The organism is Mucilaginibacter gossypiicola, assembly GCF_900110105.1.
Lineage (GTDB): Bacteria > Bacteroidota > Bacteroidia > Sphingobacteriales > Sphingobacteriaceae > Mucilaginibacter > Mucilaginibacter gossypiicola.
In genome coordinates, this window is sequence record NZ_FOCL01000009.1 from 115343 (window position 1) to 173013 (window position 57671).

The 57671-nt window shown below is 42.1% G+C and carries 49 protein-coding genes; 25 read left to right on the forward strand and 24 right to left on the reverse strand.

Annotated elements, in window-relative coordinates; all coding sequences use genetic code 11:
- The first annotated feature begins 109 nt into the window (after positions 1-109).
- Complete coding sequence (locus BMX50_RS25320) at positions 110-1429, forward strand: leucine-rich repeat-containing protein kinase family protein (protein ID WP_091216507.1); 1320 nt, start codon at positions 110-112, stop codon at positions 1427-1429.
- On the opposite strand, the gene BMX50_RS25325 is transcribed toward BMX50_RS25320, so the two are convergent.
- Complete coding sequence (locus tag BMX50_RS25325; RefSeq protein WP_091216511.1) at positions 1424-1993, reverse strand: hypothetical protein; 570 nt, start codon at positions 1991-1993, stop codon at positions 1424-1426. The two genes, BMX50_RS25320 and BMX50_RS25325, sit on opposite strands and share 6 nt — an antisense overlap.
- 470 nt (positions 1994-2463) lie before the next feature.
- Between BMX50_RS25325 and BMX50_RS25330 the strand changes: the two genes are divergently transcribed.
- Positions 2464-2856 carry a hypothetical protein gene (locus BMX50_RS25330; protein WP_091216515.1) on the forward strand — a complete coding sequence of 131 codons (393 nt, stop codon included), beginning with the start codon at positions 2464-2466 and terminating at the stop codon, positions 2854-2856.
- 151 nt (positions 2857-3007) lie between these two features.
- Here the strand turns inward: BMX50_RS25330 and BMX50_RS25335 are convergent, their stop codons facing one another.
- Entirely contained in the window at positions 3008-3727 is a 720-nt protein-coding gene (locus BMX50_RS25335) for a hypothetical protein (RefSeq protein WP_143065262.1), read from the reverse strand.
- 162 nt (positions 3728-3889) lie between these two features.
- A complete protein-coding gene (locus BMX50_RS25340) occupies positions 3890-4084 on the reverse strand; it encodes a hypothetical protein (protein WP_091216522.1) in 195 nt (64 codons plus the stop codon).
- Positions 4085-4156: 72 nt separating this feature from the next.
- On the opposite strand from BMX50_RS25340, the gene ileS reads away from it, so the two are divergent.
- The 11 genes from ileS (at position 4157) to BMX50_RS25395 (ending at position 17527) form a co-directional block, all read left to right on the forward strand.
- Entirely contained in the window at positions 4157-7540 is a 3384-nt protein-coding gene (gene ileS, locus BMX50_RS25345; RefSeq protein WP_091216526.1) for an isoleucine--tRNA ligase, read from the forward strand.
- Positions 7540-7923, forward strand: a complete 384-nt coding sequence (locus BMX50_RS25350) for a TraR/DksA family transcriptional regulator (protein WP_090533802.1) — start codon at positions 7540-7542, stop codon at positions 7921-7923. Before ileS ends, BMX50_RS25350 begins: the two co-directional genes overlap by 1 nt.
- Entirely contained in the window at positions 7924-8529 is a 606-nt protein-coding gene (locus tag BMX50_RS25355; RefSeq protein ID WP_091216530.1) for a lipoprotein signal peptidase, read from the forward strand.
- Positions 8530-9114: 585 nt separating this feature from the next.
- Positions 9115-10161, forward strand: a complete 1047-nt coding sequence (locus tag BMX50_RS25360) for an AAA family ATPase (RefSeq protein WP_091216535.1) — start codon at positions 9115-9117, stop codon at positions 10159-10161.
- A gap of 104 nt (positions 10162-10265) precedes the next feature.
- Positions 10266-11147: a DUF58 domain-containing protein gene (locus tag BMX50_RS25365; protein WP_091216540.1), complete on the forward strand. Its 882-nt coding sequence runs from the start codon at positions 10266-10268 to the stop codon at positions 11145-11147.
- A 5-nt stretch (positions 11148-11152) separates the two neighbouring features.
- Positions 11153-12121 (forward strand): BatD family protein, encoded by a 969-nt coding sequence (locus BMX50_RS25370; RefSeq protein WP_091216543.1) that lies wholly within the window; start codon positions 11153-11155, stop codon positions 12119-12121.
- Positions 12118-13122, forward strand: a complete 1005-nt coding sequence (locus BMX50_RS25375) for a vWA domain-containing protein (RefSeq protein WP_208864795.1) — start codon at positions 12118-12120, stop codon at positions 13120-13122. Before BMX50_RS25370 ends, BMX50_RS25375 begins: the two co-directional genes overlap by 4 nt.
- 4 nt (positions 13123-13126) lie before the next feature.
- The gene (locus BMX50_RS25380) at positions 13127-14167 is read left to right on the forward strand and encodes a vWA domain-containing protein (RefSeq protein ID WP_091216544.1); all 1041 of its coding nucleotides are present in this window, start codon (positions 13127-13129) and stop codon (positions 14165-14167) included.
- Positions 14164-14922, forward strand: a complete 759-nt coding sequence (locus BMX50_RS25385) for a tetratricopeptide repeat protein (protein ID WP_091216549.1) — start codon at positions 14164-14166, stop codon at positions 14920-14922. Before BMX50_RS25380 ends, BMX50_RS25385 begins: the two co-directional genes overlap by 4 nt.
- A 24-nt stretch (positions 14923-14946) precedes the next feature.
- On the forward strand, positions 14947-16764 hold the full coding sequence (locus BMX50_RS25390; protein WP_091216554.1) for a BatD family protein: 1818 nt from the start codon (positions 14947-14949) through the stop codon (positions 16762-16764).
- A gap of 1 nt (position 16765) precedes the next feature.
- The gene (locus BMX50_RS25395; RefSeq protein WP_244281100.1) at positions 16766-17527 is read left to right on the forward strand and encodes a tetratricopeptide repeat protein; all 762 of its coding nucleotides are present in this window, start codon (positions 16766-16768) and stop codon (positions 17525-17527) included.
- 232 nt (positions 17528-17759) lie between these two features.
- On the opposite strand, the gene BMX50_RS25400 is transcribed toward BMX50_RS25395, so the two are convergent.
- The 8 genes from BMX50_RS25400 to BMX50_RS25435 form a co-directional block, all read right to left on the reverse strand.
- Complete coding sequence (locus BMX50_RS25400; protein WP_143065263.1) at positions 17760-18110, reverse strand: DUF7957 family protein; 351 nt, start codon at positions 18108-18110, stop codon at positions 17760-17762.
- A gap of 163 nt (positions 18111-18273) precedes the next feature.
- Positions 18274-18816, reverse strand: coding sequence for a hypothetical protein (locus tag BMX50_RS25405; RefSeq protein WP_091216560.1), 543 nt, complete (start codon positions 18814-18816; stop codon positions 18274-18276).
- A gap of 232 nt (positions 18817-19048) precedes the next feature.
- Complete coding sequence (locus BMX50_RS25410; protein WP_091216564.1) at positions 19049-19936, reverse strand: PfkB family carbohydrate kinase; 888 nt, start codon at positions 19934-19936, stop codon at positions 19049-19051.
- A 130-nt stretch (positions 19937-20066) separates the two neighbouring features.
- On the reverse strand, positions 20067-21008 hold the full coding sequence (locus BMX50_RS25415) for a hypothetical protein (protein WP_091216567.1): 942 nt from the start codon (positions 21006-21008) through the stop codon (positions 20067-20069).
- A gap of 54 nt (positions 21009-21062) precedes the next feature.
- Complete coding sequence (locus tag BMX50_RS25420; RefSeq protein ID WP_091216572.1) at positions 21063-22229, reverse strand: glycosyltransferase family 4 protein; 1167 nt, start codon at positions 22227-22229, stop codon at positions 21063-21065.
- A 22-nt stretch (positions 22230-22251) separates the two neighbouring features.
- Entirely contained in the window at positions 22252-23100 is an 849-nt protein-coding gene (locus BMX50_RS25425; RefSeq protein ID WP_091216576.1) for a phosphatidylinositol-specific phospholipase C/glycerophosphodiester phosphodiesterase family protein, read from the reverse strand.
- A gap of 198 nt (positions 23101-23298) precedes the next feature.
- The gene (locus BMX50_RS25430; protein WP_091216581.1) at positions 23299-24186 is read right to left on the reverse strand and encodes a glutamate--tRNA ligase family protein; all 888 of its coding nucleotides are present in this window, start codon (positions 24184-24186) and stop codon (positions 23299-23301) included.
- Between the two features lie 242 nt (positions 24187-24428).
- Positions 24429-25172, reverse strand: coding sequence for an SDR family oxidoreductase (locus tag BMX50_RS25435; RefSeq protein WP_091216589.1), 744 nt, complete (start codon positions 25170-25172; stop codon positions 24429-24431).
- Positions 25173-25285: 113 nt separating this feature from the next.
- Between BMX50_RS25435 and BMX50_RS25440 the strand changes: the two genes are divergently transcribed.
- The 3 genes from BMX50_RS25440 (at position 25286) to BMX50_RS25450 (ending at position 28799) form a co-directional block, all read left to right on the forward strand.
- On the forward strand, positions 25286-25984 hold the full coding sequence (locus tag BMX50_RS25440; RefSeq protein WP_091216594.1) for an SMUG2 DNA glycosylase family protein: 699 nt from the start codon (positions 25286-25288) through the stop codon (positions 25982-25984).
- A gap of 63 nt (positions 25985-26047) precedes the next feature.
- Complete coding sequence (locus tag BMX50_RS25445) at positions 26048-27067, forward strand: nucleoside hydrolase (RefSeq protein WP_091216600.1); 1020 nt, start codon at positions 26048-26050, stop codon at positions 27065-27067.
- A 100-nt stretch (positions 27068-27167) separates the two neighbouring features.
- Positions 27168-28799 (forward strand): GH35 family beta-galactosidase, encoded by a 1632-nt coding sequence (locus BMX50_RS25450; RefSeq protein ID WP_091216605.1) that lies wholly within the window; start codon positions 27168-27170, stop codon positions 28797-28799.
- Positions 28800-28910: 111 nt separating this feature from the next.
- On the opposite strand, the gene BMX50_RS25455 is transcribed toward BMX50_RS25450, so the two are convergent.
- On the reverse strand, positions 28911-30644 hold the full coding sequence (locus BMX50_RS25455) for a glycoside hydrolase family 13 protein (RefSeq protein WP_091216986.1): 1734 nt from the start codon (positions 30642-30644) through the stop codon (positions 28911-28913).
- A gap of 238 nt (positions 30645-30882) precedes the next feature.
- On the opposite strand from BMX50_RS25455, the gene BMX50_RS25460 reads away from it, so the two are divergent.
- Positions 30883-32229, forward strand: a complete 1347-nt coding sequence (locus tag BMX50_RS25460) for a BamA/TamA family outer membrane protein (RefSeq protein ID WP_244281101.1) — start codon at positions 30883-30885, stop codon at positions 32227-32229.
- A 52-nt stretch (positions 32230-32281) separates the two neighbouring features.
- On the opposite strand, the gene BMX50_RS25465 is transcribed toward BMX50_RS25460, so the two are convergent.
- On the reverse strand, positions 32282-32944 hold the full coding sequence (locus BMX50_RS25465; RefSeq protein WP_143065264.1) for a hypothetical protein: 663 nt from the start codon (positions 32942-32944) through the stop codon (positions 32282-32284).
- On the reverse strand, positions 32878-33627 hold the full coding sequence (locus BMX50_RS25470) for a hypothetical protein (RefSeq protein ID WP_091216613.1): 750 nt from the start codon (positions 33625-33627) through the stop codon (positions 32878-32880). The genes BMX50_RS25465 and BMX50_RS25470 overlap by 67 nt, the downstream gene beginning before the upstream one ends.
- Positions 33628-33867: 240 nt before the next feature.
- On the opposite strand from BMX50_RS25470, the gene BMX50_RS25475 reads away from it, so the two are divergent.
- The 5 genes from BMX50_RS25475 to BMX50_RS25495 all read left to right on the forward strand — a co-directional run bounded on the left by BMX50_RS25475 (position 33868) and on the right by BMX50_RS25495 (position 40019).
- Positions 33868-34614: a hypothetical protein gene (locus tag BMX50_RS25475; RefSeq protein ID WP_091216618.1), complete on the forward strand. Its 747-nt coding sequence runs from the start codon at positions 33868-33870 to the stop codon at positions 34612-34614.
- A 15-nt stretch (positions 34615-34629) separates the two neighbouring features.
- On the forward strand, positions 34630-35424 hold the full coding sequence (locus BMX50_RS25480; RefSeq protein WP_091216622.1) for a hypothetical protein: 795 nt from the start codon (positions 34630-34632) through the stop codon (positions 35422-35424).
- Positions 35425-35566: 142 nt separating this feature from the next.
- Positions 35567-35929, forward strand: coding sequence for a BlaI/MecI/CopY family transcriptional regulator (locus tag BMX50_RS25485; RefSeq protein ID WP_091216626.1), 363 nt, complete (start codon positions 35567-35569; stop codon positions 35927-35929).
- Positions 35926-38274: a M56 family metallopeptidase gene (locus BMX50_RS25490; RefSeq protein ID WP_091216630.1), complete on the forward strand. Its 2349-nt coding sequence runs from the start codon at positions 35926-35928 to the stop codon at positions 38272-38274. The genes BMX50_RS25485 and BMX50_RS25490 overlap by 4 nt, the downstream gene beginning before the upstream one ends.
- A gap of 44 nt (positions 38275-38318) precedes the next feature.
- Positions 38319-40019: a S41 family peptidase gene (locus BMX50_RS25495; protein ID WP_091216634.1), complete on the forward strand. Its 1701-nt coding sequence runs from the start codon at positions 38319-38321 to the stop codon at positions 40017-40019.
- 75 nt (positions 40020-40094) lie between these two features.
- On the opposite strand, the gene BMX50_RS25500 is transcribed toward BMX50_RS25495, so the two are convergent.
- The 4 genes from BMX50_RS25500 to BMX50_RS25515 form a co-directional block, all read right to left on the reverse strand.
- Positions 40095-40475: a hypothetical protein gene (locus BMX50_RS25500; protein ID WP_143065265.1), complete on the reverse strand. Its 381-nt coding sequence runs from the start codon at positions 40473-40475 to the stop codon at positions 40095-40097.
- Positions 40476-40559: 84 nt separating this feature from the next.
- Positions 40560-42803: a CRTAC1 family protein gene (locus BMX50_RS25505; protein ID WP_244281102.1), complete on the reverse strand. Its 2244-nt coding sequence runs from the start codon at positions 42801-42803 to the stop codon at positions 40560-40562.
- A 156-nt stretch (positions 42804-42959) separates the two neighbouring features.
- Complete coding sequence (locus BMX50_RS25510; protein ID WP_143065266.1) at positions 42960-43508, reverse strand: hypothetical protein; 549 nt, start codon at positions 43506-43508, stop codon at positions 42960-42962.
- A gap of 223 nt (positions 43509-43731) precedes the next feature.
- Complete coding sequence (locus tag BMX50_RS25515; protein ID WP_091216644.1) at positions 43732-44862, reverse strand: acyltransferase family protein; 1131 nt, start codon at positions 44860-44862, stop codon at positions 43732-43734.
- Positions 44863-45364: 502 nt separating this feature from the next.
- Between BMX50_RS25515 and BMX50_RS34785 the strand changes: the two genes are divergently transcribed.
- On the forward strand, positions 45365-45913 hold the full coding sequence (locus BMX50_RS34785; protein ID WP_091216647.1) for a hypothetical protein: 549 nt from the start codon (positions 45365-45367) through the stop codon (positions 45911-45913).
- Between the two features lie 90 nt (positions 45914-46003).
- Here the strand turns inward: BMX50_RS34785 and BMX50_RS25525 are convergent, their stop codons facing one another.
- From BMX50_RS25525 to BMX50_RS25535, 3 genes are all read right to left on the reverse strand, one after another.
- Positions 46004-46462, reverse strand: a complete 459-nt coding sequence (locus tag BMX50_RS25525; protein WP_208864796.1) for a putative quinol monooxygenase — start codon at positions 46460-46462, stop codon at positions 46004-46006.
- A gap of 10 nt (positions 46463-46472) precedes the next feature.
- Entirely contained in the window at positions 46473-47657 is a 1185-nt protein-coding gene (locus tag BMX50_RS25530) for an acetyltransferase domain-containing protein (RefSeq protein ID WP_091216655.1), read from the reverse strand.
- 74 nt (positions 47658-47731) lie between these two features.
- Positions 47732-48010 carry a (2Fe-2S)-binding protein gene (locus BMX50_RS25535; protein ID WP_091216659.1) on the reverse strand — a complete coding sequence of 93 codons (279 nt, stop codon included), beginning with the start codon at positions 48008-48010 and terminating at the stop codon, positions 47732-47734.
- 484 nt (positions 48011-48494) lie between these two features.
- On the opposite strand from BMX50_RS25535, the gene BMX50_RS25545 reads away from it, so the two are divergent.
- Both BMX50_RS25545 and BMX50_RS25550 read left to right on the forward strand, forming a co-directional pair.
- Positions 48495-49082: a TetR/AcrR family transcriptional regulator gene (locus BMX50_RS25545; RefSeq protein ID WP_091216667.1), complete on the forward strand. Its 588-nt coding sequence runs from the start codon at positions 48495-48497 to the stop codon at positions 49080-49082.
- A 49-nt stretch (positions 49083-49131) separates the two neighbouring features.
- Complete coding sequence (locus BMX50_RS25550; protein ID WP_091216672.1) at positions 49132-49929, forward strand: SDR family NAD(P)-dependent oxidoreductase; 798 nt, start codon at positions 49132-49134, stop codon at positions 49927-49929.
- A gap of 528 nt (positions 49930-50457) precedes the next feature.
- On the opposite strand, the gene BMX50_RS25555 is transcribed toward BMX50_RS25550, so the two are convergent.
- The 3 genes from BMX50_RS25555 to BMX50_RS25570 form a co-directional block, all read right to left on the reverse strand.
- The gene (locus tag BMX50_RS25555) at positions 50458-52938 is read right to left on the reverse strand and encodes a mechanosensitive ion channel family protein (RefSeq protein WP_091216676.1); all 2481 of its coding nucleotides are present in this window, start codon (positions 52936-52938) and stop codon (positions 50458-50460) included.
- Positions 52939-53473: 535 nt separating this feature from the next.
- Positions 53474-53881 carry an EthD family reductase gene (locus BMX50_RS25565; RefSeq protein WP_091216685.1) on the reverse strand — a complete coding sequence of 136 codons (408 nt, stop codon included), beginning with the start codon at positions 53879-53881 and terminating at the stop codon, positions 53474-53476.
- A 95-nt stretch (positions 53882-53976) separates the two neighbouring features.
- Entirely contained in the window at positions 53977-57594 is a 3618-nt protein-coding gene (locus tag BMX50_RS25570) for an ABC transporter permease (RefSeq protein ID WP_091216690.1), read from the reverse strand.
- Between the last annotated feature and the right edge of the window lie 77 nt (positions 57595-57671).

A 57671-nucleotide genomic window follows, 5' to 3' on the forward strand; every position in this document is an offset into this window, starting at 1 on the left:
CTCTACATTTAAAACAATCATTTTTAAACAGCCCCTAAGACAAGGTTGTCGCTATCCGCGCAGCACAACCAAAATGTTAAGCATTTTTTTGTTCCTTTGCCTCCAGCCTATGCAAACATTAAAGCAGTTACAAAACGGAGAACTAAAAGGGGCGGTATCGCTTAAACTGTCAGAGAGCCTTTCCCATTTCCCGGTTGAAATTTTTGAACTGGCAGATACACTGGAATATCTTGATCTATCGTTCAATAACCTAAGCTCTTTACCCGCAGATTTTGGCCGGCTCCAAGAACTAAAGATTTTTTTTTGTTCGGAAAACCAGTTCAAGATTTTGCCTGATGTGCTGGCTGATTGTCCGCTGCTGGATATTGTGGGCTTTAAATCAAACCGGATAGAAACCGTACCACCAAAATCGGTTAATACCAATCTTCGCTGGCTCATCCTTACCAATAACCAGATCATGGCATTACCTGGCGAAATAGGCAATTGCAGCAGGATGCAGAAACTAATGCTTGCAGGCAATAAATTAACGGAGTTACCGACTTCACTTGCCAGTTGCCTTAACCTGGAATTACTCCGGATCTCGGCTAATCAGTTAAATGAGTTTCCTGAATGGCTCTTGTCGATACCTAAACTATCATGGCTGGCTTTTTCGGGTAATCCTTTCAGCTACAAACCAACAGTACAGCCGCTTGAATTAATTGACAGCTATGAACTGGAAATTAACCAGTTGCTTGGAGAAGGAGCCTCGGGCGTGATCTCTAAAGCCACATGGAAGCATGATAATGAAATCAGCGAGGTTGCAGTTAAAATATTTAAAGGAGCGGTTACCAGCGATGGCCTGCCCGAAGACGAAATGAACGCCTGTATCACCGCCGGCAATCATGAGGGACTGGTAGAGCTGATTGGCCAGATCAGCAACCACCCCGAAGGAAAAAAAGGACTGGTGATGAAACTCATACCCCAAACTTTTTACAATCTCGGCATGCCGCCCAGCCTGGTAAGTTGTACACGGGATGTTTTTAAACCCGGCATGGGCCTTTCACCGGCACACATTTTAAAAATTGCAAGCACTATCGCCTCAGTTGCAGAACACCTGCACAGCAATGGCATCATGCACAGCGACCTTTACGCCCACAACATTTTGGTTGACGATGATGCCAACACGCTATTCAGCGATTTTGGGGCTGCCTGTTTTTATGACCTGTCAGATACAGGAACCGCAAAAAAACTTGAATTGCTGGAAGTACGAGCTTATGGCTGTTTACTTGATGACCTTATCAGTTTGTGTAATGAAGCAGATTCCCGGTTAATATTAAAACTTGAAGAGCTCAGGGATGCGTGCATGAGTGACAACATGGAGAACCGCCCGCCGTTTCAAGTTTTAAACAGAGACTTGATGGTATTAGACCGTGAACATTTTGTGCTATAGCGAAGCCCATGTTGTTGATAGCCTCATTAAATCATCCTCTTCCCCATCAAGTAAATCAGCCAGGCAGGTAAAATAATTAATCCCTGCAAGGCCTAAGCCGCTTGGAGCTAATGTTGTTTCGGTAATGAAATAACCGTTATCAAGTTCTACAATCAGCTTTTCGTCCTCAAACCCTGAACTAAGCAAATCAACTATGCCCCTGCCTTTAATGTTCATTAATTTGTTTTCAGCAAATTCTGTTTTATAAGGCCGGTAAGCAAAGATGTGCCTTATCTTAACTATCAGTCTTTTCCAGCCTGTGTAATTATTATAAGCCAGTTCGGCAATTGATTTCTTTCCCGGGTTAACATGCTCTATTTTAATCGAAGGATGCAGGAAAATACTTTTCGCACCTGGATCGGGCGTTTCTATCCTCACTTCATCATTAAAATCATAAGGAATGCTTACAAACACACCTCCTTCAAGCTCAATAAAACAGCTGGCAAAATCAAGTTCGTATTGCCCGATCTTAACCAGGCAATAAATATCTGTTATTCTCTTTCCGATCAGGTCTTTCGGATACATAAAATACCATGTGGAGGTTTAAGATCGCATGCAAGTATATAGGATTTTTCAAATTTGTACATCCTATTATGCTTTAGCATGGATATAAAGGTAACCCAGAGGTTTGCTTTTTTAGAAAAATTTGAACGAAAAATGATAATTTTTGCTAATCCGTCGACACATTCGTCTTATTCGTCGGTTTTTTTTTGATTTTAACAATCCATGTATTAGATTTGCAGCTATTTCAATACAAGGTTACCACCTTGATTTGTGATAAGGTTTAGGTTTAAAGCCTCCAAGCAGCGAGTGCAAGGAGGCTTTTATTTTTTAATCTTATCCATAACGCATCAACTAAAGTTTTAGTATTTAAACAAGCGATAAAAAATTTGAAGTTTTCGGTCGTAAATTGAACTCGGGACAGGAACCACCTCCATGAAATCGAAATCAAGAAAAACTTTTATAATTTACCTAACACCGTGTAGGTTAACATCATGAAATTTGTCTTAACGTTCAGTACAATTGCCTTTATCACATCAATGATAGTTAGCTTATTTTCAGGCTCCGGCGAAATGATGGGGTTTACTTTATTCTTCAATATTGGCTATTTGTTAGTTTCATTTATTACCTGGCCCCTCATCAATCTGGCTATAAAATCAAATCGACTTATCCCCGCTGCGATTAAATGCCTCTTAGGCCTCATTATTCTAAACTTAATAACTTATTTACTCGCCGGAACTATCCCGACAGCTACGTTATTGGGACAAGGCAAACCGGGCGACAATATTACCATATGCGTTATAGCCCATCTGATCTATATATTCTCATTTTCTTTCTCACTGATCTGGTTAGGGCATAAAACCGAAAATGAAGCTGAGACGCCATAACGTGATTAACGCAATACCCAACTTTCAACTGCCCGTTGTTGGTGTTGTCACCAACAACTTTTGCCCCATGCTTTATGATATCCAAAAGTCTTTTCAAATACCGCGCGTAGAGAGTTGTTGGTGACAACACCAACAACGGCAGGAAGCATTATCAATTATTAAGTTCCTTAACTATTTTGGTTTTTATAAACTTAAAATGTCCATTGGCGTTAACTTTCCAGATATCATCTTCAATTTGGGAATCATAATTATATTTTTCATCGATCTGCATTTCGTACAAATAATGAAGCCTCAACGTAAGATCTTTGCTTATAGTTGTATTTAAACTACCTTGAAAATGACTATTTCCTAAAGGGTCGTAAGCTACAATACGCATTGCGTCAATTACCTTCAATTTGTAGGTCAATGCTACAAGTATCGATCCATCTATTAACACCAAAAAAAACCGTGGCTTCATGGCGATCAAGAACCAGTCAGACTTGAAAGTAGAGTCTGCCAGATCAAATGTCGATGGCCTGTCCTCTCCATCAATGATACTTGCACCTATTTGCCTTTCCCTTAGTTTTAACTTAAGCCCCGTAAGCTTTTTTTCTTTAAAAGCAGAAAGATCAATTGAATTGGAAGCAGAAGTTTCAATTGGAGCAGGCCCGGATGAAGAATCTGTTGTACTGACAGGAAATTCGGGAAGCCCCAAATTGAGTAAACGCTTAACCAGCTTCGCGCTATCGGTTAAAGCATTTTCTATTTCTGCATGCTTAGTTTGTTTAGGGAACCCTGAAATGCCCGGAGCTTTACTATGAGGTACAGTATTTGAGGTACAGCTACAGTACAAAATAGCAGGAATAATTAAAATGATAAGGCGTTTTAGCATAATTAAAAATAATGGTTTCTATGATGAAACGCATATTTTTCACCGGCGCTTTTTTTATAAACATTAAGCAACAAGACATGACGCATAATTGTTGTTGACAACTCCAACAATGGCCAAGCTATCTGTCAATTCATTAATTCCACAAATTCGGGTTCAGAAAACTCACTTATTTTCCTTAACTACATCAATAAGCCAGGTCACCAGGCCAATGAAACCGGCAATGAACAATCCAGCTCCTGCACCACGCGCGTAATCATCCCATTTATCGGCCGGGCCACTGGGAATGGCCATTCCTGCCGAAAACAGGATAACACCTATTAATAAAAGATAAACAGAGCGTTTTGCTTTATTTTTCATCGGCGTAAATTAAAAAAATCATTTTTAATTTCTGTATTTTTGCAACCTCTTAAAAACGAGGTGAAATAATAGATGTACAAGGAATATAAGCAGTTAAACTTATCGCAAACCGGCAAAGAGATACTGGACTTCTGGAAACAGAAAAACATTTTCGAAAAAAGCATTACCAGCCGTCCGGCAGGTAACCCTTATACTTTTTATGAAGGGCCGCCGAGCGCTAACGGTATGCCTGGTATTCACCACGTAATGGCGCGCTCTATTAAAGATATTTTTTGCCGTTACAAAACCCTTAAAGGTTACCAGGTAAAACGCAAAGGCGGCTGGGACACCCATGGCTTGCCTATTGAGCTTGCTGTTGAAAAAGCCCTTGGTATCACTAAAGATGATATCGGCAAAAAAATAAGTGTAAAAGATTATAACGATGCCTGCCGCAAGGAGGTAATGCGCTATACTGACGTTTGGAACGACCTGACCGAAAAAATGGGTTACTGGGTCGACCTGAACGATCCGTACATCACCTACAAAAACGAATATATTGAAAGCCTTTGGTGGATACTGAAGGAGTTGCATAAAAAAGATATGCTGTACAAAGGTTATACCGTACAGCCATACTCGCCAAAATCAGGTACCGGTTTAAGCTCACACGAGCTTAACCAGCCGGGCACCTACAAAATGGTGAAGGATACCACGATAGTAGCACAATTCAAGGTAAAAAAAGATGCGGATTCTGCGTTTTTGTTTAATGGCATAGATACTGAAGTATTTATCCTGGCCTGGACAACCACACCATGGACTTTACCTTCAAACTGCGCCCTTGCCGTTGGCGAAGGCATTACCTACGTTAAGATCAGCACTTTTAACCCGTACACTTTCCTGCCGGTTTATGTGGTTTTGGCTAAAGACCTGGTTAAAAAATACTTTAAGGCCGAAGGTGAGAATGCTTCATTTGCCGATTACAAAGGCGGCGACAAGATCATCCCATGGAAAATTGAGGCCGAAGTAAAAGGCAGTGAGCTGGTGGGCATCCACTACGAACAACTGATGCCGTATGTAACCAATGAAGATCTGGAGCAAAACGCTTTCCGCGTTATCCCGGCCGATTTTGTTACTACCGAAGACGGTACAGGTATAGTACACACCGCGTCTGTTTTTGGTGCCGACGACTTCAGGGCCTGTAAGGAAAACAACGTACCATCAGTAATGGTAAAAGACGAAACCGGCAAGGATGTTCCACTGGTGAACAAACAGGGCCGTTTTGTTGACGAAGTTACCGATTATGCGGGTCGTTACGTTAAAGAAGAATATTATACTGATGCCGAGCGTGCCGAAGAAGGTTTTAAACCAACCGACGTACTCATCTCTATCAAATTAAAAACTGAGAACCGCGCGTTCGACGTTAAGAAATACGAGCACAGCTACCCTCACTCATGGCGCAGCGACGAGCCGATATTATATTATCCGCTTGATAGCTGGTTTATCCGCACTACCGCGGTTAAGGATAAAATGGTTGAGCTAAACAAAACCATCAACTGGAAACCGGAATCAACCGGTACCGGTCGTTTTGGTAACTGGCTGGAAAATTTGGTTGACTGGAACCTTTCCCGTTCTCGCTACTGGGGTACCCCGCTACCTATCTGGCGCGAAGAAAACGGCACTGAAGAAATCTGTATTGGTTCGATTGCTGAATTAAATACAGAGATCGCGAAATCAATCAAAGCAGGTTTCATGCCTGAGGGTTTTGTGTTGGAAGATATGCACCGCCCTTATGTTGATGATGTGGTATTAGTATCGTCAACAGGTAATAAAATGCTGCGCGAGCCCGACCTGATCGACGTTTGGTTTGATTCGGGTGCTATGCCTTATGCGCAATGGCATTTCCCGTTTGAAGGTCAGGAAGAATTCAAGAGTGCCTATCCGGCTGATTTCATTGCCGAAGGTGTTGACCAAACTCGTGGTTGGTTCTTCACCCTGCACGCGATAGCCGCAATGCTAAGCGAAGCAAGTGACGAGGTAAAAGCCATCAACGAGCAGGTGGGTAACAAAGGCATCGCGTTTAAAAACGTGGTTTCAAACGGCCTTGTATTGGATAAAAACGGCAACAAAATGTCTAAGCGTTTAGGCAACGCCGTTGATCCATTCGCGACCATTGAAAAATATGGCGCTGATGCCGCCCGCTGGTACATGATCAGCAATGCATCGCCATGGGATAACCTTAAATTTAATGAAGAAGGTATAGATGAAGTTAGGCGTAAGTTTTTTGGCACGCTGTACAACACCTATTCATTCTTTACGCTGTACGCTAATATTGATAAGTTCACATACAGTGAGCCGGAAATAGAAAACAGCAAACGCCCTGAAATTGACCGATGGATTATATCACTCCTAAACACCCTCAGCAAAGAGGTTGACGGTTATTATGCCGATTTTGAACCAACAAAGGCCACCCGCGCTATCCAGGAGTTTGTGGATGTGCATTTCAGCAACTGGTTTATCCGCTTAAGCCGTCGCCGTTTCTGGAAATCAGATGATCCGCAAGATAAATTATCAGCATACCAAACATTATATACCTGTTTAATTGCTATCAGCAAGCTAATGTCGCCTGTTGCGCCGTTCTTTGCCGATAGGTTATATTGTGATCTGAATGCTGTTACCGGCAAGGAAGAATTTGAATCGGTACACCTGGCTTACTTCCCTGAGTACGACAGCAGCCTTGTTGATGCCGAGCTTGAAGAGCGCATGCAGCTGGCCCAGGATATCTCGTCATTAGTGCTTTCGCTACGTAAAAAGGTGAATATCAACGTGCGCCAGCCATTAAGCAAAATTTTATTGCCAATACTGGATAAAAGCTTTAAATTACACGTTGAGCAGGTTAAAGACCTCATTTTGTCTGAAACCAACATTAAGGATATCGAGTATATTACCGATACCACTGGTTTCATTAAAAAGAAAATAAAGCCAAACTTTAAGGCCTTAGGCCAAAAAGTAGGTAAGGATATGAAAGTTGTAGCCGAAGCCATCACAAATTTCACCCAGGATGATATCACCGCTTTAGAAACTAACGGCAACATCCAGGTTCTTGATGGCAAATACGAAGTATTAGCTACCGACGTTGAAATCATAGCCGAAGATGTTCCCGGATGGCAGGTGGCAAATTTGGGAAAACTAACCGTGGCTTTAGATGTTACCATAACCAACGAATTGAAACAGGAAGGTATCTCGCGCGAGTTTATCAACCGTGTGCAGAATATACGTAAGACCAAAGGATTTGAAGTAACTGACAGGATAAATGTGCAGGCAAGCAGCACCCCGGTGATCAAAGAGGCCGTGGAAAACAATCTATCCTATATTTGCGCCGAAATCCTGGCCGATAGCATCGTGTTTGTGGACAACCTGACCGAGGGAGAACCTGTTACAATTGATGAACAAGAAATATTGATTGCTATTAGTAAAGTATAATGAAACAAGAACAAGAAAAAACCAGATATTCTGAAGCTGACCTGCAGGAATTTAAAGGGATTATCCTGGATAAAATGCGCATAGCCCGCGAGGAATTAAACTCATTGGCTACGTCATTGAGTTCGCCTAATGCCAACGGCACCGATGATACCGCCGGTACTTACAAAACATTAGAAGATGGTTCGGCCACGCTTGAAAAAGAGCAGATTAACCAATTGGCCGCACGTCAGAAAAAGTTCATTGAGCAGCTTGAGGCTGCGCTTGTACGTATTGAAAATAAAACTTACGGTGTTTGCCGCGAAACGGGCAAGCTGATCCCGAAAGAGCGTTTACGTGCTGTTCCGCACACCACCCTTTCAATGGAAGCTAAATTAAAGCAATAAATGAAGGCTGCTTATACCAAACCTTTTTTAACTGCTGCCTTTATCATCCTTGCCGACCAGATCATTAAAACCTGGGTTCGTGCACACATGCAAATGGGCGAAGAAATTCGTTTCCTGGGGAGCCGGGGTATGTTGCATTATACCGAAAACAACGGCATGGCATTTGGCATGGAATGGGGCGGCGATGCGGGTAAACTGGCTTTAACGCTGTTCCGCATAGTTGCGGTTTGCGGTATAATTTACACCCTTATTTATTTAATTAAACATAAATACCACCGCGGGCTCATCATGAACGTAGCACTCATTTTAGCCGGTGCTATGGGCAATATCATTGATTCAACCTTTTATGGTTTGATGTATAAATATGCCCCGATATTTCATGGCCGTGTGGTTGATATGTTTTACTTTCCGTTGCTACGCGGCACCTATCCGTCGTGGTTCCCGTTATGGGCAGGTGAATCATTCGAGTTTTTCAGGCCGGTATTTAACCTCGCCGATGCCTCTATCTGCGTAGGCGTAATTATGATTCTCCTGTATCAGAAGCGCTATTTCAAACATGAAAAACCCGAAATAGCCAGCCCCAACAGCGAAATGGTTGAAGAATAGAATTATTATAGATTTATATATGAAAAGCCGCGATGAGCGGCTTTTTTTGTTTGTGAAGCGTTCGTAATCAAATAAATGTCATTGCGAGAAGCGAAGTGAGGCCTCGCGCGCATTAGGGGCGACGAAGCAATCGCGAACTTTGCATGGCGGCTCTGTATAGCATGCGATTGCCACGCTATCGCTCGCAATGACATGGTTTTTATTTGTTTTTACAGGAAATCTCATTCTTGCGCTCGTTTGCAACGAGTGCTTAATATGGTTTGGCGATTGTATCGCCTGTTGCGTTATAAACGCAAACCCAGTTTACGCACTCGTTGCAAACGAGCGCGAGTTCGAAAGCCCATACAACTCACCATTCAATAAAATGTCTTTTAGTACGTTATATGTACAAAAGCAACTAAATAATGTATATTGGGGATTTAACAGGGCCGGATTTAACAATTACCACCAAACATTGTGAGTGCTAAACAGATATATCGGCCACGATACATTACGATTTAACACTTTTTAACATTTAAGAATAGATTTTAGTTGGCGAAAAATTGGGCGGGTGTTTAAGTTTGCCTACCGAAACGAAAAAATTTAATGGAAGAACAAAATAGCTATACAGGAAATGTCACTTCGGCAGCTCCGACATCGTATTCAACCGATATCAGGGCGCTGAATGAAATGATACAAAGAGAAAGCGCATTTATCGATCTGCTGATCATGGAGATGGATAAAGTGATCGTAGGTCAGCGTTACATGGTTGAGCGCTTGCTGATCGGCTTATTGGCCAATGGTCACATTTTACTGGAAGGCGTACCGGGCCTGGCAAAAACGCTGGCCATCAATACGCTGTCAAGAGCTATCCAGGCCGATTTTAGCCGGATCCAGTTTACACCGGATTTGCTCCCTGCCGACGTACTGGGTACCATGATCTACAACCAAAAGAAAGAAGAGTTTATTGTGCGCAAAGGCCCAATCTTCTCAAACTTTGTTTTGGCCGATGAGATCAACCGTGCGCCTGCCAAAGTGCAAAGTGCATTGCTTGAGGCCATGCAGGAGCGCCAGGTAACTATTGGCGATACCACCTACAAACTGCCCGATCCATTCCTGGTATTGGCAACCCAAAACCCGATTGAGCAGGAAGGTACCTATCCCCTGCCCGAAGCACAGGTAGATCGTTTTATGCTGAAAGTAGTGATCAAGTATCCTAACAAAGAGGATGAGAAAAAGATCATGCGGGCTAACATTTCGCCTTCAGGCATGAATAAGCCAAACGCCATTATCAAGCCCGAAGAGATCATCAAAGCCCGCAAAATAGTACGCGAGGTTTATATGGACGAAAAGATCGAGCAATATATCATCGATATTGTTTTCGCTACTCGTTTCCCTGATCAGTTTAAGCTTGCCAAATATAAAACGCTGATTACCTTTGGTGCATCGCCAAGGGCAAGTATCAGTTTGGCTTTGGCAGCAAAAGCATATGCCTTTATTAAGCGCCGCGGCTATGTGATCCCTGAGGATGTGCGTGCTGTTTGCCATGACGTGTTAAGGCATCGCGTTGGCTTAAGCTATGAGGCCGAAGCAGAAAACATCACCAGCGAGGATATCATTACAGCGATCCTGAACGCGGTTGAGGTACCGTAAACCTCACCCCCTGCCCACTCCTTTGGAGAGGGAGATAAAATGTAAAATTGTTAATTAAAAGGCTTTTAAAGTCCTCCCCCTCGGGGAGGATTTAGGAGGGGTACATGGCTAAAGACACCAAGGATCTGCTAAAAAAGGTAAGGAAGATAGAGATCAAAACCCGTGGCTTAAGTAACCACTTATTTTCGGGCGAGTATCATTCTGCTTTCAAGGGCCGGGGTATGGCCTTTAGCGAGGTTCGCGAATACCAGGTTGGCGACGAGATCCGCACTATCGACTGGAATGTAACGGCCCGCTTCAACGCACCTTACGTAAAAGTATTTGAAGAAGAGCGCGAGCTTACTGTAATGGTGCTCATGGACGTGAGCGGATCGGAAAACTTCGGCACACAGAACCAACAAAAGCAGGACCTGGCAACCGAACTCTGCGCGGTACTGGCATTTTCGGCCATACAGAACAATGACAAGGTAGGCATCATATTTTTCAGCGATAAGATCGAGAAATTTATCCCGCCTAAAAAAGGCCGCAGCCATATCCTGATGATCATCCGTGAATTGATCGCTTTCCAGCCCGAAAACAAGGGTACCAACGTGGCCGAAGCGCTGAAATATTTCACAAGCGTTATCAAAAAGAAATGTACAGCCTTTGTGATCTCTGATTTTATTACGCCCGAGTTTGAAAACGAGCTTAAGATCGCCAATAAAAAGCACGATATCATTGCCTTAAAACTGTATGATAAACACGAGGAAGAGTTTCCTAACCTGGGCCTCATCCCTGTTAAGGACGAAGAAAGCGGGCAAATTATGTGGGTAAATACTGGCGATAAAGCCGTTCGCGACGCTTTTAAATGGGATGCCGTGAAACGCAACGCCGCCCTGCAGGATACTTTTAAACGCTCGGGGGTTGATTATACTACCATTGGCACACATGAATCATACGTTAAACCATTAATGACATTATTTAAAAAGCGGGAAGGCAGGCGGTAAAATATATGAACAGGTACATCAAATACACCCTGGCTATGTTGGTATTACTTGCAGGCTTTTACCAAACAGGCAGGGCGCAAAACTTTGGGGCTAAGGCCACGCTGGATAAAAAATCTATCCTCATAGGCGAGCAAACACAGCTCAATTTAAGCATCCGTTTTCACGCTAAGGATAGCATCGGGTTTCCTAAACTGGCCGACAGTATAGGCAAAATTCAGCTCATTAAATTTAAAGCCGATACAGCTTTTGACCCGGGCGATAAATCCATCAAAACCATAACCAGGCATTATACCATTACTGCTTTCGACAGCGGTACTTATGTAATCCCGTCATATGTATTTAAATCGCCGGTAGGTGACTTACCAACCGATACATTAAATCTTGATGTGAGAACAGTTGCGGTTGATACAACTAAGGCCTTTTATGATATTAAGCAGCCGCTTGTTATTAACTATACGTTTTGGGATTGGCTGCGCGACAACTGGAAATTAACTTTAGGTATACTAGCTGGCCTCATTATTGGCGGCGGCGCAGTATTTTATCTGCTCAGACGGCCTAAAAAAGAAGTTGTGGTTGAAGAGGTTAAGCCCGATATTCCGCTGCATATCCAGGCACTTCAAAAGCTTGATGAGATCAAAAACAAACAGCTTTGGCAGCACGACCAGGTTAAGCAATATTATATTGAGCTGAGCGATGTGGTACGCGAGTACCTCGAAAAAAGGTACACTATACAAGCCCTCGAACAAACATCCGAAGAAATTTTTGCCAGCCTAAGGCATATGGACATAGCCAGCGAAGACAGGAACCTGCTAAGACAATTACTTGTGCTATCGGACATGGTGAAATTTGCCAAGGAAAAACCTGCGGCCAATGAAAATGAAAAGAGCATGGAAAACGCCGTTACTTTTATTAAAGATACGCAGCCCCATGCCAAACCAGCCGGTGTAGATGTGAAGGGAGATGAGGCAAAATGATCTGGTTTAAAGGAATAGAATTTGCACATCCGGGCTTTTTCTGGCTGCTGATCAGCATTCCGCTTATGGTGGGCTGGTACATCTGGAAGCAAAAGCAACTGCAGGGTAACCTGGCCATGCCTACCGTAAGGGGCTTTGCCATGATCACCAAAAGCATGCTGCCCCGTTTCAGGCATTTGAGCATCATATTACGTTCGCTGGCCATGGCCGCGCTTATTGTTGCGCTGGCAAGGCCTCAATCGTCATTAAGCTGGCAGGACACCACCACCGAAGGTATCGATATTGTTATTGCATCAGATATCTCTGGCAGTATGCTCGCCGAAGATTTCAAACCTAACAGGCTTGAAGCAGGCAAAAACATAGCCATTGATTTTATCCAGAACCGCCCTAACGACAGGATTGGCCTGGTAGTTTTCAGTGGTGAAAGCTTTACGCAATGTCCGCTTACTATTGATCACTCAGTATTGGTAAACCTTTATGCCGATATCAAAAACGGGATGATTGAAGATGGTACCGCCATTGGTATGGGTTTGGCCACAGCCGTAAACCGGCTAAAAGACAGTGAAGCCAAAAGTAAAGTAGTGATCCTGCTTACAGATGGTTCAAACAACTCGGGCTCTATCCCCCCGGTTACTGCTGCCGAAATTGCCAAACAGTTTGGTGTAAGGGTATATACGGTAGGTATAGGTACTAACGGCTATGCTCCCTACCCTGTTCAAACCCCAATGGGCGTGCAATACCAGCGTATGAAAGTTGATATTGACGAAGGTACGCTGAACAAAATTGCAACCATTACCGGCGGCAGGTACTTCAGGGCTACCAACAACAGTGCGCTGAAGGATATTTACGAACAAATTGACAAACTGGAAAAAGCCAAGATTGACGTTACCCAGTACCGCAAAAAAACCGAGCGCTTTTTACCGTTCGCCATTATTGCGCTGGCACTTTTATCGTTGGAATTTTTAACAAGACACACCCTGCTTAAGGGAGCTATAACATAACAGCATGCTACGTTTTGCAAATACAGAATTTTTATGGGGATTGCTTGCTATTCCGCTGCTGCTCTTTATTTTTTTGAGGGTAAACTGGTGGAAACGTAAGGCAATTGCCTCGTTGGGTAACAAGGAAGTGGTGATGCAGCTGATGCCGCAGGTATCCTTTTCACGTCCCTGGATCAAGTTTATCTTTTTCATTTTAGCCTATACCCTTGTTATTATTGGCATTGCCGATCCGCAGTTGGGCTCCAAAACCGAAGAGGTAAAACGCAAAGGTGCCGACCTGATGATCCTGCTCGACGTTTCAAACAGTATGCTGGCTCAGGATTTAGCCCCCAACCGGCTGGAAAATGCCAAACGTGCATTATCACAATTGATTGATAAACTGCACGACGACCGTATCGGCATCGTGGTATTTGCGGGGCAGGCCTATGTACAGCTCCCGGTGACTACCGATTACGCAGCGGCCAAACTATTCCTTAATACCATTAATACCGAAATGGTGCCCACACAGGGTACTGCCATTGGCGCGGCAATTAATTTAGGGATGCAGTCGTTTGATTTTAAGAACGGCACCGGTAAATCCATGATCATTATTACCGATGGTGAAAATCATGAGGATGATGCTGTATCGGCAGCCAAAGCGGCTTTAGCCAGAAACGTTACCGTGAATGTAGTTGGTGTAGGTTCGGAAGAAGGCGCTCCGGTTCCCATTTATCAGGGGGGCAAACAAGTTGGGTTTCACAATGACAGCACGGGGCATCCCGTAGTTAGCAAGCTGAACGAGCAAATGGGCAAAGAAATTGCCGACGCCGGCAAAGGCGTTTACGTGCGCGCAAACAATGCCAACAGCGGTCTTAACATTGTAATGGACGAGATAGCCAAAGTGCAGCGCAAAATGACCGACACCAAACAGTTTAAGGATTTTGAAGACAGGTTCCAGTTTTTCCTGGCCATTGCCTTTGTGCTATTACTGGCCGAGTTCTTTATCTCCATCCGTAAAAACATGCGCCTGAGCAAGATCAAATTATTTGAAGTAAAAAACACATGAAGCAATATATCATAGCCATTTTATTAGTGCTGCAGGCTTCATTTCTTTTTGCCCAGCAGGAAAGAAAATACCTGAGACAGGGTGACGAACTCTATCAGCAAAAAAAGTATAAAGAAGCCGAAGCTGCATACCGCCAGGCCATGAGCAAAAAAGCCAAAACCCTTGAGGGTAACTTTAACCTTGGCGACGCCATGTTTAAGCAGAAAAAATATGATGATGCGGCAGCACAATTCAACAAACTGGCAACTGCGTCCATCGATAAAAATGTAAAAGCAGGGGCTTATCACAATATCGGCAACTCCTTTTTAACCCAAAAAAAATACCAGGAAAGTATTGATGCTTATAAAAAATCGCTGGTTAATAATCCTAAAGATGAGGAAACCCGTTATAACCTTGCTTATGCCCAAAAAATGCTAAAAAACCAGCAAGACAAGAATAAAGGCGGCGGCGGGGGTGGCGGCAACAATAAGGATAAAAACAAGGATAAGAACAAAGACAACAAGGACAAGGATAAAAACAAGCAGGATCAGGACAAGAAAGATCAGGATAAAAACAAGCAGGACCAGGACAAAAAAGATCAGGATAAGCAAAACCAGGATCAAAAAAATCAACAGGGACAGCAGCCTAACCAGTTATCAAAAGATGATGCCCAGCGTATGCTTGATGCCCTTAACAATGATGAAAAGCAAACCCAGGATAAGCTTAAGAATAAAAAATTAAAAGGTGCTAAGGTGCCCATTTCAAAAGATTGGTAAATCTTTGTTGTTTTGTAGATACTAATGAAAATTAAACTTTCCATATTAACGCTGTTGCTGTGTTGCTCAAGCCTGGTTTTTGCTCAGGTAAAGTTTACGGCATCGGTAAATAAAACTACCATAGGCACAGGCGAGGTTCTTGAGGTTACCTTCTCCATCAATGCCAACGGCGAACGTTTTGCGCCGCCCGCTTTTGGCGGCTTCCAGGTAGTTGGCGGCCCCAATGTATCCAACAGTATATCCATGATCAATGGGGTTACTTCGGCAAGCATAGCATACGGATATGATCTTGTACCAACCAAAGAAGGTGAAATAACCATTGGCCCTGCTACTATTGTGGCTGGAGGGCGGCCTTACAGCACTGCCCCGATAAAAATTAAAGTAGTAAAAGGCCAGGGCGGGCAGGCAAGCCAGCAAGCCCAGCAGCAAGGCAGCAATGGGCCAGATAGCCGCAACATTCAAAAAGGGCGTGTAAGCGATATTTCCAAATCATTGTTTTTACGTGCGGAGGTCGATAAAACAACGGCCTATATGGGTCAGCAGATCATGATGAACCTGCGCCTTTACACCCGGGTTAACATCGCCAACGGCGAACCTGAAAAAATCCCCGATCTTAACGGATTTTACAGCCAGGAAATCAAAAACAACAATCCAAATGCCCAATGGCGCACCGAGATTTTAAATGGTGTACGGTACAACGTAACCGATATTAAACAAACGGTGCTATTCCCCGAGCATGAGGGTAATATCACCATTGAGCCTTCTATCATGAACTTTATAGTAAGGCAGCAGGCTGCTTCATCATCAGGCGATCCCTTCGATGCATTCTTTGGCGGATATGAGGACGTGAAGTACAAGATTAAAAGCGCGCCTGTTGTTATCCACGTAAAACCATTGCCACTGGCAGGCAAGCCTGCCGAGTTTACCGGCGCTGTGGGTAAATTTAATATCGAGGCTTCGCTTGATAAAAACGATGTTAAGGCTAATGATGCCATCAACTTCCAGGTAAAAGTAAGCGGTGCAGGAAACCTGAAATTATTAAAACCGATAAGTCCAACTTTCCCGGCCGACTTTGAGAAGTACGAGCCAAAGATCACCGATACTATTACCATAAACGCCAGCGGGGCATCAGGCAACAGGAAATACACCTATCTGCTGATCCCAAGGCACCAGGGCGATTTTACTATCGACCCGGTTAAGTTCGCATACTTTAACCCGGCCACGGGCAGGTACGTTTCATTAAGCACACCGGCATTCCATGTCAAGGTTGCTAAAGGTACCGGCGATGGCAGTAATGTTACCGCATTTTCAAACGCGGGCAAGCAGGATGTTAAGGTACTGAGCAATGATATCCGCTATATAAAAACCGGCAGCGAGCTAAACGAAGTAGGCAGCGATTTTTACGGTTCAGGATTATATTATTTCCTGCTGATCTTCGGTCCGGCAGGTTTCTTAGGCGCCTTGGTTTACGGCAAATGGCGCGATAAAAACAATGCTGATGTGGTAGGCCTGAAAAGTCGTAAGGCTGGTAAAGTGGCAGCCAAACATCTGGCCAGTGCCAAATTGCAGTTAAACGATAAAAAAGCATTTTATGAAAACCTGTTCCGTGGTTTATATGGCTATTTAAGTGATAAGCTTAATATCCCATACTCAGATCTTAATCGTGAAAAGATAGCTTCGGAACTAAAAGCCCGCTCACTTGATGAAAGCCTCATTAATGAGATGCTTGACACGCTTGACCTTTGCGAAATGGCACGCTATGCCCCTGTTTCGGGTATTACCGAGCAGCAGGTATTTGATAAGGCCCAGAACATGATCAATAACATTGAAAATAAAATATAACATGATGAAGCACATTATATACTTACTGCTTATCATCGTTATGCCGATATATGCATTAGCTAACGATGAAGCTAACATCCTGTTAAAAAAAGGGAACGACCAATACGCCAAAGGCCAGTATAAGGAAGCCATAACCACATACCAAAAAATTGTAGACGACGGGCACCAGTCGGCATTGGTTTATTATAATTTAGGCAATGCCTACTTTAAAAATGAAGATGTGCCATCGGCCCTGTTGTATTACGAAAAGGCGCATAAACTTTCGCCGGGTGATGACGATATCAATTTCAATATCCAGTTTGCCAATCAAAAAACAACCGATAAGGTAGAGGCCGGTACCGAGTTTTTCATCACCAAATGGTGGCACTCGTTTATTCTTCGCTTTTCGTTAACAACTTTGGCGGTGATGACCATCCTGTTCTTTATAGCGGGATGTGCATTGCTGATCGTGTACAGGTTCACTAATTCGGTAAGCATTAAAAAATGGTCGTTTTATTCAGCTTTAGTGATCTTGCTTTTCGGTTTTGCAAGCATATTTGTGGCAAGTCGTCAGGATCAGTATTTTGATGCCCATCACGGCGCCATCATCTTCAGCACATCTGTCAATGTAAAAAGTGCGCCAACGCCCAATGCCAAAAACCTGTTCCTGATCCATGACGGCACCAAGGTTGAGATACTGGAAAATAACAACGATTGGATGAAGATCAGGCTTGCCAGCGGCAACGAAGGCTGGATCAATGCTTCGGATGCTAAGGAAATATAGTTTTTGAGGCGAGGTGAAAGGATAAAGGTAAAAGGCGAAAAGTTTTTTTAGCTTAAAGTAGAGCCTATGGCTTTTTCTATTACGCCCCCGCCTGCCACTGGTCGAAGTTTAGCGATAGCGTAACTTCGTCCTAAAACCATGGAAGCATTCTGCTTCCGTAGATTATCAATTAACTGAAACTTAACTCATTGGGGCGAAATTGCACTATCACCAAGCCGAACCAACAGAAGATTTATTTGGTGAATATCGATTCGATTACTTTTCCGGTATCGGGATCAATTATAAATTTAAACCCGCACCAATTAAATGAAACCAATTTCGGGTTTTGGGCTTCAACACTTATAAAAGGGCAATACCCTATAAGATCAAGATTTTCGCTCCTTTCAATTTGCCATAAAAGCTCACCGTTAAAATCTATGGCATATACATTCCGGTTAAACCTGATATTTCCCGAAACATCTAAAAGGACAATAATTTTGCCGTCGAATACCAAAGTATCCTGTACCGAAAAATCAAACTCAATGAATTTTCCGGTTTCAAAAATTATCTTCTGTTGATCTACACGATAGCTTCCTACATTCATAAATCGTTTTTTGGTCGAAGTTACGCTATCGTTAAATTTCGGCCAGAAAACAATAGAAACATTCTGCTTCCGCGGATTGTCCGCCGCCACTGAGCTTTATCCAATTTTAGTAATCTTCATCAAAATTTAAGTTATCCTCAATTTGTTGAATAGAAAACAGCTTTCAATTATCTATCTTCAGAACATCAATTACCTTCGTTAAATTCGTATCCAAAACGAACATTGTTTGATGCAATCCTAATGCGCCGAATCCGTTTTTTGCTCGATAAGTATGGACAACAGCTAAACCATTGTATTTAGGTTTGAACGACCTTTCAATCTCTATAGCTTTTTTCCCTTCTGCCAGCATAGCATCAGAAAAGTATTTATTCATTTTCAAAAAGTACTTTACCCTTTGCGGAGATAAATCACTGTAACCATCAAAATCAGGGTTCTTACTTTTCCACAATGTAAACTGAACTTCTATACTATCTTTTTTTGCCTTTGCTCTGTTATAGTCAGGATCATCTGTTAAAATAGAATAATTAGAATCTATTTTACTGAATTCGACGCTCTCGTAGCTATGAGGATCATTCAACGTCTTTTGTAGATAATCATTGACTAATTGTTTCACTTTTTGTTCTCTGGTCTTATTACAAGCTGCCAATGAGAAAATAAAAATAAATGAAGCAATCCAGAATATTTTTTTGATAAGATTAGGATTCATACTGTGATATTTCTCCTAAATATATATGAAAAGGTGTGATAAAGCAAACGATTCTCTACTTCTCTATCACTGGTCGAAGTTTAGCGACAGCGCAACTTCGTCCTAAAACTATGGAAGCATCCTGCTTCCGCGGATTATCAATAGTACCACAGTCCAGTTTAGCTGAAAGCTTAACCTATTGTAGGTCCAGGTTACGCTATCGCTAAACCTGAACCAGCCATTTGTATTTGCTTTAAGCTTTCGGCTTTAAGCTGTGTTTTGCTAACAGCTCCAGCACATCATCTTCTGTTCCGGTAAAAGGGCCCGATGATTCTATTTTAAAACTGGCCATGGCAGCGGCAAATTCACCTGCTTCCTGAAAACCTTTGCCTTTGGCGCGTTGGTATAAATACCCTGCCATATAAGTATCGCCACAACCGGTAGCATCAACTACTTCAACCGGTTTATAGGCCGGAATCTGATAGTAAACACCATCGGTATAAATAACTGATCCCATGCTGCCCAAAGTAACCACCACTTCGTTAACACCCCATTCGTTCAAAACTTTAGCACCTTCATGGATATCAGTAATACCGGTGAGTACTTCCATTTCGTGCTCGTTCACTTTCAGGATATGGATATGTTGCAAGGCTTCGCGCTTTTCGGGCCAGTCGACAGCTACCACGTTTTTATCTTCCACTTTACGAAGGTAGCCCTGCGCATCAAGAGAGAGCTTTCCACGTTGAGCAAGGTCCTTTATAAATTCTACCGAAATATCATCGGCCAGTAAAGGGCCTAAATGGTACACCCGGGACCGGATCTCATCCAATTGTTCGATTGTGAAAGGATCGGCCTTTTGGAGCACGCGCTGAGTGCGGTGATCCTGGTTAACAGAGTAGATATTTTCAAAGTAAACCGTTTCGCCGCCTGTTGTTGCATGCACCTCGATACCCTTGCCGCGGAGCTTTTCAACCACCGGCATTTCGCTCAAAGCAAGCGAAGTAACCAGTGTATAACTCACATCCATATTACGAATGGCGTTTGAAAAATAAAAAGAAGTACCGCCAGCCATGTGTTTCACCGCCTGCGGTGTCACCACTTTATCTAACGTAATATGCCCTACACAACAAATATCGTACATGAAATCCCCCTATTATGATTTGATAATCAGCCTTTGTTATTAAAATAAACGGCAAATGTAAGAAATAGGATTTTGTGTACAAGAAGTTATCTGTTTTGTGACTTAGTATTGAAGCATAAAAACGGCAGACTTATTTACTTCGGAGGGTTATTAAAAGCGCTGTAAGCATAAAATACCTTCCTAATCCTTCGTCTGATAATCCAGGCGTGGTATTATGCCTTGCTTCCCTTACCGCTTCGACATCTTCTGGTTTTAGTGCATTTGATGCTTGGCAGATAAAATCTCCGTCGTATGATGAGGCGTTTAGTTTTCGAAGTGCATCTGCTCTTGTTATTACATTTTTACAAGCTGTTTTTATATTAAAATTCTGTTTGTCTTTCAAGATGAAATTAGATACAGAATCAGGCAGCTCTTTATTTTGGATCAAGTGATTTACTAAACTATCGCCTTTGGGCGTTGATATGATATTTAATACAACCGCAGCATTATGTTTACCGGTTGAATTGCCGTTAGCAATAATATTAAACAAACTTTTTTCGGCCTTATCAGCACTCATGGTGTTATAAAGGAACAAACCGGCATCTATGGCATTAAGCGTTATAGCATGTTGAGTTAAGCTAACATGGGCGTTTGGATAGCTGAGCAGCTTTTCGGCTAAGGCACTTATATCATTCCCTTTTTTGCCCAGGAAAAAACTCAATTGCACATAAGGTTCAAGGTCAAGATCTTCAAGATTACTTTTTTTAACACCCTCTAAGACGACGCTTTGATATTCTTTTGTTTCATCAAGTGAAAGCAATAGTGATGAAGCATCAAAGCAAAAGTATGAATCATTGTTTTCTGCCAGGATCAGATTTTTCAAGCACAGCGCCGCTTCTTTTTTATCGCTTTTGGCTAAATCCCAAAACTTATCCAGCTGTGCTGATTTGGCTTCTCTCTGTGCCTGGCTAAGCGACTTTGGCTTAAAACCATAACACTCATGTTTTAGCTTTGTTATTTTTTCGCAAAATGTTTGCGCCTGAACAGTTAATGTAATTACGGATAATAAAATGGTTAGTAAAGGTTTGATCATGTGTAAGGTGTAAGGTTTAAAAGTTAAATATATAACATTTAATAAAAACCCGAACTATCTCACCTCATTCAATGCATCTGCACCAGCCATTTCGGCCAGGTCATCAAAATATGCAGATGCCAGACACTCCCAGCTTAATCGGCTGCTATATTGCAGTCCTTCTTCAATAAATTGTTCTCTCAGGCTATTGCTTTTAAGCAGTAATTCAATCCGTTCAACGTAGCAGTTTGCGTTGTATGGTTCGCATTTAAAACCATTGATGCCTTGTTCTATAAAATCTTTTGAACCGCCGCCGTTTGCTATAACACAAGGTAACCCAGATGCCATGGCCTCGAGTACTACGTTACCGTAAGCCTCAGATACCGACGGAAACAGGAACAGGGTCGACGATGCGTATAAAACCGAAAGCATTTTATGATCTACCTTACCTGTAAAAATCGCCTTGGGCATCTTTGCTTCACAGGCCTTGCGCGCAACGCCGTCGCCGGCAATTATGAAGTTAACTTTGGGGTGCCGATCCTGTATTATTGCATAAATCTCAAACAAGGTCTCCAGGTTTTTTTCCCAAACCAAGCGGCTCGCAAATAAAATAGTTGGGCTATCATTTCCCGTTATTGGGCGCAGGCTTTTTTTATGCCCCGGTGAAAACAAATTGGTATCTATTCCCCTTTGCCATAGCTTCATGCGATAGGTGTCAACGCCCATATCAATTAGCTCATCCTTCATAGTACCAGAAGGCACATATATCTGATCGCACTGGTTATAGAAAACCTTATGACTCTCGGCCATGATCTGCTTAACCTTATTGATCAGAAAAGGAGTGTGTTTCAGGTAATAATCGATGTAGGAAATAAAATGGGTATGGTATATGCTCATAACAGGCAAGCCTTGCTGGGTAGCATATTTCAACGCAAAATTGCCTAAAAGCGATGGCGTGGCAATGTGTATAACATCAGGCGAAAAATTATCTATCTCTTCTTTTAGCTCGCTCATCACCAGGGCAGGTATCGCCATAGTGTAACCGGTGTTGATAGGCAACGTTAAAGCCGGAACTTTTAACGATTCGAACCCAGCTATACTATCCGGTCCGGCACCATAAACAAACAGAAACTCAAAAACATTACGGTCAATCCGGTTAATGAGCTGATACATGGTGCGTACCGCACCGTCAAAATCTTCAATAAGTATCTCGGCAAAGAATGCTACTTTGATCTTTTTCATCTTATTGACTGATTAGCGGTTATTACTTTGTGTTCACCTTCGCATATCTTACAGGCTCCGGCCCCGTCATCAGGAACTCTCTTAATTCGGCTAATTTATCGGTGTTGATCAGGTCTACCTCACATTCAAGCAAGGCTTTCCATACTTCCTTGTTTTCGGGAGAAGCCCACAGGCGCACGCGTTTTTTATGGTGATGTGCCGCCGCTACATAATCACGCAGCAGTTGTTTCTGATCTTCAGGCATAGGGCCTTTACCTGTCCAGCTAATCAGGCGCGAATATTTGCAGCTGGCGGTTTTATAAACAGTGTTTGAAAGCGTATCTGTACGTACCTGCATCAGGTCTTCATCGATAAAAGCATACCGCTGTTTTTGTGCCTGAAGCATTTTATAAGGCTTATTACCAGTTATAACAATGGTTACACTTCCTTCTGTTATTTCGCCGTTATTATAGCTCGAAAGCATTGGTGCGTAGCGCTTTAACACTTCCGACAACTTTGCATAAGTCTTTTCAGCGTCTGATTTAATATCGATCATTAGCGTAACAGGAGAAAGCGGATATACTACCTCCCTGTTTTTGCCTTCATAACAGTTAAACAATGGCTTTAAATAAAGCTGCTCCAGGGTACGTTTTTTTTGAAAAGCGGGCAGCATATGTGCAACCAGCAATTCGTCGTCGCGTAGGTAAATATCAGCCTCTACGTTTTGGAAGCCGTTATCCAAAGCATCATACAGCGGCCGGTTGTGCCAGTAATCATTGTGTGCGAAACCTTTGGAGAGGGGGTTATTTTGAGCCTGGCAGGTAATAGCTCTGAAGGTAAGGATAACAAAAAACAGAAATTTCAGGTGCTTGTGGCAAAATGCTGCTTGCATCGTAATTTGTATTTGTTGCTACAAATTTACCCCTCCGATATGTACAGGCAGTTATGTCATGGTAAAGTAAAAGCACTAAACGTTTTAATTTATTGTAAATGACTTAACATTTTCATCACATTAAAACATACAAATTGACACCTTCCGATTAAAGCGGATTCACATTAAATAGGTATTTTATAAAGAAGTGTTAATAAGCTATAGAGCTTCGCCAAGGATCAATGCGGCAAGTTGCTGCCAATTAATAGCCTTTTCGGGAAGTGAAAACAGATTTGAGATAAGCATAAATACATCTTCTGCATTTTTGCCCTCCTGTCTTAAGTATTTGATGGACGTTGAGCCAGCCGACTTGGATAGCTTTTTGCCGTCTGCTTCAAGCAACAAAGGATGATGATAAAATACGATATCATTAAAAGCCTGCTTACCCAACACAGTTGCCAATTGAATTTGCGCCAGTGTTGATGCCCACAGGTCCTCTCCCCTCACAACCAGATCAACGCCATAAAGCAAATCATCAATAACCGAGGTGAGCTGATAGGCCGGGAAATCGTCTTTCTTGCGCACAACAAAATTTTCCATTTCGGCAGGCAGTTGTGTTTGGATGGTTGTACCATTATAACTTTTTACCTGTAAGGAAACCGCATTATCGGTACGTAATCTCCAGCTTGCTTCCGGAGTACTTAACGGAATCTGTCTATTTAAACAAGTGCAGTTTCCGGCTTCGCTAAGCTGCTTACGCGAGCAGGTGCATGCAAAAACAAAACCGCCGGCCGCTAACAGCTCAAGAGCCTCATTGTATTGCGCTATCCGGTGCATTTGTGAAAACCGCGCTTCGAATTCATCCGCGTCCTGCGGGCCTTCATCCCAGGGAATTTCCAGGAATCGTAGCGTATCAAAAATATCCGTTAAATATTCGCGGTTAACCCTTGCACGGTCGAGGTCATCAATCCTTAATAAAATTTTAGCGCCATGTTTGCGGGCCAATGCTGCGGTGATGGAAAACGACAGAATATTGCCCACATGCAAAAACCCGCTCGGCGTTGGTGCAATGCGGGTTTTATTAAAATGTATAGGCGCGCCTGTCAATTGTTTTTATAATTGATGAACGCGCCAAGATACAAAAGCGACAGGCATCAGCCAATAGCGTCTTATATCGGAGGAAACAATTCTTGAATTAGGAGGCACCTACGGAGCCAAATTTCGTATTATAAATTCCCTATAAACACGATACTCCTCCGGAGTGCCAATCGCTTTCAAACTCCGTAGGAGTACCATGTTTATCGCATAACGCAAACAAGAATCTTCGGCTCCGTAGGTGCCTCCTGATACTATACCAGCAACGTACCTCCATCAACAACTAAATTTATTCCGGTGCCAAAGCTTTGCTTCATCAGGTACACAAAAGCAAGGGCAACATCATCGGCATGGCCAACACGGCCGAGCAGTAATGTATTTTTTGCCCAATTGTAAAGCCCTTCTTTATCTTCGGCAGGCATGCTATCCCACAGGTTGGTGTCAATTACGCCGGGTATTACGGCGTTCACACGTATCGGAGCCAATTCAACAGCCAGTGCCCTTACCAAACCTTCCATAGCACCACAAATACTGCTGGCTATTGACCAGCCCGCGGCGGGCCTTGTTCCCGCTGTGCCGCCGGTTAGGTTTACCGAGCCGCCATCATTAATGAACGGGGAGCCATATTTAACAGCAGCATAAGCCCCCCAGTAACGCAGGTTAAAGAACTTACGTGCAGCCTCAATATCTGTTTGGTCGATATTATAAAGATTAAGATTTTCGGCGGCAGTATAAACCAGGTGATCGAACTTACCGGCCTCCTCAAAAAATGATTTTATATTTTCTTCGTTCGATAGATCCACAGCGTAGCCTTCGGCATCTTCAGGCAATTGACTTAATGCGTTATTGATCTTACTTTGATTACCTGAAACTATGACAACTTTAGCACCTTCGGCAGCGGCAGCTTTTGCTGTTGCAAAGCCTATACCTGTACTGCCACCCAATATAATTACCCGTTTGCCATTTAATGACGATTTACTTTCAACTTGATTGTTCATGATGTTTATTCTTTTTTTAGACACCACAAAGTTCCCACGCAAAAAACTCGTTCCACTTACCATTTGGTAAAAAGCGATTGGTCTCCAGAATTTATAAATGCTAAATTTGAGTTATGACACTTGCAGACCGGATTATCCAATTCAATGAGCAGCTAACCTACACCGGCGAGCCTTTACCCAAAGGCATCCGTATCATGAACCCATTTAAGGAGCATCCGCAAACCATGCGTATTGTTGATGAGTTTTATCATAAATATTACAACGATAACCAGCAACGGCATATCATTTTGGGCATTAACCCGGGCAGATTTGGCGGCGGCTTAACAGGCATCCCTTTTACGGATCCTAAACGATTAATCTCTGAGTGCCATATCAATTATGAAGGCAAAATGTCGCACGAGCCATCATCTGTATTTGTTTACGAGGTGATCAATGCCTTTGGCGGACCGGAGGCTTTTTATAAGCAGATCTATATTAACTCACCTTGTCCGCTGGGCTTTACCAGTATTGATGCCAACGGCAAGGAAAAGAATTATAATTACTACGATAGCAAGGAGTTAACCAAAGCCGTTTATCAGTTCATGATCGAAAACATCCGTAAGCAGATTGCGCTGGGCATTAATACCGATAAATGTTTCTGTTTTGGCACCGGCAAGAATGAAACATTCCAGCGTAAGCTGAATGATGAGTACCGTTTCTTCGGCGAGATCATAGCGCTGGAACATCCCCGTTTTATCATGCAATACAAAACGGCAAGTAAGCAATTTTACATTGATAAATATCTTGAAGCGTTTGGAAGTATTGCGGGGTAAATACTTACTTGTTTCAAGGCAAAACACTTATATTGTACGCTATAACCAATTGACCTGTAAGCCATGACCAACAGCAAGTTTTTACCATTCCTGCTCCTGTTATTCGTTTTCCCCATTGTTTCAAAAGGACAATCAACTACCACCAGTAAACTCATTTCGCCCCGCATCAGGGTGATCATGGATAATGATTTTAGCGGCGACCCGGATGGTTTGTTTGCACTTACCCATTTGGTGCTATCTCCATCAGTTGAAGTTAGAGGCATCATCGGCTCGCACCTGAATGCCAATGACGGTTTCGACAGATCTAAAACCCAGGCCGAGAACGCGGCAAAAAAAGCTGCCGATCTATTGGCTGTTTTAAAGATCAAAGACCAATTTCCGGTAATAGCCGGCTCCAACACAGCCATGGTAAACGACAGCACCCCTGTAAAAAGTAAAGCTGTTGATCTGATCATTAAAGAAGCTTCGCGCACAGATACCAACTTACCTCTTTATATCCTTTGCGGTGCCGGGCTCACCGAAATTGCATCTGCGGTGCTAACCGAACCTAAAATTGCCGACAAGCTCACACTGGTATGGATTGGCGGCCCGGAATACACTGACCTTGCCCTACCCCCACCCAATTACAGTAGCCCTGAGTATAACCTCAATATCGATATCAATGCAGTAAGGGCGGTATTCAACCATTCGCAATTAAAGCTTTGGCAAATTCCGCGGGATGGGTACCGCCAGGCCATATTACCTTATTCCGAATTGCAGCTTAAAATAAAACCACAAGGCGAAACCGGCAAATATCTGGCCGGCGTACTTGAAACGTTGATGGGCCGCCTGCAGCAATATCACCTCAACCTTGGTGAAACTTATATTTTAGGCGATAGTCCGCTGGTGTTGCTTACCGCGCTGCAATCATCCTTTGAGGCCGATCCATCATCAAGTGAATATGTGTTAAAACCTTGTCCACTTATTAATGCACAGGGGGGCTATGATTATAATGCCCACGGTCGTAACATCCGTGTTTATCGCAGATTGGATATTAATTTGATGTTCAATGATTTTTTTGCCAAGCTGGAGCTGAATAAGTAAAGGCTGTAACTGGTATATTTTTAACCATAAACGGTTTATTTAGTATTACCTTAAGCGTTGTTTTGTAATTATTTTGGCCTGGCAATAAACCTTTGATACCATGCTTAAAATAATTGGCAAAAAAGCTCAATACACACTCCTGCTTACTGCAATGTTTTTTGCAGGAAGCCAAACCTTTGCCCAGACTCATGATACATCATTACCCAGGCTTATCGAAAAAAATGGCAGGCACGCGTTTTTGGTTGATGGAAAACCGTTTTTAATGCTTGGTGGCCAGGCGCATAACTCAAGCGCATGGCCGGCGTTAATGCCGGAGGTCTGGAAATCGGCAGATGCGATGCACCTTAACACGCTCGAAGTACCCCTTTACTGGGAACAGATAGAGCCCCAGGCCGGGAAGTTTGATTTTTCGCTGGTTGATATGCTGCTTACCCAAGCCAGGCAGCACAACGTGCATTTGGTGTTATTGTGGTTTGGTACCTGGAAAAACGGCAGTAACCATTACATGCCCGAATGGATGAAGCGCGACGCCGAAAAATATCCTAACATCACAGGAAAAACAGGCAAGCCAATTGATTCTCCATCACCACATTCAAAGGCTACTTTGGATGCGGACATCAGAGCGTTTTCGGCGGTTATGCATTATTTAAAACAGGCAGACACACAACATACCGTTATCATGGTACAGGTTGAAAATGAACCCGGTTCATGGGATACCGTCCGGGACTATTCAGCTAAGGCGCAAAAATTATTTGAAGCAGATATACCTCCTGAACTGTTAAAACCAGCTATACTAAAAACGCTGAATGTACCCGAGAACACAAAAGGCCCATGGGCCAAAGTTTTTGGCGAGAGGGCCGATGAATATTTCCAGGCCTGGTCGATAGCCCGGTTCATTGAACAAGTGGCTGCTGCAGGTAAAGCCGAATATCCATTGCCATTGTATGTGAATGTGGCGCTTCGCGATCCGCTTACCAATCCACCTGCAACCCATTATGAAAGCGGAGGTGCAACAGATAACGTGATCCCGATCTGGAAAGCTGCAGCGCCGTCTATCGATTTGCTTGCCCCTGATATTTACCTCTCCGGCAGTGAAAGGGTTTTAAAAGTGATAGACCTGTATACCCGTGCAGACAATACCCTTTTTGTACCCGAAGCAGGTTTAATTGCTGATAATGCCAAATACTTTTATGATGTTTTGGCTCATGGTGGTATAGGGTTTTCTCCTTTCGGGATAGATAATAATGGTGATGTCTCAAACGATGATCATCTGGCCGAACGCCTTACTCCTTTTGCAGATGAATATGCCATGGCATCACCAATGATGCGGGAGCTGGCGCAATGGGCATTTGAAAATAAGATCAAAGCCGTTGTTGAACACGAGGATGGTGCGGAGCAAACCATTAACCTTGGCCCCTGGGATGCTGTTATAAAATTTGGCAGCGGCCGTGGCGGCGAACTTAAGCCTAACAAAGACCATAACGGCAAAGCCATGATAGTTACCCTTGATGAAAATAAATTTATCATGACCGGGACAAACTGCCGGATTACTTTCCACCCCGCAGGCGGCAACACCGGCAAGGCATGGCAATACCTTAAGGCTGAAGAAGGCCAATATGATCACGGCGTCTTCAAATCGCTTCGCATCCTTAATGGCGATGAAACAGACTGGGGTGGCCCTGCAATGGGGGATCAGCCGAGGGTGTTACGAATATCGTTGGTGGTAAGATAAAATTAATGTAGAGACGCATCACATGCGCCTGCCGCTGCGCAATCCTTATGTGAAACGACCTTTAAAGGGAGACGCATGTGATGCGTCTCTACGTTAAAATAAACGCACCTCCTATTTCAACTCATAAACCACCGCCTCGTACGGCATCAGGGTACCGTTTTTTGATGGCTTTTGATAATTGCCTATCAAAACGGTTGCATTGTTCAAATCCAAACCCGTTTGTGCCGAAGCTGCTTTACTGGTAAAATTCAAAAGCACCAATAGTTTTCTGCCATTCAACTCCCTGGTGTAAGCATAAGTATCGGGGTTTTGCGCATCAAGCAGGGTATACTTTCCATATACCAGCACCAGGTTATCCTTCCGGAGTTTTACTATCCGCCTAAAGTAATTTAAAATACTGTTGGCGTCTTTTTCCTGAGCTGCGGCGTTGATGTTTTTGTAATTCGGGTTTACTTTTATCCAGGGTGTGCCGGTGGTAAATCCGGCATTAGCAGTACTGTTCCACTGAAATGGGGTACGGCCATTATCCCGGCTTTCAAAGGCTATCCGTTTTAAATATGCCGGTAAATCTGCTCCGATATTTTTCTGCCGTTGGTATTCGTTTAGCGTTTGTACATCGCGGTAATCTTCAATTGTTGTAAAACCGGCGTTGGTCATGCCCAGCTCATCGCCATTATAATAATAGGGCGTGCCGCGCATGGTCATTAAAAAAGTAGTCAGCATTTTTGACGATACAACCCTAAATTCGGGGCTATCATTTCCGAACCGGCTTACCAACCGTGCCTGATCATGGTTGGCCAGGAATATCGACAACCAGCCTTTTGCCGCAAAAGCACTGTCCCATCTGGTAAATACCTGTTTTAAATGCGTTACGCTATAACCCTCGGGCCTGGCAATGTCTACACCTTCAAAAGCATAAGCCATGTTCAGTTCATTTCTATCGGCATCAACTAAATTATGTCCGTCTTCAAATGTATTGCCTGCACCTTCGGCTACGCTCATTACGTTATATTTACTGAGCACTTCCCGGTTCATCTCCTGCAGATAACCATGCAAATTGCCCTGCACACCATAATATTGGGTAAAGTTTTTTTCAAACCCTTTCGGAAATGCAGGGAACGTAGTATCCTTCGCAGCAAATTGAAAAGCATCCAGCCTAAAACCGTCAATCCCTTTATCGGCCCAAAACTTCATGATACCATATACTTCTTTTCTGAGTTTTGGATTTTCCCAGTTAAGATCAGGTTGCTTGCGCGAAAAATAATGCAGATAATAAGCATTGGTAAGCGAATCATACCTCCAGGCATCGTGGTTAACATCAAATAAACTATAGCGATATGCCGGCTTACCTTTCTCGGCATTCCACCAATGATAATATTCACGGTACGGGTTATTGCGCGAACTCCGGCTTTGTTTAAACCATTCGTGCTCGTCGCTGCTATGGTTTACTACCAGGTCCATCACCAGTTTTATGCCACGACTGTGCATACCTTTAAGCAAAGCATCAAAATCATCCATCGTACCAAAATCCTTCATGATGTTGCGGTAATCACTTACATCATATCCATTATCATCATTGGGTGAACTATAGATGGGATTAAGCCAAACCACATCAATGCCAAGGCTCTTGATATAATCAAGTTTTGAAATGATCCCTTTTAAATCGCCAATGCCATCTCCATCGTTGTCCTTAAAACTTCGGGGATAAACCTGGTAAACTACGGCCTCCTTCCACCATTTGCGGTCAACGGTGTCTGCTTTGCCCTGATTGCTTTGTGCTAATCCAGAAAAGGCATCAAGCATAAAAATAATGAGAGCCACAAAACGAATGTAAGGTACGTTCATGATCATAATTGGTTAAGATTTAGCAGTACAGAACTGATTTTCTGCGATTTACAACAAGAGAACATTAAGGTAGCAATATTTAACCGGAACAAAAAAATAATGCAGCTAAATCCATTGCCTTAATGCATTGTAAAATTTAAAGTTCAAACATTCTACAGCTTTTGGGGTTTAAAATTGAGCTAACCACATCACAATTAACAGTTAATAAATTGAATTTTAAACATTTATATACGTTAGCGTGCATCACAAACCATCATATAAAATTTCTATCCTGCTTTTACAGACGGTTTTATTTATACTATTCACAGGCATCACAATAAATGCCTGTGCCCAGGTACAGGTGCCTGCCGATTCGGTAAAGGCCGATTCACTGCGCATTAAAGAAAAAAAAGAACAACCGGCCAAGCCTACTGATACTTTATACAAGCAATATGACTTTGGCGACCTTGTTCGTAACGTACTGCATCCAGGCCGGCCGGCCGATGCGCCAAATAAAAAATCATCGGGTATTACGGTTATACCCAACGTTGCATCTAACCCAACCATCGGGTCGCAAATTGGCATCAAGGCTGTAGCAGGTAAAAAACTGGGCACTGATCCAAATACGCTGTTATCGGTTGCGGCTACATCGGCGTCCATTACCACTAAGGGGATTATTTACTTTTATATTAATCATAACGTATATACACCGGGTAATAAATGGAATTTTCAGGGCAATTTGGTTGCAGCCAAAACGGTTTCGCCCGATTATGGTTTGGGAATTGGCCAGGCATCAAGCGGCAGCGAAGCCGACCAGGTGCTGGCCAATCCCGAGCGTAAAGGCAGGGCACTGCATTCGCAATATTATAATATCCGGGAAAAGGTATACAAAGAGATAGATAAGGGATTGTTTTTAGGTGCAGGCGCGTCTTTTGATATCAGGCGAAAAATTGAGGATACCAAATCAACAACTGATCTTACGCCCTACAATATTTACAGCGACCGGCATGGCTTTGCCCGTGACCATTACGCAGCTAATGGCCTGCTTTTTAACCTGCAATACACTACCCGTGATAATCAAAACCGCGCCTACCGCGGAATTTATGCAGATGCAGGCTTCCGCATTAATCAAAGCTGGATGGGTAGCTCCAAAAACGCAGTACAGTTCACTACCGATTTCAGAAAATATTTCAGCCTGTCAGAAACCAATCCCGAACATGTGGTTGCTTTCTGGAACTGGGGTTCATACCTCATCAGCGGTAACATCCCCTATCTTGAGCTCCCCGGTACAGGCAAAGACCCGAGTTTCCGCAGCGGTCGTGGTTATGTTGTGCAATATTTTAAAGGCACACAATACAACTACTCCGAAGTAGAATACCGTTTTCCGATACTCAGGAATAAGTTTGTAAGCGGCGTGGCATTTGCCAACTTGCAAACAACCAATGATGAATCGGGCACTAAAATATTTCAGGTATGGCAGCCGGGTTATGGCGGTGGTTTGCGTGTGCTATTTAACAAAGCAACCCGCACCAATCTTTGCCTTGACTATGCCTTTGGCCGGTACGGATCAAAAGGGTTCTTTTTGGGATTGAATGAGGCATTTTAAAACAAATAGCCCTTGGTTTTTGACCAAGGGCTATTTGCACGCTATCAATAAATTAGTTAACGGTGGTTAACTTATAAACACCATCCATCCTTACCGAAAACACTGAACCATCCTTAAGCTGATAATCTGTACCGGCGTACGATGAGCTACTAACATCAATGAGTTTCAACTCTTTGGTTTTTAAATTAAGAGTGTAATATCCGTCGATATTTGTTTGGGTGTCGAAACCAAAATATTGGTAAAAGGTTACTACGTCGTTTTTAATGTTATAGATCACCGGGAAAGAAATTGAGCGTCCGTATTTAAAATCCGACTGGTAAACAAGTGCTTTATCTTTATAAACACTAAACCCTGTAGTCAATTCGCCATTGGCAATCTTTTGCACCGAGGCAACAAAAGCGTATCCCGTTGCATCATCAATATCAATTAAGCCCGAACCATCACCAAGATTTAATGGCGTGGCGAATGAACCATTAGTTGTATTTACCACCATGCTCTTATAAAGCAGGTGACCGAATGAATATTGATCAATAGCCGTAAAATCAACATTATTTAACGAGTATTTAACTTTCGACAAGTTCGACAAATCAATAAGCGACGCGGTATTTGCACTAAAAACAGGATTGGTTACCATAACATGATCATTAATCACACGTGAAATACGGCCATAACCCCAGGAAACAATGTCAACGAAGGTTGATTGCTTTTTATCCATATCATACCGGCCAATACAATTGCGTCATTATCAGGATCGGTATATGCCGGCACATTTAGGGTGCTTTTATTACCGAAGGCAAGCAGCTCATGATCGGATACCGCCCTGATAGGGCTACCAGTCAAATCAAAATCCACCTTATCAACAGCAAGTGTTTGCAGGTCTATCCGGCTGGTTTGAATAACATTGTTGATATCATCCTGGATAAACATATACCTCCGCGATGGAGAAAGATCAAAACCCTGCGGCCCCTGGTTGTATTTTAAGGAGAGTATTTTTTGATAGTTATATTTTTTGATGTACACGTGTGTGTAAGCCGGTATCCTGTATTCATACGTTGTGTCTTTACCAGCCGATGATTGTACCCTGAAATTATAAGTTTGACCGGGCTTAAAAGCATAATTAAAAGTAGCCGAAACATAGCCCGAACCGTCATCCGTTACCGGCATAGTTGCAAGGGTTGTAGTATCTGCCTTTAATAAAATTTTTGCCGGAGTTTTATCGTCGTCTTTCATAAAGCTCATTTTTAGCTGATTATCGGCTAATGGGATAGCTTTAAATTTGATTAAACCGGCATCTTTTACTACAGATTTTGCGCCAACAGGAAACGTTGGAAGGTTATCTTTTTTTGAACAGGCGCTGATGAACAGTACCCCTGTAATAAGGCATAGGTATTTTTTCATAAAAATAAACAGTTATACTCAAAAATATTAACATAAAAAACAATCATTATTAACCAATTATTAAATTTTTGTTTTTTTATGTATTCTTTTTCGATACCTTAATAGCTATAATACATTGCGGTTTAACTTCTTGCAAACAAAATTGTATAACAAACCAGCCTGTGTGAACCGATTATTATATTTAATTTTATAAAGAACAGCTCCAAACGCATCACCTAACCATATTAACAAACAAGAAGCATGGCCAAAAAGAAAGCAGCAGACAAAGATGCCCCATGGAAAAGCCTGCAATTAAAACTGGGCGTAATCACTGTTATCCTGGGTTTGCTAACTACCGGATATAATTTACTAAAAAAGAGTCCGTCCCCACCTGTAAACCCCGATCTTAAGGCTAAGCTGGAAATCTCATACATCAGCATGACCAGTGATATTTATGCAACGGCCGGGAGTGATAGTGCCGCCCGGAAAAAGAATGCCTTCTATTTGGATTATCCTATTTTAACCAACGAAATATCTGACAATAAACTTCAAAAAACAGATCAGCTATTTAGTGATACCGCAGCTGCCGATTTCGATTTGTTTGTTACCTGCCTTATGATCCAGAACAAGGGCAAAGGCGACGCATCAAATATCGAACTTGATTTGAGCAAGCTTAATATCAAAGAACCACTCACCATTACAGAAGATAATCAAACCCAAAATGATTATGACAGCCAGATCAGGGCCAAATCCCCGGCGGTAAAACAGGTTATACAATTACCTTCAACCCTTTCAACAGGGCAGGGTATTTTAATTCCGTTGTTTATTAGCTATGATAAACCAAGCCCAACTAACACCAACAGGCAGTGGAAAATTGAGTCGAAAACTATTTTCCTGCCGGATAATATCCGGTTCGCCGAACCAGCAGATACCGCCCGGCAATCATTAAAGATCAGAAAAATGTTAAGCCCGGTACGCTTAGCCGAAGGTGTACAGGGACGCGGATAGTTTGAAATATGAACGATGGAAAACAACGAAACACAATCAAATAAAAATAGCCTGGCCATTGTACTCATGGTTATTGGCTGCATTTTGATAGCCGGCAATATCTATTTCTTTATCAACCGTCAACAGCATAACAGCATACAAAAACAACAGCTTGATAGCCTTGCCAAACAATTAGATACCGCCAGTGCAAAATTTGAGATTGGTTATGGCGAAATGAGCATAGCCTCGTATAATAAAATGAAGGCAGAAACGGAACAAATGGACGGCAATCCATTGGTTTACCCGGTGATGAAGAACGAAATTGATAATCTTATAACTACCAATACCTATCATCCCGATTATGGATTACCAAGTACTTACTTACAAGATTTTACTACCTTATACAAACAAAATAAATTAAAGCTTTCGGGCAGATCGGTAGCCTGTTTAATAGTTAAACAAGCCGGTAAAGGCAAAGCCCAATCGGTAAAACTTGATATTAACCATTTGAAATTGGATGAGGTAAGCGAAATGTACGATCCTACCGATATCAATAAATTTGAAAATCCTGAAAACGCCGGCAAGCCGCCTCATAAAACCCAGATGCAGCTGGATCTCGGTGTTATGGATACCGGTAGCGCGTGGCTTATTCCACTTTATATTAGCGAAGGTTTCAGAAGGGTAACAGGCGACGGAGACCCATCCATGTGGTTTGTTACCGGCGGGCCAATACTTGTGCCGGTTAGTTTAAGTTACATTAATAAAGATAAAACCAGCAAAGAGATCCCGTTAAGAAATGTACTTGATCGCCCTATAGAGATACTGGATTAAAACCGCTTTGCCTCCCTTATTTATAAACTCATATGGGTATTTTCCCAAAAACGAACAAACTCCTAATAAATTAGTACAAATACTAATAAATTAGTTGCATTACTAATTTATTAGTATTAAGTTTGTTTATATCACTAAACCAATGCAAAAATTAGCTAAACGCGAAGAACAGATCATGCAGGCAGTATGGACCCTGGAGAAAGCTGTTATCAAAGAAATTATACAGGAACTTCCTGAACCTAAACCTCATTACAACTCGGTGGCAACCATGGTCAAGATCCTTGAAGAAAAGGGGTTTCTTGCGCATGATACCATTGGCAATATCTACCAGTATTATCCTGCCGTATCAAAAGAGGAATACCAAAAACACGCCATGAAAGATATCGTGAGCCAGTATTTTGATAATTCCTACCCACGAATGCTGGCTTTTTTTGCCAAAGAAGAAAAAATAAGCGAAGATGAGTTGAATGACATTATCGACATCATTAAATCAAACAAAAAATGATACCCTATTTGCTGTATGTAGCCATGCTGCTGGCGGTTTGTTTATTGTTTTACAAACTATTGCTGCAACGCGAAACGTTTTACCGTTTAAACCGGTATATACTACTATGTTGTTTAGGATTCTGTTTTCTGACCCCAATTATACGGCCTCCAGCTAAATGGTCGGTACAAAAGGGCGAGGAGCCGGTTAATCAGCCTGCTTTAATACAACAATCGCAGCAAACAGAAACGTTTGAGGCAAAACTAATAGAAGAGCCTGCACAAAAAACCATCTTAACCCCGGAGCAGCCCGACAAAACCACGCAAGCCGTAACAGCCAAACCCCAGCCAAAACCTACCTTATCTGTTACACAGGTTATAAAATGGCTGTTGATACTATATTGGGCAGGTGTAATAATATTCGCCTTAAACCTTTTGGTACAAATTGGCAGTACTCTTTACCAAGCCTTCACCAGTTCATCAATAATTGACGGCCGATACCGCATTGTTGAACTCAACGGTAATAAGGTGCCCTGCTCGTTTTTCAACTACATTTTCATTAACCCTGCCGCTTACGATTGGGATACCTACAGCCAAATCCTGCTGCACGAAAAAGTACATGCCAAACAATTACATAGCCTGGATATTATATTGGCCGAGCTATGTATTGTATTTCAGTGGTTTAATCCGTTTGCATGGCTGTACCGCAAGGAAATGGAAAATAACCTGGAATACCTTACCGATACTGCAGTGCTAAACAGTGTCGATACCGACAAGGCAGCCTATCAGCTCAGCTTACTTAAAGTATCCGTACCCGAATTTTCTCTGCGGATAGCTACCAATTACAATCAGTCACTTCTGAAAAAACGCATTACCATGATGAACGCCAAACGATCAAACCTGCACATTTTATGGAAGTATTTTACTTTACTCCCGCTGTTTTGCCTGTTTATTTGCGCGCTTAACCAACCTGTTAATAGCGCTCAGTCAACTAACAGTTCGGCATCTTTCATCAAACCAGTGGCCAATAACGCATCAGCATATAAAAACTTTGATGCCGAAGTGGAAGGTTATTGGTTTGCCGCCCGTGATGGCGATAATATGAATATGGATTTCAAAGTGACAACCAAAGGCCACAACTGGAATTATAACTCCTTTAATGTTCCCATGAAAGCCCTTTCGTCCATGCCCCGAAAACAAAAAGGTGATTTTACGCTAACCCGTGATGCCGGCACCATTCTGTTCAACGGTAAGTTTGACGGAGATGAGGGCCTTGGTCGTTTTAAGCTTAAACCTAATAAAGCTTATGTAGATATGTTACAAAAAGAAGGTCTCGAACAGATCGAGCTCCATGAGCTCCTTGACCTGTTATTAACCAACGTAGAGATAGATTATCTTGAAAAACTTAAAAAATATGGTTACACAGCTGCAAAAGTTAATGATTTGACCGCACTACGATATTTTGGAGGTACTGAGAATGACATGAGGTTTTGGCGGGCGCAATACAAGGACATTACATTGAGCGATCTCACCCGGATTAAAATAAATAAACTGGACAGCTCATTTGTATCCGAAATGCGTAATGCCGGATACCGGAACTTAACCTTGCAGCAATTAACAAGCTTTAAATCACAAAAAATAACACCAGAGTATATACGGAGTATTGTAAGTGCTCGCAAAATAGGAAGGGCACAAGGCGATACAACCAGTCTGCTCCCTCCTCCCGACGAGCTCCTGTCAGCCAGGTATGCCAAGGTAGATAGCACTTATCTGCGTGGATTAATAAGCGCAGGGTATAATCTTACCGGCTCGCAACTTCATTCATTTAAAGTGTACAATGTAACACTCGGGTATATTGACAGCCTTAAAACCATGGGTTACAGCAACCTCACATTTGCTGACATGATAGGCCTGCGCAGTCAAAATATTACTGTAGATTTTATAAAGCAATATCGTACAATAGGTTTCAATGATATTCCGGCAGACTATTTACCAAGCTTTAAGCGATATGATATCAGTCCTGAGTTTATTAAAAGTTACCAAAGCATGGGCTATAAAAATATCAAAGCCTCAGAACTGGTACTCATTAAAACCCGGGGCATTACTGCCGATTACATAAAGAGCTTTCAAAACCTGGGCTACAAGGACATTGAACTGGCCGATATCATCAGTATGAAGCATGAAGATATCACACCGGATTTTATTAAAGGCTTCAATGATCTTGGCTTTAAGAATGTGCCGGTAAAAGATCTTATCCTACTCAAAATGGCGGATGTTACCCCGCAATACGTGAGTTCCATGAAACAAAAAGGCCTCAATTCAAAAGATCTGCATAAATACATTAATCTTAAAAACTCCTTTAATTAATGCCGTAAACAAATAATAATAATTTACCTCCTAAACCAAACATCATGAAAAACCACAAATTAATCCTTATCACCTTATTAGCCTCAGTTTTTACATTTAAGGCTGTGAGCCAGCAGCATTTATCGGCCATGCAGGCTTATGATAAAGCCCAACAGGACCGCTCAGATGCCAACGACCTGTGGGAGAAAAAAGATCCCTCCCCTGCCGAACTTAACCGAAGCATTGGTATTTTAAAACACACCCTTGTTTTTTTAGATAGTCTGCCGATAAAGGAACTGGCGAATGGTAACTTCTATTTAAAAGCCCGCGCCTATGATGTTTATCTTGATATGGCCCAGTCATATACAGTGGCCGGTAAAAAAGATTCGGCGATAATGGCCTTAGAGAACAGATTTGCCCTTAGCGGATCAAGCTACCCTATCGATAACATGGACAATTTTCCTTTATTAGCCCCTCTTGCCCAGGAGCCAAGGTATCTGGCTATAATGGATCAGATGAAAAGGCAAAAGGCATTATGGCAAAACGAAGCTTTTAAAACATCATACAAAGACAATCTCACGGATGCGGAAAAGGTTGCCGGATTATCACTGCTATGGTCGCAGGCTAAATACAATTTTGTCAATTTTGTTCATGCTGGTATCGACTGGAACCAAACCTATCTTGATTATCTGCCAAAAGTTACAGCAACTAAAACCACCGCCGATTATTACAAGGTATTGATCAGCTTTTACGCGCTGTTAAAGGATGGGCATACTAATGTTTATTTTCCGGATGCTTTAGCGGGGCAGTTTTATTCCCGCCCGCCGTTCCGTACTCAATTAATTGAAGGCAGGGTATTTGTGACCCAGGTTTTTAGCGATAGTCTTTTTAAAACAGGTATACAACCCGGATTAGAATTATTAAAGATTGATGGCGAACCGGTGATAGATTATGCCGAAAAAAATGTCAAACCCTACCAAAGCAGTTCAACTCCGCAAGACCTCGAAATCCGCGAGTTTAGCTATGCCCTGTTAGCCGGGGCAAAAGATAAACCTCTCAACATAGAGTTTAAGACAACCAAAGGCAAGGTTATCAGTAAAACCATAGCCCGCACGGGTTATCATGATGTAAAAGGGCTTAAAACGCTGGAATATAAAACCATCAACAATGTTGGCTATCTTACCATTAACAATTTTGAGGATAACAGTATCGCTAAACAATTTGATTCGCTTTATACTGCTGAAATAGCAAAAACCAGGGGGCTCATTATCGACATCAGGTACAACGGAGGCGGCAGCAGCGGTATAGGCTATAATATTATTAACAGGCTAACTGACAAACCTTTCAAAACCTCGGCCGCAAAATTTATAACGTTGGCATCAAGACCCGGTGCCGAACCTGCATGGACAGACATGGGCTTTGGCGAATGGAGCCCTAACAAAAAGATATTTTATGATAAACCTGTGGTTGTACTGATAGGGCCACGCACATTTTCGGCGGCCGAAGATTTTACTGTAGCTTTTGATTATATGAAAAGGGGTAAACTAATTGGTATGCCTACAGGCGGCAGTACCGGTCAGCCGGTATCTTTTAATTTGCCCGGCGGCGGCGTTGCCCGCGTTTGCGGCAAGCATGATACCTATGCAGATGGGAAGGAGTTTGTTGGCATTGGCATTAACCCGGATATAATAGTAAAACCAACTATTAAAGATCTTTTAAATGGTGTTGACGCCGCCAAAGAAAAGGCGCTCCAATTACTCCAATAAAGCAACGCTCCTGTATCATAAAAACAAAGGCCGCCTTTTTTAAAAAGCGGCCTTTGTTTTTATAGTATAGTTGGCTCATTGACCGTTGGTAGCGCTCCAGCCGTCGCCCCAGCCACTGCCGCCGGTTGCTTTTGCACCTTTTAAAAGCTTATCATACTTTACTGCCTGTCCCTTGGTTAAAACAGCTTTAATCTTTGAAATGGTAGTCGCGCGTAATGGTTTAATATCAACCAGCATCTTGGTGTTGTCGCCTTTGTCTGCAGCTTTTATCTTTTCAAATTTATCAGATGATTCCTGGTATATTACCGCAATTTTTTCGGTTTGCTTATCGGTAAGCTTCAATTGCTTTTGCAGCTCTTTTGATTTTTCAACAGGTTTTGCTCCTGGCTTGGTTTGTGCGTTGCCTGCTGCAGCCAATCCTATAAACATACAGCATAGTAATAAGAACTTTCTCATGGTTTAAGATTAAATTTTAATTGACATAAATGTAACCATTTTGGTATAAAATGAAGCCAATATTTTCTATTACAAATGCTTAAGTTAATTTGTTTTAGCTGCCATTTGCATAGGCATACAAACAGGCATGCTTTTGCCCCTGAAAATCAGTTTTGTTAGCTGGGTAGTTTTGTATTGGTCGTTACCTTCTGTAATATTTAAAAACTGGTTTGGGGCAACATTTTTAAAGTACTGCACCGTGCCGCTGCCTGCCCATTTGATCTCAATTTCATCAATTACCTTTGCCTGGCCAATGCCTATCTCTTGCTGTAAAGGTGATGATCCAAAACTTCCGCCCGAGTTAACATCTTTGTAAACAGAACGCTTAACGCCGTTTTCCATAAAAGTAAGTTTTATATGGCTCCCTATGGCAGCATTATTGGCTTTCGTACCGTTCAATTTCAGGCTGATCCAGTTATTATTACTTACACCCGGGTTCATGTATAATGAGCTGGTATATGAGTCGCCGATGTAGGCGCCGCCCATTTCGGCAAAAATATCCTGATGGCCGTTGTTCCTCAAATCAGCAAATGCCACACCGTGCCCTTTTTGCAAATTACCCATACGCGATGATGACGTAATATCTGCAAATCTTTTCCCGTCGATGTTCCTGAAAAACTTATTGGGCACCAGCGATTTAAAATCGGGGTTTCCTGTGCCGAAATACATATCGGGATAGCCATCGTTATCAATATCGCCAAAGTTAGCGCCCATGCTGTAAACTACTTTATCAAGTCCGGCTTCCTTGGTTACATTGGTAAATGTGCCGTTATGATTGTTTTTATACAGATAGATATTGCCGGCTTCCGGTACGGCTTTACCCAGGGCGGCAGCGGCACTATAATATCCTAAAGTATGTTCAAAGTGATAATTGGCAACCATTAAATCGGGCCAGCCATCGTTGTTATAATCATAAAACCAGGTAGTAAAAGTGCGTTGTTTGATCTGGTCGAGGCCCGATTGCGCGGTAACATCTTCAAAATCTACGCCGGCTGCAGTTTTACCTTTGTTTTTAAGCAGGTATTTATGCCCATCCATCGTTGAAATAAATACATCGACAAAACCATCGTTATCATAATCGGCAGATGTCACCCCCTTTACGAAAGCCTTGATACCGCAATGGGCAGCAGTGGTTATATTAGTGAACGTGCCGTTGCGATTATTCATATATAACTGGCATGTTGACTCATCTGCAGAGTACATCGACTCTGAATTTTCATTACCTACAAACACATCCAGCCAGCCATCATTATTAAAATCGGCCCAGGTTGCTGTTTGGGTTGGGTGAAGCATAAACAAACCGCTTATAGCGGTTACATCGGTAAAAGTACCATCGCCATTATTACGCAACAGCGAGCTTGGCTGATTTCCGAAACCCCTGGTAAGCCATGCACCGCGCAAAACAAAAATATCCAGTTTGCCATCATTGTTGTAATCAGTTTGCTGAATATTCAATCCGCCGTTAATGCCCTTTAAACCTGAGGCCTCGGTACGGTCGCTAAACGTGCCGTCCTGGTTATTTTGAAAGTAATGCATCGGGTCGCTCAGGTCCCAGCCCGATGTCATGATATCAAGGTAGCCATCGTTATTAAAATCATCAACAATTACCCCTCCAGCACGGCCATTGATATTAAGACCAAGGTTGGCTGCCACGTCAACAAAGGGCTTAACCTGATAGGTGGTATCCGAGTCGGTGTTAAGACCGGGGATTAAAACATCCTTTGGTACTTTTTGTGGGTACTCGCCAAGTGTCATATATGCAATATTGATCAGCCAGCGCGATTGATAATCATTGGGATGAAGTTTTAGCAACATTTTATAAACCTCAATTGCTTTTCTTGATCCGGTTTGGATCTTATGCACACCGTCATCCTTAATAGGGAAAATGCATGACGAACCGGAATGGTTTAGCATACAATTGCTGCGCTCGCCCAAACGCATATAAGCAATGGCCTGTTCGGGCAACGTTTCGTCGGTCGACATGAAGTCGATATTATCCATCAGGTACTTATAAATATTAACTGATTGCTGCTCTTGTCCGGCCTTTAATAGTAGTGCCGCCTTTGAAAATAAAACCTCAGGACTTTTACCAAGCCGCTTGGTTTTAAGTAACGAATCGCAGTAAGCCAGCTTCATTTCCGGATTAAACGGATTGGAAATGGTGTTATTTTTTATATTGATTTGTTTTAGTACCTGCGCCATATCCTCGTTAGAAGAGCTTTGGCAGGATGCAATTATGGTGAAACCGCACAGCATCATAAGGGCTGCGGTAATTTTTTTCTTTATCATAAAATATTCATTTACCAGCGCTGATAAAATGCTAAAGCATATTACCCGCGCAAGAATCGCTACGGAATAAAAAATTATTATATAAAATCTGCGACAACAGCACCCAAGGGGGACATTAAACAAATGCCTGCCTTTAATTGGGTTAAATGGAAGAAATTAGCAGGATGCTTTGGGTGGTTGTTCAGGAATTTCCTGGTGAGCGTTTATTAAAAACGGCACGGGTTGTGCAACGTTTTCAGGCAAATGTGTTACAGGGCAATAAAATTCAAATTGTATAAACGAAAGGCTCACATTATCCTGTAAAACCATTTTGCCAAAGGGCACATGCTCTTTTTGCGGCACAGGGATATCCTTTATTCCTTTTGCATCAAGTACATTACTATCTGCAAAGCGGGTGGTTTCATAGTTAGGGATGCACATCAGGTGAAGGGCATTCCTTGTCATTCGCATTTTTACGTAATTGTAAGTGGAGCTTCCAAATGTAATATGCCCGGATATGTTTTCAAAAAAACTCCAATCATGAATGGTGGGCAAATTAACAGGGATAGTAACTTCAGTAAGGTCATTTACATTATACAATCCTTTTTGAACCTGTTCCTTGAAAAACTTGTCTGATTTGTAAACCAGATATTGATGCAACATTAGCTGCCCGCCAATGTTGAGCAGGTAAATATTGAGTAATATTAGTGCAATGGTCTTTTTCAAGGGTTTATAAGCACCTAAAGATGAGATTTATAAACGATATTTTCAAACCTTATTTATGTACATCTAATTTAATATTACCAAATACATTAAAAGTATATAATATAGAAGTATAACAGACTCACCCAATCTGAGTGAAAAACAAAAAATCCCCTCTTTGCGCAAATGCAAAGAGGGGATACAAGCGTAGTGATACAGGCTGAGTTGATACCCATACCCGCCAATATTATCTAGCCTTTTTTAAAAGATAGCGATTCTTTAACCACTCCCTAACAGGTTCGTCATATAGCTTAAGGCAAGCATAGGCTATTGCAATGCTCACTACAAAAATGCCCAAACCACCAAGCAGCCCCTGTGCCATAGGTATCTTATTATTTGTTACCCAGGCTATGTGAAAATAAATGAGGGGATAGTGGGTAATGTAAAGCGGGTACGACAAATCGCCTATAAATTTGCAGATCCTTACTGAGCTTTTGCTTTTTAATGTTCCGCCTGCGCCTATGGCAACAATCAACGGAAAAACGATAATAATACAAAACGACTCATATAAACCATTCATCCATAAATGTTCTGGCCCTCCTATCCTTGGCACGCATAAAACAGCAATGATCAAAACACTGCAAAGCGTAAAAGCGCCTTTAACATGTACCAGCTTGCCCATGCGGCAAAGCAGCATCCCGGCAAAAAATGGGTAAAGCAACCGGGTGAAGCCAATGTACAGCTGTGTTTTATCAACCGACCATCCACCAATTACATCGCCCTGAGGCCCCATCACCGTGTAATGAATGAGCAAACAGGCCGATGCAAACACCAATATTGCCAGCAGTGTTTTAGAGAACTTGCGGATCACCAGCGCGTAAAGAATATTAGCTATATATTCAAAAAACAGTGACCAGGCCGGGCCGTTAAGCGGGTGCATTTCCTGCCAGCCGCGGATATCCATTGAGGGTAGTATTGGGATCAACGTACAACCAACCAGCATTACCACCAGCATTTTCCAAACCGGCGTATCATGAATAAGTGGAAACGCTGTGCCGCTTTGTGAATAGAAAAAAAAAGCGCCAATGATCGATCCGACAATAACCATAGGCTGCAGGCGGATGAGCCGCCGCTTATAAAAATCCCACTGGGTCATTTTGCCCCAACGGTCATCATAGGCGTAAGCAACTACAAAGCCCGAGAGCACAAAAAAGAAATCAACCGCCAGGTAGCCGTGATTAATAATTTGATGAAAACGATCACCGGAATAGGTTTCAAAAATATGAAACGCCACTACAAACAGCGATGCCACGCCGCGTAAGCCGTCAAGAATTTGATAATGCCCTTTTGTTTCAAGGTAGGTAGTGCTTTTACTCATTAGCAGGAAAACAAGTATGATAAAATTGGTTAATTAAAGATTGATAGCATGCGCTGCAAACAGGGCACAATACCATGGCTATAAATATGCTTTAATTTATTGGCAAGTCAAAATCAACGCTGATGAATAGCGTTGCATCCTGATAGATATATAAAATTTTTACAATTTTTCAATCCCAAAGAGGGCAACCCAGACATTTTTATGTGTTTTAAGTAAGCTGAATATGCACAGCATCATTTAATTACCCAATAATAAATGCAAAAGCGGATTCAACTCGCTGATATAATTTCACAACATTTCACATTTTTTATTAAATTCGTTTCAATCAATATTGTAATTAACCTACAACCTTACATCATATGTTATTGCCCCGCCTAAAATATAATTCTAAGTAATACCACTGCATATATGAAAGATACCGTAACCGGAACTTTCAGAACTACATCTTAAACCGCTCAGATTAATTTAAACTATATATTTTTTCACCTAAAACACCACAATTATGACCTACTTTCTAATTTTCGTAATCTGCTTTATTGCAGCAGCCGGCATTTCTGTCGCTATCAAGAACAAAAAAATCAAATCTCTTGTAGCGCTAATGGCTAAAAATGGATTTTCACCGAATAATATAATTGAGTTTCAGGACAATGTTATCGGGCTCAATATTGATACTAACAGGCTATCAATTGCCGACATCAAAAACAAAGACATTATCAATTTGCAATTTGATAGTATCAGGGATTATGAAATACAAAAAAATGGTTTAACTGTTTACAAAAAATCAGGCACCGTGGGCCGGGCAATAGTTGGCGGTATATTATTTGGTGGAGTTGGGGCCATCGCAGGTGCAGCCACATCCAAAAGCAAAGGCCGGGAAAAAGTAGAATCGGCCAACTTCAAAATCTTCACCAATGATTTCAATAACCCGTCATTAATAATAAAAATATTCGACAAAAATCAGCACGATAAAATAAAGGATAAGCTCTTAAACAACGCTCAATTAATGGCCGATAAGCTGGCCATTGTTATCGAAAAGCAGGCAAGCGTTTAAAAAACAAAAAAGGTGCCTAACAGCACCTTTTTTTGTTCTTCCCATAACGATCATAATTGGTAAAAAAGATGATACAGCCTGGGGCAAATGTTACAAATGCGGCTTAGCAGCAAGTACAATTGGTGTGGTTTCCACAAGCTCAAGCGATTTAACCATATCTTTTGTGGTGCTTTTGTATTTTTTAAAATGAGCTGTTTGCAAATGAGCCTGGTATGCAGCGGCATCTGCATAAATCTCAAAAACTGTGATATGGGTTGGGTTATTCTTTTCTGCTACTGCATATAAGGTTAATACCCCGGCTTCAACGCGTACGGCTGTTTCGGCGTGCTCCTTAAGCGCAGCCATGTAATTTTCTAATTGTGCCGAATCTATTACCAGCCTGGCTATACGGACCACATGGTTTTTATCCTGCGCAGCGGCATTTTCGGGTTTGGATACTGATAACATAAAAATTAATAAAACCGACAATAAACCGTTTCCCAGGGTTGTCATCCGGGCTAATGGATTATGTTGTCCGGATACTTTTGAGGTTAGACTTACAGCTTTCATATTTTGTTTTTTATAGATAACTCAACCACCACTTTCCTTTGTTAGCCTGTTTGTATGCATCGTAACGTTTGCATAAAGGATACAGGCCAACTACGATGCCGATCCAAACAAGGTATGCAACAGGCAATGAAAATCCATAACCTTTTAGGTCGGTAGTGAACCAGATTGGTTTTGTCAGGAACCATAACTTCCAATTTTGCCCTGGCGTTAATAGCGATGCTATTATTGCAATTAGGTGAATGATATAGATATGAATAAGGTAATAGAACATAGGCACCCTGCCATACACCGAAACTACATCTACAACCTTCCCTTTTGATTTTTCTGTAAAGGAAAGAAACAAAAATGCAGCCCCCAATGTCAATAACAGGTACAAAAGCGATGGCGGGTATTTGTTTACCTTAATAAATGAAAGCAGGGTAAATAATGCATTTTTCTGTACGCTCCATTTTACAGGATCGCCATATAGGTTGGTATAACGTAGTACGATGAACAAAGCCAGACAGCACGCTCCTGCTATCAATAAATTTTGTTGTCTTTTGCTAACATTGTAACCCGCTGTATACCACCCGCCCAAACAATAACCTAACGACATAACGGCCATTAGCGGTACAATGGGGTAGCCTACCAGTAAAACTTCCTTATGCCACATAAAAAACTGCTGTTCATGAAGCAGCGACCAGCCAAAGGCAGGCAATGAACTCCCAGGCACATGAATATGATCTGCAAGGTTATGCCCCAGTATTATCACAACACTAATGCCCAGGATCAATTTTTTAGGCAGGTGAACTAATGCCGCCAGTATAATCATGCTTAAGCCCAGCGCCCAAATGGTAATAAAGAAAAACATGGGGAAGGTAATGTTGAAATTCCAGCCAAAGTTAACCACAACCATCTCAAGGAAAATAAGCCATAACCCACGTTTCATCAGGAATATGGATAAATCCCTTTTGGATTTCTTTTGCCCGATGAGGCTGGCCGAGGTTCCGGCAAGCAGCATAAATATCGGGGCACAAAAGTGGGTGATCCACCTGGTGAAAAACAATATGGCACTTGTTTTTGTAAGATCGAGCGGATCATAAAAAAACGATCCGGAATATAAATAATCCCTCACATGGTCAAGGGCCATGATGATCATGATGGCTCCGCGGAGAAAATCGATAGAAGTTATCCGATTTTTTAAAATTGTGCTCATTCAGGTTTTTGGGGTAAAACTAAAGATACCACTTTTGGTAAAATTATATAGCAGAAAAATAGCTGAGTATTTTTCTAATAAACTTTATCAGGTATTAAGATTATCGTATTGGCTAATTCATCGTTCACCAGTATACCACATGCCATAACATTCCTTTTGGCCTGTGAATATGGCGAGGCTATTTGTACCACACAAGTGCCGCAACTCCCCATTCCGCAACATAATCCAAAGCCGGGGATTGCCAGATGATCTGCTATGAGCGACATCAAACTATGGTATTGCCCATGAGTGATTTGTACCCGGTGGCTTTCGCCCCGATAATTGAGTATTAGCGATATTTTATTGCTTTGCATTATTTTGCGGCTGGTAAACGCCGGTTTAATACTAATAAAAACTATTTTCTTCGCATTATAACTATTGCACCAATAATCATAGCAGTACCGGCAGCCGGAAATACTTTATTAGTTGTAACCGCATGTATGTGGCGATTTCCGGTGTACATTGTTATTAAGAACACTCCTATTATAAACATGGCTAAGCCGCCTATCTGAATAAGTCTCATAACTATAGTTGTTTAGTTTGGCAGTATCAACGCTAATACAAACGTAACCAGAGCTAAAATATGTTCTGACCTAATAAAAACGCAATCTGAAAGTTACATTTTTTCTTACCTCCTTCTGCCTGCTTATAACATTTGAGGGATATGCGAAAGTTGGCCGCTTAAAAAGACCAATCATGATCTCATTTTACTTTTCAATATTTGTCGTTAGTATGTCATAAGGAAAACAGAATCCTGCGGCCGGTTGCTTCGTTTAAAATTATAATTACCTTTGCTGAGTGATTGCTCACTCAAACATATCTGAAAAGAACGAAGCTATTTTACAGGCGTCTCTCCGGCTTTTTGTGGAGTATGGCTTTCATGGAACGCCAACAAGCAAAATTGCAGCAGAGGCAGGTACTGCACACGGAACAATTTTCACGTATTACAAAACCAAAGATGATCTCATTGCTGCGCTGTATGAATACGTTAAAAACGAATTCCGCGATTTCCTGGTAAAAAATGTCAGAGGCGAGGGCACTATCAAAGAAAGATTAAGAGATCTTTTCTTTTACTCAGTTCAATGGTCGCTCGATAATCGAAAAGAGTTTTACTTTACACAACAGTTTCAGTACTCAACACATTTAAAAAAAGCCTCAACTGAATCTATTGTTAAAGAAAAAAGCCTGCATCGTGCTATTTACCAGGAAGCACTGGATAATAAAGTTTTCCGGCCGCTGCCACTCGAAATGATTGCCGAACTTGCCATGAGCCAAATGATTGGCATGTTTCAATTTTTATCCGAAGTGAATTATCCCCCAGCTGAAACAAAAGCCTTAATAGATGAAGCCTTTACAGGTATGTGGAGAATGCTTGCAGTAGCGTAAAAAAATTTATCAAAAAAATGAGTGAGTACTCAATCAAAAACAAATTATTATGAAATTAAATTTAGAAAACAAAAGGGCCCTGGTAACAGGATCGTCATCGGGCTTAGGCAAAGCAATCGTTAACTTGTTAGCTGCTGAAGGTGCAAAAGTGATTGTTCATGGCCGAAATGAAGAACGTACCCGCGCTGTTGCCAACGAAATTATTGCAACGGGCGGAATTGCTGAAATTGCATTAGGAGATTTATCAACAGAGGAAGGCGCGCAAGCCGTGGCAGATCAGGTTCTTGCACACGGCCCGGTCGATATTTTAATTAACAATGCCGGCGGCTATGCACACACCACCTGGAAGGAAGCTACCGCAGATGTTTGGAAAAACACTTATGAAACAAACGTGCTTTCCGGTGTTAGAATGATCAGACATTTGGTACCGGGGATGAAAACCTTGCAATGGGGGCGCGTAATTACGATTGGTGGGGGCCTTGCTATTCAACCTACTGCAAGTTTACCAGACTACAGTGCCACCCTGGCTGCGCGCCATAATCTGGCGGTTTCATTGGCCCGCCAATTAAAGGGAACCGGAATTACTTCAAATGTTGTTGCTCCGGGTGCTATATTGATCCCATCGGTGCAGGAATTGATAACTAAGCTCGCACCGTCTCACGGCTGGGGGGAAACATGGGATGAGATAGAAAAGAAATCTGTAGAAGCGTTGGTACCCAATGATATCGGCAGATACGGCCGGCCAGAGGAGATAGCAGGCGCCGTAGCTTACCTGTGCAGCACCTATGCCGATTATATTACTGGATCCGTTATACGCGTAGATGGTGGTACTGTTCGTTGTTTATGATTGCAGATGAAATAGGAGCCGAATCAAAACTGATGCTACCCCCTATTTGAACTGCTCAAGAAAAAGCGTCATGCTTTCGGCATGACGCTTTTTCTAAGTAAAAATGAGTCCAGTACCTTACCCCTGAAGGCAATTAATTTGCATTCAACTAAATCTTAGCTTACAGGTTTAAGTGTAGCCTGTTGATAAAATGCCAAATCATTCCGAACGTAAGCTACGCACAGGATTTGCCAGCGCTGCTTTTATGGCCTGGAAACTGATCGTTAACAGGGTGATCACAATTGCTGCTATCCCAGATGCGATAACATAAGCAGCAAGGCCTGATAAGCACAGGCAGGAGTAGCGGCACTATATAAGATCATTAACATATCATGCCCGAGGACTGCTACATTAAGATAGTTTACTTTTCCTTCAACTACAGCGATCATTAAGGGAGCCGATTCTTTTATACCTTATATTATCATTAACGGCGAGGCACATCGGATATGTTTAAATACGTTTTGCCAATTAATCACTGCGGCAAAAGCATTAATCTTCTGGTTTGTGCAGATAAATATCTTGCTGAGGAATAGGGATTGTAATGCCATTAGCAGTGAACGCCTCCTTAACGGACATGATCAGATCGCTTCTTATAGCGCCAGCATCTTTTAATTGCCTGGCCCAAAAATATACCTTCACGTCAATTGAACTGCTGCCAAATTGTTCATATTGAATTAACGGTCCGGGGTTTTTCATAATCCGCGGATCATTTTCAAGAATTTCTGCAAGTAATTTTTTTGCAGCATTGAGATTGGCATCGTAACCAATTCCGATAGTTATTGATATCCGTTTACGATTACCCGCCAGCGACCAATTTGTAAGGTGAGAATTAAGCAGGTCGCCGTTAGGCATCACCAAGTCTGCACCATCCCACGTAGATATAACGCTACTGCGGAAGCCTATTGATTTCATGGTACCTCCTTGTCCGTCAACATCAACAATATCGCCAACGTTTACCGGCTTTTCAAAAGCGATGATCAGCCCGCTTACAAGGTTGTTAACCAGCGTTTGTAAACCAAAGCCAATACCCACACCCAATGCACCCAACACTATAGTGATCTTATCGAGCGGGATACCCACTGCGGCTATGGCCATGAAAAGGCCGATACTCAATATAGTGATACGGATTAGCAGTAACCAGCTACCTATCCCCGCCTGCCCTTTTTGATCGTCTTTATCTCCCCTGAGGTGGTTATCCGAAGCAAAAAAAGACACAATTTTAGATATCACCACCGATATTGCCATAATCGCTACAAAAAGCAATAGCTTATTAATAGTGAAAGTATAATCTCCGATTGAGCGTTCCCGGCCGAAAAATTCAGAGATCGGCCTTGCCAAATAATCGAACCCCGCAAAACTACGGCCAATCAAAACTCCCCAGCCAATAACCAGCAACACGTAAAAAGCGGGATGGATCTTTTTTCCTACTTTATCGAAATTGAGATAAAATAATTTCTTATCCTGGTGGGTATAAACGTTAAAGGCCAGAAAAAGGCCTTCATTGATCAGCCTGATCACCCACAAAAAAATAATGGCTACAACCACATTCAGGTAGCCACTAATCATCAAAGATTTGGAAAGATTGTACCTCCCAAAAACGTTTGCAAACACAGCTGTAGATTCGAGAAAAACCATCAAGCCGATAGATACCAATATCCATCTTTCCCGCAGTTCTTCCTGCTTACCTTTACGCAGAACAAATATTCCCGCAAAGGAGCCTATCAGCGATAAAAACAACATGATCCAACGCTCTGTTCTGGAAGCCTGCAGGATAAGGTTATCCAGGGTGGCTAATAAAAACAAGGCTACCATTAATAGCCAAACATTCATCCAGTAGCGTGTAATAAAGCTTTTGAACAACACACTCAGGCAAATACAACTAACTGCCCAGAAGATAACATTAAGGATAAAAGGCGGCCCTAAAAACGCAAATTGAAACAAGCTTATCACGATGATGAGCGCAGAAAGTAAGGGGTATCGCAAAACCAACTGCCCTTCAAAATCCGTTGTCAGCAACTCATCTGCGATATAGATATTTTTAAGAGAACGTATGTAGACAAACGATGCCAGCACCATACAAAAAAGTACAATGAATGCCCCTACATTATTTTGAATATAAAACGACAGGGTAAGCCGTCCTTTTGCCCTTGCCTGCGTAAGTATTTCATTAAAGGGGCGATAGGCTCCTGCCGGCCCCCAAATATTGTCAAAATCCCTGCTGAAAGAATTGTCAGCCATCTTTTTTTGGTAAACCGAGATTTCGTCCAGCGCGGTTTGCAGTTTCAGGTTATTCATGCTAATACTGTCCACCAGGTTCTGAACATTGTAGCTTGCAAGCCTGAGCGCGGCATCTATAGGCTTTAGTTGACGGGCTACAACTTTTATATGTTGAAAATATTTGATAATGCTTGCCGAATCCTTTGGTAACTTAAAGAGTTGAGGATCATCTGCCAGCGAATCAAGCTGGTACCTGAACAAACCAAGGTCTGTATGGTAAACCTCAAACTTATTTTTTAACGAGGTAGATTTGTTTAGTAATTCGGTAATGATTTTTGAGGTGGCGGTTAGGTTTCTGAAGGTTTGGGCGCTTCCTTTATTGATCAGCACCCCATCGCTCGCCGTTTTAAAATCTGCGTCAATGGCGTTGATCTGTCTTGCAGCACCAGCAGTATCTATATTGTTTTTGAGATAAGCGCCCGCCCTTTGCATGGTCTTCTTAATTTCACTAAACAGCCTGTTCTGTACCGCAGTGGCTTTGTCTGTTTCAAAATCGTCCGCGCTTTCCTTTGACATCTTTTTTGCAAGTGCCTGCAATTTCGCAATAGCCCCGGTTTTTACGCTATCCTGCGTTTTTGTACTGGTTGAATCTGTGCTTTGGGCAAACGCAGCCCCGGTAAAACCAATACCAGTAATAAAAACAAAGATTAAGTAAATAATGGTCGTTCTTATATCACGGCAGGTGTAAGGCATATACTGAAGTTAAGCAGATGTGACAGTGAATACGAATATAATATTCGTTTGGGAGGTTTACTTAACTTCAGTAATAAAAACTATTTGAAAACAGCTGCCTTTTGCACAATTAGCTGCTGCTTTTGCAGCAAGCGGTTTAATATTTATTAAAAGCGCCCATTATTAATACCTGATATCACCAGCACAACAACTCAATTCAATATCTCCTTCATTTAGTATTTTATCCCCCATTTTTTGAGGCCTCCTCTCTTGCCATCAGGGCCCGAACTCAAAATTGTTAAACATTATTGAAAATGAAATAGCTAAGAATAAAGTGGATCAGTTACAAAATTATTGACAATGCCCCTGGCAATAATAGGCAGGCACAAGCTTGCTTCTGAACAAAAAAGCCCCAAATATTTCGATTGGGGGCTTTGGCTTTTAGGTAGCGTGAACATGGCCATTTCCCTAACTGTTAAGGATGATTGCAAATCTTTTTTAACATTTAAAGCTACCTCAATCAGCGAGTTGGTCGCAATTTTTTGAAAATGTCATGTTACTTTATCACCTCACTTACCAAAATAACAGGAGTGATATTGGTGTAATTTGAAAAATCAGCCCGAATGCCATCTCTATTCGGCGCGATAGCCGCCTGATAGTCGCTTAGGCTTTTTACATAAAAAGTACCAATGGCCATAAAAGGCAATGGCTGGTTAGGTATACCACTGGCAATCCCTTTTTCAATGGTGTATTTAACCAAATTCGCCCCTAAAAACCCTGCTACCATTGGCATGTGCTTCGTTTCATAATATTCCATATTAAAGGTTTTACCCTCGGCATAAGGATACATGACGGATACTTTAATTAAGCCTTTTTCCACAATAACTGCGTTCTTTTTTTCCTGACCAAACGCAGTGAAACAGGTGGTAAAAAGGAAAAATGATAAAATCAATCTTAATTTCATAACTGGCTTGTTAAATGATAAAGCACTCTAATTAAATAGATTACACAAATATTAAAATATTACCCCTATTCACAAAACCCAACGCCGACTAATCTCTATTCATTACGCAAACTCTTTACCGGGTTCGCCATGCCAGCCCTGATAGTTCGAAAACTCAAGGTAAACAATCCCGTTAACAGCATCCCCGCGCCGCTAACCACAAATACCCACCAGCTAATAGCTACGTGATCGGCAAAGCCTTCCATCCATTTATTTACAGCATACCATGCAAGCGGCGTTACTATCACAAATGCAAGTAAGATGAGCCATATCAACTCTGTTGATAGCAGGATCACTATTTGTGCTACGCTGGCACCAAACACTTTGCGTATACCGATCTCTTTGGTTCGTTGATTGGTGGTGTAAACGGCGAGGCCTAACAGCCCGAGGCAACTGATTAATATTGAAACACCTGTTGCCCAGGTAAGCAGGGCTGATGTATGTTGTTCTTCGTAATAAAACCTGGCTATGGTTTCGTCGTAAAAATGGCAATCAAAATCATCATCGGGATAAACCTTCTTCCAGGCTTTTCCCATATTTGTAATGGCTGTTTTCCACTCATTACCGCCTGGAGTTTCTGGCTTCAAACTAACATGTAAAGTCATCATTGGCCGGCGGTCCGGACTGCCAGAAAATAATACTAATGGATGGATGGGGAAATGCAGCGACCATTGATAAAAATCAGTAACTACACCAATAACATTTACCTTTCGGCCTTTGCCGCCACCGTATTTCAACTCCTTCCCAATAACATCCTGGGGATTAGTAAACCCTAATAATTTAGCATAAGTATTGTTGATGATGATTCCTTTCCCCGTGTCGGCTTCGCTTATGTTTCTGCCAGCAAGCAATTTTAGCTGGTATATTTTGATGTAGTTTTCATCACCAGACTTAAATGTCACTTCATCTGTTGTTATCTGTTTTTTTCCATCGTTATAAGTACCGCGCAGCCAATTATATACATTAGCCGAAGGCGGGTCATTACCCAAACCCACAAGGGCAACCTGGGGCATCAACCTAAACTCGTTCAGCAGTGCCTGGTTGCTGCTGGCCTTGGTGTTTTCCCAGGGTGTATTAATAACCAGGATGGCATCCTTTTTAAATCCGAGGTTTTTATGTAAGGCGTAATAAATCTGCCTGCTTATAAAAATAGTAGCCATCAATAAAAATTGAGCTATAACAAACTGCGAAACTGTAAGCGACTTACGGAGCCATGCGTTTCGCGTTTTATTACTATTGCCCTGCACCTGGTTTTTTAGCACCGATGCGGGCTTGTAGCCCGATAACACAATAGCGGGATAAAAACCCGACATAACACTTATCACAATGGTTAAAATGACCAGGAAGAACATCACATCCGGTCTTAGCATATTTGCGTGAATATCAGGAGATATAACATCGGCAAACATTTTTAAAATAACCGGCGCAAGAAACACCGAAATACAAACCGCAAAGAAAGTTATAAGTAAGGTTTCGCTTAAAAACTGGAATACTAATTGTATGCGGCTGCTCCCCAAAGTTTTGCGGATGCCAATTTCCTTTGCCCTTTGAGCCGATTGGGCGGTGGTTAAATTCACATAATTGATGCATGCCAGCAACAGCAAAAAGATACCGATAGCCAATAATTGGTAAAGTGTTGTTTTGCTGGCTGGCGATGAGAAATTAAAAATATTATAGTCGGGATTGAAGTGAATATCGTCCAATGGCTGCAGAGCCAGATCGACGTTATCTGCAACCCCTTTTACTCCCACACCCGGCGGATTACTTTTATTGAAAATGGCATTGATCTGTTTTATAACCCCTGGCACCGGGATGCCCGGTGCCAGCTTTACCAAAACCTCCGATGCCGAAGGGTTGTACTCCCAAGTGTTTATATGTAAATCAGCAGAAAAATGTTTGTTAGTTGTGACAGTACTAAAAGATATAAAGTCATGAAAGCTAAAGTCGGTATTTTGAGTAAGCGTTTCAACTACGCCGCTAACGGTTGTTTGAAGGGTATCATAGGTAACTATTTTACCAATCATATCATGATATGACAACGACGGGAAATAGAGCCTGGCTTGTTGGGATGTTAGCACCACCTGGCCTGGCGCATCAAGGGCGTGTTGTGATGAGCCGGCAAGCCATACATAATTAAAAATTTTAAAATATTGCTGATTAGCGAGTGTTATTCTGTCCAGATCTCTGAATCGCTTTTGTTCGTTTTTATCTTTGTCTATGTAGACAAAATGAGGGGATTGTGTATATACCGGTGTGATTTCCTCTATTCCAGTGGCCTGGCTTTTAATCGCTTCAGCCAGAGGGGCAGGTACGCCACTCGAATAGTTTTTATTTCCCTTAGTTGATGTGTTCATCACAACACGGTAAATCCGGTCGCTGTCTTTATGAAATTTATCAAACGTGAAATCGTGGTGTACGATGAAGTAAATGGCCAGGAACGCGCTTATACCGATGGATAAACCGATAATATTTATCAGCGTAAATAGCTTATGCCTCCAAAAGCCACGGAATGCAATTTTAAAATAGTTTTTTATCATAATGCTGCGGTTTAACTTCTGATGAAACCACTTCGGCGTGGTTTCATGGTTTGAAATTACCGACGCAAACTGCAGATGATGTTCCAGGTTATAAGATGGGATTCCTTTTTTTTGATCGCTTTTATATTCGGCAGGGCTTTTGCCTGTCAGTTGTTTAAATATCCGGTGAAAAGTAGTTCTGGAATTAAAGCCGGCATCGTACGCAATACCCAACAGGGTGATATGATCATAAGCGGGTTCCTGCATTTTCCGGATCACCTCCGCAACGCGGTACTCATTGATGAAATCATTAAAGCTTTTTTTGAGCACCGTATTGATTATCCGGGATAATTCGTGCGGACTTAAATCAAGCTTTTCGGCCAGTGAACTTAAACTCAGTTCCGGGTCCTGGTAATAAAGGTTATCCTGTACAATTTTCTTTAGCCATTTGCCTTTTTGTTTCAACGCCATTAAGCCGGATGGTTTAGGAAACAACGGAGCATCAACAGTTGCATCCGTTTCTGACCTAAAAAGCACAACTACGCCCATCCTGATAACAATCAATCCGAAAAGCAAATTCAGCGGGTAATAAACATTGCGATCTAACGAGAAGTGAAAACCCCAATAATCAATAGCAATTAGCGGTATCCATAATAATAACACAAAACCTAAACTTGCCAATTGGTTATCCAACCAACGCCATTCATACCGGTGACGATCACCTTCCGTAAATTTTTGACCTGTATAAAAACGTTCTATCAACCGGTGAGATAGGTACAGGTAAGTGCCAACCGATATGAATGTCAACGGTTTTAATATGGACGCAGTTCCGGGTAGCCAAATGGCCTGCACTAAAATAACAGGGCAGAAATGCAGCAGGTCCTTACGATGAAACTTTAGTGCGGGCCAGATAGCTTTCCGTACATAAAAATAGATCAGCGGTCCTAAGGCCAGTGAAAATTGCGGCACCTGCCTCCCTGTACCAATATCAGCACTCCATATTCCTGCTATCCAAAAAGCCAGCACAGCCAGGGCTACGGCGAGAAATCGTTTTGCCGGGCGATTGGTGCTTTTGACAAACCACAGCTGTAGGGCAAAGGTCAACCCAACAAACAGCATTCCCTCCAGCGTGCCTTTATATAAGTTGATAGGTAACATATATAAAATTAAGCTTCATAAGGTTTAAATTAAGGTCTAATTTAATAAGACATTGCTTATTTCTTTAATTATTACGG

What these genes read in the sequence shown, in the direction of transcription:
- BMX50_RS25320 (WP_091216507.1), top strand. Translation starts at nt 110, where the DNA reads ATGCAAACATTAAAGCAGTTACAAAACGGAGAACTAAAAGGGGCGGTA.
- BMX50_RS25325 (WP_091216511.1), bottom strand. Translation starts at nt 1,993, where the DNA reads ATGTATCCGAAAGACCTGATCGGAAAGAGAATAACAGATATTTATTGC.
- BMX50_RS25330 (WP_091216515.1), top strand. Translation starts at nt 2,464, where the DNA reads ATGAAATTTGTCTTAACGTTCAGTACAATTGCCTTTATCACATCAATG.
- BMX50_RS25335 (WP_143065262.1), bottom strand. Translation starts at nt 3,727, where the DNA reads ATGCTAAAACGCCTTATCATTTTAATTATTCCTGCTATTTTGTACTGT.
- BMX50_RS25340 (WP_091216522.1), bottom strand. Translation starts at nt 4,084, where the DNA reads ATGAAAAATAAAGCAAAACGCTCTGTTTATCTTTTATTAATAGGTGTT.
- ileS (WP_091216526.1), top strand. Translation starts at nt 4,157, where the DNA reads ATGTACAAGGAATATAAGCAGTTAAACTTATCGCAAACCGGCAAAGAG.
- BMX50_RS25350 (WP_090533802.1), top strand. Translation starts at nt 7,540, where the DNA reads ATGAAACAAGAACAAGAAAAAACCAGATATTCTGAAGCTGACCTGCAG.
- BMX50_RS25355 (WP_091216530.1), top strand. Translation starts at nt 7,924, where the DNA reads ATGAAGGCTGCTTATACCAAACCTTTTTTAACTGCTGCCTTTATCATC.
- BMX50_RS25360 (WP_091216535.1), top strand. Translation starts at nt 9,115, where the DNA reads ATGGAAGAACAAAATAGCTATACAGGAAATGTCACTTCGGCAGCTCCG.
- BMX50_RS25365 (WP_091216540.1), top strand. Translation starts at nt 10,266, where the DNA reads ATGGCTAAAGACACCAAGGATCTGCTAAAAAAGGTAAGGAAGATAGAG.
- BMX50_RS25370 (WP_091216543.1), top strand. Translation starts at nt 11,153, where the DNA reads ATGAACAGGTACATCAAATACACCCTGGCTATGTTGGTATTACTTGCA.
- BMX50_RS25375 (WP_208864795.1), top strand. Translation starts at nt 12,118, where the DNA reads ATGATCTGGTTTAAAGGAATAGAATTTGCACATCCGGGCTTTTTCTGG.
- BMX50_RS25380 (WP_091216544.1), top strand. Translation starts at nt 13,127, where the DNA reads ATGCTACGTTTTGCAAATACAGAATTTTTATGGGGATTGCTTGCTATT.
- BMX50_RS25385 (WP_091216549.1), top strand. Translation starts at nt 14,164, where the DNA reads ATGAAGCAATATATCATAGCCATTTTATTAGTGCTGCAGGCTTCATTT.
- BMX50_RS25390 (WP_091216554.1), top strand. Translation starts at nt 14,947, where the DNA reads ATGAAAATTAAACTTTCCATATTAACGCTGTTGCTGTGTTGCTCAAGC.
- BMX50_RS25395 (WP_244281100.1), top strand. Translation starts at nt 16,766, where the DNA reads ATGATGAAGCACATTATATACTTACTGCTTATCATCGTTATGCCGATA.
- BMX50_RS25400 (WP_143065263.1), bottom strand. Translation starts at nt 18,110, where the DNA reads ATGAATGTAGGAAGCTATCGTGTAGATCAACAGAAGATAATTTTTGAA.
- BMX50_RS25405 (WP_091216560.1), bottom strand. Translation starts at nt 18,816, where the DNA reads ATGAATCCTAATCTTATCAAAAAAATATTCTGGATTGCTTCATTTATT.
- BMX50_RS25410 (WP_091216564.1), bottom strand. Translation starts at nt 19,936, where the DNA reads ATGTACGATATTTGTTGTGTAGGGCATATTACGTTAGATAAAGTGGTG.
- BMX50_RS25415 (WP_091216567.1), bottom strand. Translation starts at nt 21,008, where the DNA reads ATGATCAAACCTTTACTAACCATTTTATTATCCGTAATTACATTAACT.
- BMX50_RS25420 (WP_091216572.1), bottom strand. Translation starts at nt 22,229, where the DNA reads ATGAAAAAGATCAAAGTAGCATTCTTTGCCGAGATACTTATTGAAGAT.
- BMX50_RS25425 (WP_091216576.1), bottom strand. Translation starts at nt 23,100, where the DNA reads ATGCAAGCAGCATTTTGCCACAAGCACCTGAAATTTCTGTTTTTTGTT.
- BMX50_RS25435 (WP_091216589.1), bottom strand. Translation starts at nt 25,172, where the DNA reads ATGAACAATCAAGTTGAAAGTAAATCGTCATTAAATGGCAAACGGGTA.
- BMX50_RS25440 (WP_091216594.1), top strand. Translation starts at nt 25,286, where the DNA reads ATGACACTTGCAGACCGGATTATCCAATTCAATGAGCAGCTAACCTAC.
- BMX50_RS25445 (WP_091216600.1), top strand. Translation starts at nt 26,048, where the DNA reads ATGACCAACAGCAAGTTTTTACCATTCCTGCTCCTGTTATTCGTTTTC.
- BMX50_RS25450 (WP_091216605.1), top strand. Translation starts at nt 27,168, where the DNA reads ATGCTTAAAATAATTGGCAAAAAAGCTCAATACACACTCCTGCTTACT.
- BMX50_RS25455 (WP_091216986.1), bottom strand. Translation starts at nt 30,644, where the DNA reads ATGAACGTACCTTACATTCGTTTTGTGGCTCTCATTATTTTTATGCTT.
- BMX50_RS25465 (WP_143065264.1), bottom strand. Translation starts at nt 32,944, where the DNA reads ATGGATAAAAAGCAATCAACCTTCGTTGACATTGTTTCCTGGGGTTAT.
- BMX50_RS25470 (WP_091216613.1), bottom strand. Translation starts at nt 33,627, where the DNA reads ATGAAAAAATACCTATGCCTTATTACAGGGGTACTGTTCATCAGCGCC.
- BMX50_RS25475 (WP_091216618.1), top strand. Translation starts at nt 33,868, where the DNA reads ATGGCCAAAAAGAAAGCAGCAGACAAAGATGCCCCATGGAAAAGCCTG.
- BMX50_RS25480 (WP_091216622.1), top strand. Translation starts at nt 34,630, where the DNA reads ATGGAAAACAACGAAACACAATCAAATAAAAATAGCCTGGCCATTGTA.
- BMX50_RS25485 (WP_091216626.1), top strand. Translation starts at nt 35,567, where the DNA reads ATGCAAAAATTAGCTAAACGCGAAGAACAGATCATGCAGGCAGTATGG.
- BMX50_RS25490 (WP_091216630.1), top strand. Translation starts at nt 35,926, where the DNA reads ATGATACCCTATTTGCTGTATGTAGCCATGCTGCTGGCGGTTTGTTTA.
- BMX50_RS25495 (WP_091216634.1), top strand. Translation starts at nt 38,319, where the DNA reads ATGAAAAACCACAAATTAATCCTTATCACCTTATTAGCCTCAGTTTTT.
- BMX50_RS25500 (WP_143065265.1), bottom strand. Translation starts at nt 40,475, where the DNA reads ATGAGAAAGTTCTTATTACTATGCTGTATGTTTATAGGATTGGCTGCA.
- BMX50_RS25505 (WP_244281102.1), bottom strand. Translation starts at nt 42,803, where the DNA reads ATGATAAAGAAAAAAATTACCGCAGCCCTTATGATGCTGTGCGGTTTC.
- BMX50_RS25515 (WP_091216644.1), bottom strand. Translation starts at nt 44,862, where the DNA reads ATGAGTAAAAGCACTACCTACCTTGAAACAAAAGGGCATTATCAAATT.
- BMX50_RS34785 (WP_091216647.1), top strand. Translation starts at nt 45,365, where the DNA reads ATGACCTACTTTCTAATTTTCGTAATCTGCTTTATTGCAGCAGCCGGC.
- BMX50_RS25525 (WP_208864796.1), bottom strand. Translation starts at nt 46,462, where the DNA reads ATGAAAGCTGTAAGTCTAACCTCAAAAGTATCCGGACAACATAATCCA.
- BMX50_RS25530 (WP_091216655.1), bottom strand. Translation starts at nt 47,657, where the DNA reads ATGAGCACAATTTTAAAAAATCGGATAACTTCTATCGATTTTCTCCGC.
- BMX50_RS25535 (WP_091216659.1), bottom strand. Translation starts at nt 48,010, where the DNA reads ATGCAAAGCAATAAAATATCGCTAATACTCAATTATCGGGGCGAAAGC.
- BMX50_RS25550 (WP_091216672.1), top strand. Translation starts at nt 49,132, where the DNA reads ATGAAATTAAATTTAGAAAACAAAAGGGCCCTGGTAACAGGATCGTCA.
- BMX50_RS25555 (WP_091216676.1), bottom strand. Translation starts at nt 52,938, where the DNA reads ATGCCTTACACCTGCCGTGATATAAGAACGACCATTATTTACTTAATC.
- BMX50_RS25565 (WP_091216685.1), bottom strand. Translation starts at nt 53,881, where the DNA reads ATGAAATTAAGATTGATTTTATCATTTTTCCTTTTTACCACCTGTTTC.
- BMX50_RS25570 (WP_091216690.1), bottom strand. Translation starts at nt 57,594, where the DNA reads ATGTTACCTATCAACTTATATAAAGGCACGCTGGAGGGAATGCTGTTT.